The 54,486-nt window shown below is 71.8% G+C and carries 60 protein-coding genes (1 of these 60 cut by a window edge); 27 read left to right on the top strand and 33 right to left on the bottom strand.

What is annotated here, in order from left to right; translation table 11 throughout:
* The 4 genes from AB0M54_RS27920 to AB0M54_RS27905 form a co-directional block, all read right to left on the bottom strand.
* Positions 1–331, bottom strand: the 5' portion of a protein-coding gene (locus tag AB0M54_RS27920; protein WP_364474518.1) for a DUF4097 family beta strand repeat-containing protein. Its footprint begins 500 nt before the window's first position; only the first 331 of its 831 coding nucleotides appear in the window; the start codon lies at positions 329–331; its stop codon lies off the left edge, out of view.
* A gap of 37 nt (positions 332–368) precedes the next feature.
* The gene (locus AB0M54_RS27915) at positions 369–845 is read right to left on the bottom strand and encodes a toxin-antitoxin system HicB family antitoxin (RefSeq protein ID WP_364474516.1); all 477 of its coding nucleotides are present in this window, start codon (positions 843–845) and stop codon (positions 369–371) included.
* 153 nt (positions 846–998) lie between these two features.
* Positions 999–1,694, bottom strand: coding sequence for an HAD family phosphatase (locus AB0M54_RS27910; RefSeq protein WP_364327594.1), 696 nt, complete (start codon positions 1,692–1,694; stop codon positions 999–1,001).
* Positions 1,695–1,711: 17 nt separating this feature from the next.
* The gene (locus AB0M54_RS27905; RefSeq protein WP_364474514.1) at positions 1,712–2,374 is read right to left on the bottom strand and encodes a neutral zinc metallopeptidase; all 663 of its coding nucleotides are present in this window, start codon (positions 2,372–2,374) and stop codon (positions 1,712–1,714) included.
* A 159-nt stretch (positions 2,375–2,533) separates the two neighbouring features.
* Here AB0M54_RS27905 and AB0M54_RS27900 point away from each other — a divergent pair, with 159 nt between their 5' ends.
* Genes AB0M54_RS27900 through AB0M54_RS27890 form a run of 3 tightly spaced genes read left to right on the top strand, consistent with a single transcriptional unit; the run spans position 2,534 to position 5,081 of the window.
* A complete protein-coding gene (locus tag AB0M54_RS27900; RefSeq protein WP_364327600.1) occupies positions 2,534–3,337 on the top strand; it encodes an aminoglycoside 3'-phosphotransferase in 804 nt (267 codons plus the stop codon).
* A gap of 32 nt (positions 3,338–3,369) precedes the next feature.
* Positions 3,370–4,356, top strand: coding sequence for an aldo/keto reductase (locus tag AB0M54_RS27895; protein ID WP_364474512.1), 987 nt, complete (start codon positions 3,370–3,372; stop codon positions 4,354–4,356).
* The gene (locus AB0M54_RS27890; protein WP_364474606.1) at positions 4,353–5,081 is read left to right on the top strand and encodes a DUF2071 domain-containing protein; all 729 of its coding nucleotides are present in this window, start codon (positions 4,353–4,355) and stop codon (positions 5,079–5,081) included. The genes AB0M54_RS27895 and AB0M54_RS27890 overlap by 4 nt, the downstream gene beginning before the upstream one ends.
* Before the next feature lie 11 nt (positions 5,082–5,092).
* Here the strand turns inward: AB0M54_RS27890 and hpt are convergent, their stop codons facing one another.
* Together hpt and AB0M54_RS27880 are read right to left on the bottom strand one after the other, a co-directional pair.
* Positions 5,093–5,659 (bottom strand): hypoxanthine phosphoribosyltransferase, encoded by a 567-nt coding sequence (gene hpt, locus AB0M54_RS27885; protein ID WP_364327606.1) that lies wholly within the window; start codon positions 5,657–5,659, stop codon positions 5,093–5,095.
* A 16-nt stretch (positions 5,660–5,675) separates the two neighbouring features.
* Positions 5,676–6,122 (bottom strand): GNAT family N-acetyltransferase, encoded by a 447-nt coding sequence (locus AB0M54_RS27880; RefSeq protein ID WP_364327608.1) that lies wholly within the window; start codon positions 6,120–6,122, stop codon positions 5,676–5,678.
* A 56-nt stretch (positions 6,123–6,178) separates the two neighbouring features.
* Between AB0M54_RS27880 and AB0M54_RS27875 the strand changes: the two genes are divergently transcribed.
* Entirely contained in the window at positions 6,179–6,718 is a 540-nt protein-coding gene (locus tag AB0M54_RS27875) for a hypothetical protein (RefSeq protein WP_364327611.1), read from the top strand.
* A 12-nt stretch (positions 6,719–6,730) separates the two neighbouring features.
* Positions 6,731–7,141 carry an SRPBCC domain-containing protein gene (locus tag AB0M54_RS27870; protein WP_364474511.1) on the top strand — a complete coding sequence of 137 codons (411 nt, stop codon included), beginning with the start codon at positions 6,731–6,733 and terminating at the stop codon, positions 7,139–7,141.
* Here the strand turns inward: AB0M54_RS27870 and AB0M54_RS27865 are convergent.
* The gene (locus AB0M54_RS27865; RefSeq protein WP_364327617.1) at positions 7,138–7,461 is read right to left on the bottom strand and encodes a nuclear transport factor 2 family protein; all 324 of its coding nucleotides are present in this window, start codon (positions 7,459–7,461) and stop codon (positions 7,138–7,140) included. The two genes, AB0M54_RS27870 and AB0M54_RS27865, sit on opposite strands and share 4 nt — an antisense overlap.
* A 210-nt stretch (positions 7,462–7,671) precedes the next feature.
* On the opposite strand from AB0M54_RS27865, the gene AB0M54_RS27860 reads away from it, so the two are divergent.
* Entirely contained in the window at positions 7,672–8,115 is a 444-nt protein-coding gene (locus AB0M54_RS27860; protein ID WP_364474509.1) for a hypothetical protein, read from the top strand.
* 6 nt (positions 8,116–8,121) lie between these two features.
* Here the strand turns inward: AB0M54_RS27860 and AB0M54_RS27855 are convergent, their stop codons facing one another.
* Positions 8,122–9,060: a nucleoside hydrolase gene (locus AB0M54_RS27855; protein WP_364327623.1), complete on the bottom strand. Its 939-nt coding sequence runs from the start codon at positions 9,058–9,060 to the stop codon at positions 8,122–8,124.
* Positions 9,061–9,066: 6 nt separating this feature from the next.
* A complete protein-coding gene (gene metH / locus AB0M54_RS27850; protein ID WP_364474507.1) occupies positions 9,067–12,591 on the bottom strand; it encodes a methionine synthase in 3,525 nt (1,174 codons plus the stop codon).
* 155 nt (positions 12,592–12,746) lie between these two features.
* Between metH and AB0M54_RS27845 the strand changes: the two genes are divergently transcribed.
* A complete protein-coding gene (locus tag AB0M54_RS27845; RefSeq protein WP_364327629.1) occupies positions 12,747–13,616 on the top strand; it encodes a PAC2 family protein in 870 nt (289 codons plus the stop codon).
* Positions 13,617–13,639: 23 nt separating this feature from the next.
* Here AB0M54_RS27845 and AB0M54_RS27840 read toward each other — a convergent pair whose 3' ends face one another.
* The 6 genes from AB0M54_RS27840 to AB0M54_RS27815 form a co-directional block, all read right to left on the bottom strand.
* Positions 13,640–13,825 (bottom strand): DUF397 domain-containing protein, encoded by a 186-nt coding sequence (locus AB0M54_RS27840; protein ID WP_364474505.1) that lies wholly within the window; start codon positions 13,823–13,825, stop codon positions 13,640–13,642.
* 114 nt (positions 13,826–13,939) lie between these two features.
* A complete protein-coding gene (locus tag AB0M54_RS27835; RefSeq protein WP_364327632.1) occupies positions 13,940–14,131 on the bottom strand; it encodes a DUF397 domain-containing protein in 192 nt (63 codons plus the stop codon).
* Between the two features lie 13 nt (positions 14,132–14,144).
* Entirely contained in the window at positions 14,145–15,023 is an 879-nt protein-coding gene (locus AB0M54_RS27830) for a helix-turn-helix transcriptional regulator (RefSeq protein WP_364327635.1), read from the bottom strand.
* A gap of 112 nt (positions 15,024–15,135) precedes the next feature.
* Positions 15,136–15,552, bottom strand: coding sequence for a DUF6232 family protein (locus AB0M54_RS27825; protein ID WP_364474503.1), 417 nt, complete (start codon positions 15,550–15,552; stop codon positions 15,136–15,138).
* 223 nt (positions 15,553–15,775) lie between these two features.
* Complete coding sequence (locus tag AB0M54_RS27820) at positions 15,776–16,567, bottom strand: class I SAM-dependent methyltransferase (protein ID WP_364474501.1); 792 nt, start codon at positions 16,565–16,567, stop codon at positions 15,776–15,778.
* 54 nt (positions 16,568–16,621) lie between these two features.
* A complete protein-coding gene (locus AB0M54_RS27815) occupies positions 16,622–16,969 on the bottom strand; it encodes a hypothetical protein (RefSeq protein ID WP_364327644.1) in 348 nt (115 codons plus the stop codon).
* 94 nt (positions 16,970–17,063) lie between these two features.
* Here AB0M54_RS27815 and AB0M54_RS27810 point away from each other — a divergent pair, with 94 nt between their 5' ends.
* Positions 17,064–17,855: a GntR family transcriptional regulator gene (locus AB0M54_RS27810; protein WP_364327646.1), complete on the top strand. Its 792-nt coding sequence runs from the start codon at positions 17,064–17,066 to the stop codon at positions 17,853–17,855.
* A 14-nt stretch (positions 17,856–17,869) separates the two neighbouring features.
* Here the strand turns inward: AB0M54_RS27810 and mshC are convergent, their stop codons facing one another.
* From mshC to AB0M54_RS27785, 5 genes are all read right to left on the bottom strand, one after another.
* Complete coding sequence (mshC, locus tag AB0M54_RS27805; RefSeq protein WP_364327649.1) at positions 17,870–19,108, bottom strand: cysteine--1-D-myo-inosityl 2-amino-2-deoxy-alpha-D-glucopyranoside ligase; 1,239 nt, start codon at positions 19,106–19,108, stop codon at positions 17,870–17,872.
* A 296-nt stretch (positions 19,109–19,404) separates the two neighbouring features.
* Positions 19,405–20,205 carry an SCO1664 family protein gene (locus AB0M54_RS27800; protein ID WP_364474604.1) on the bottom strand — a complete coding sequence of 267 codons (801 nt, stop codon included), beginning with the start codon at positions 20,203–20,205 and terminating at the stop codon, positions 19,405–19,407.
* 2 nt (positions 20,206–20,207) lie between these two features.
* Positions 20,208–20,801: a DUF3090 domain-containing protein gene (locus AB0M54_RS27795; protein WP_364327651.1), complete on the bottom strand. Its 594-nt coding sequence runs from the start codon at positions 20,799–20,801 to the stop codon at positions 20,208–20,210.
* Between the two features lie 95 nt (positions 20,802–20,896).
* On the bottom strand, positions 20,897–21,574 hold the full coding sequence (locus tag AB0M54_RS27790) for an MSMEG_4193 family putative phosphomutase (RefSeq protein WP_364474499.1): 678 nt from the start codon (positions 21,572–21,574) through the stop codon (positions 20,897–20,899).
* The gene (locus AB0M54_RS27785) at positions 21,574–22,626 is read right to left on the bottom strand and encodes an LLM class F420-dependent oxidoreductase (protein ID WP_364474497.1); all 1,053 of its coding nucleotides are present in this window, start codon (positions 22,624–22,626) and stop codon (positions 21,574–21,576) included. The genes AB0M54_RS27790 and AB0M54_RS27785 overlap by 1 nt, the downstream gene beginning before the upstream one ends.
* A 125-nt stretch (positions 22,627–22,751) precedes the next feature.
* Here AB0M54_RS27785 and AB0M54_RS27780 point away from each other — a divergent pair, with 125 nt between their 5' ends.
* The 5 genes from AB0M54_RS27780 to AB0M54_RS27760 all read left to right on the top strand — a co-directional run bounded on the left by AB0M54_RS27780 (position 22,752) and on the right by AB0M54_RS27760 (position 26,866).
* Positions 22,752–23,723 carry an aldo/keto reductase gene (locus AB0M54_RS27780; RefSeq protein WP_364327660.1) on the top strand — a complete coding sequence of 324 codons (972 nt, stop codon included), beginning with the start codon at positions 22,752–22,754 and terminating at the stop codon, positions 23,721–23,723.
* Complete coding sequence (locus AB0M54_RS27775) at positions 23,720–24,853, top strand: histidine kinase (protein WP_364474495.1); 1,134 nt, start codon at positions 23,720–23,722, stop codon at positions 24,851–24,853. Before AB0M54_RS27780 ends, AB0M54_RS27775 begins: the two co-directional genes overlap by 4 nt.
* Positions 24,846–25,484: a response regulator transcription factor gene (locus tag AB0M54_RS27770; RefSeq protein WP_364327665.1), complete on the top strand. Its 639-nt coding sequence runs from the start codon at positions 24,846–24,848 to the stop codon at positions 25,482–25,484. Before AB0M54_RS27775 ends, AB0M54_RS27770 begins: the two co-directional genes overlap by 8 nt.
* 81 nt (positions 25,485–25,565) lie before the next feature.
* On the top strand, positions 25,566–26,669 hold the full coding sequence (locus tag AB0M54_RS27765; protein WP_364474493.1) for a hypothetical protein: 1,104 nt from the start codon (positions 25,566–25,568) through the stop codon (positions 26,667–26,669).
* 5 nt (positions 26,670–26,674) lie between these two features.
* Positions 26,675–26,866, top strand: coding sequence for a DUF5703 family protein (locus tag AB0M54_RS27760; protein ID WP_364327670.1), 192 nt, complete (start codon positions 26,675–26,677; stop codon positions 26,864–26,866).
* Positions 26,867–26,876: 10 nt separating this feature from the next.
* On the opposite strand, the gene AB0M54_RS27755 is transcribed toward AB0M54_RS27760, so the two are convergent.
* Positions 26,877–27,533 (bottom strand): hypothetical protein, encoded by a 657-nt coding sequence (locus AB0M54_RS27755; protein WP_364327673.1) that lies wholly within the window; start codon positions 27,531–27,533, stop codon positions 26,877–26,879.
* A gap of 42 nt (positions 27,534–27,575) precedes the next feature.
* On the bottom strand, positions 27,576–28,883 hold the full coding sequence (locus AB0M54_RS27750; RefSeq protein WP_364327676.1) for a M20/M25/M40 family metallo-hydrolase: 1,308 nt from the start codon (positions 28,881–28,883) through the stop codon (positions 27,576–27,578).
* A gap of 58 nt (positions 28,884–28,941) precedes the next feature.
* Between AB0M54_RS27750 and AB0M54_RS27745 the strand changes: the two genes are divergently transcribed.
* Together AB0M54_RS27745 and AB0M54_RS27740 are read left to right on the top strand one after the other, a co-directional pair.
* A complete protein-coding gene (locus tag AB0M54_RS27745; protein WP_364327679.1) occupies positions 28,942–29,541 on the top strand; it encodes a hemerythrin domain-containing protein in 600 nt (199 codons plus the stop codon).
* A gap of 95 nt (positions 29,542–29,636) precedes the next feature.
* Positions 29,637–30,614 carry a LysR family transcriptional regulator gene (locus AB0M54_RS27740; protein ID WP_364327682.1) on the top strand — a complete coding sequence of 326 codons (978 nt, stop codon included), beginning with the start codon at positions 29,637–29,639 and terminating at the stop codon, positions 30,612–30,614.
* Here the strand turns inward: AB0M54_RS27740 and AB0M54_RS27735 are convergent.
* Positions 30,585–33,050: an ATP-dependent Clp protease ATP-binding subunit gene (locus AB0M54_RS27735; protein ID WP_364474491.1), complete on the bottom strand. Its 2,466-nt coding sequence runs from the start codon at positions 33,048–33,050 to the stop codon at positions 30,585–30,587. The two genes, AB0M54_RS27740 and AB0M54_RS27735, sit on opposite strands and share 30 nt — an antisense overlap.
* Positions 33,051–33,150: 100 nt before the next feature.
* On the opposite strand from AB0M54_RS27735, the gene AB0M54_RS27730 reads away from it, so the two are divergent.
* From AB0M54_RS27730 to AB0M54_RS27705, 6 genes are all read left to right on the top strand, one after another.
* Entirely contained in the window at positions 33,151–33,528 is a 378-nt protein-coding gene (locus AB0M54_RS27730) for a hypothetical protein (RefSeq protein ID WP_364474489.1), read from the top strand.
* A gap of 99 nt (positions 33,529–33,627) precedes the next feature.
* A complete protein-coding gene (locus tag AB0M54_RS27725) occupies positions 33,628–33,888 on the top strand; it encodes a hypothetical protein (protein ID WP_364327691.1) in 261 nt (86 codons plus the stop codon).
* A 5-nt stretch (positions 33,889–33,893) separates the two neighbouring features.
* A complete protein-coding gene (locus AB0M54_RS27720) occupies positions 33,894–34,802 on the top strand; it encodes a hypothetical protein (protein ID WP_364327694.1) in 909 nt (302 codons plus the stop codon).
* The gene (locus AB0M54_RS27715) at positions 34,795–37,431 is read left to right on the top strand and encodes an FtsK/SpoIIIE domain-containing protein (RefSeq protein WP_364327697.1); all 2,637 of its coding nucleotides are present in this window, start codon (positions 34,795–34,797) and stop codon (positions 37,429–37,431) included. The genes AB0M54_RS27720 and AB0M54_RS27715 overlap by 8 nt, the downstream gene beginning before the upstream one ends.
* Positions 37,428–38,141: a hypothetical protein gene (locus AB0M54_RS27710; protein ID WP_364474487.1), complete on the top strand. Its 714-nt coding sequence runs from the start codon at positions 37,428–37,430 to the stop codon at positions 38,139–38,141. Before AB0M54_RS27715 ends, AB0M54_RS27710 begins: the two co-directional genes overlap by 4 nt.
* 53 nt (positions 38,142–38,194) lie before the next feature.
* Positions 38,195–38,617, top strand: a complete 423-nt coding sequence (locus AB0M54_RS27705) for a DUF6188 family protein (RefSeq protein WP_364327702.1) — start codon at positions 38,195–38,197, stop codon at positions 38,615–38,617.
* Between the two features lie 42 nt (positions 38,618–38,659).
* Here AB0M54_RS27705 and AB0M54_RS27700 read toward each other — a convergent pair whose 3' ends face one another.
* The 3 genes from AB0M54_RS27700 to AB0M54_RS27690 all read right to left on the bottom strand — a co-directional run bounded on the left by AB0M54_RS27700 (position 38,660) and on the right by AB0M54_RS27690 (position 42,056).
* The gene (locus AB0M54_RS27700; protein ID WP_364474486.1) at positions 38,660–39,535 is read right to left on the bottom strand and encodes a sigma-70 family RNA polymerase sigma factor; all 876 of its coding nucleotides are present in this window, start codon (positions 39,533–39,535) and stop codon (positions 38,660–38,662) included.
* A gap of 1,024 nt (positions 39,536–40,559) precedes the next feature.
* Entirely contained in the window at positions 40,560–41,324 is a 765-nt protein-coding gene (locus AB0M54_RS27695; protein WP_364474484.1) for an aminotransferase class IV, read from the bottom strand.
* A 9-nt stretch (positions 41,325–41,333) separates the two neighbouring features.
* Positions 41,334–42,056, bottom strand: a complete 723-nt coding sequence (locus AB0M54_RS27690) for a DUF72 domain-containing protein (protein WP_364327849.1) — start codon at positions 42,054–42,056, stop codon at positions 41,334–41,336.
* A gap of 68 nt (positions 42,057–42,124) precedes the next feature.
* Between AB0M54_RS27690 and AB0M54_RS27685 the strand changes: the two genes are divergently transcribed.
* Positions 42,125–42,376: a BatC protein gene (locus tag AB0M54_RS27685; RefSeq protein WP_364474483.1), complete on the top strand. Its 252-nt coding sequence runs from the start codon at positions 42,125–42,127 to the stop codon at positions 42,374–42,376.
* Positions 42,377–42,379: 3 nt separating this feature from the next.
* Positions 42,380–43,585, top strand: coding sequence for a cupin domain-containing protein (locus AB0M54_RS27680; RefSeq protein ID WP_364474481.1), 1,206 nt, complete (start codon positions 42,380–42,382; stop codon positions 43,583–43,585).
* Between the two features lie 36 nt (positions 43,586–43,621).
* Here AB0M54_RS27680 and AB0M54_RS27675 read toward each other — a convergent pair whose 3' ends face one another.
* From AB0M54_RS27675 to AB0M54_RS27655, 5 genes are all read right to left on the bottom strand, one after another.
* Positions 43,622–44,491, bottom strand: coding sequence for a DUF72 domain-containing protein (locus AB0M54_RS27675; RefSeq protein ID WP_364327714.1), 870 nt, complete (start codon positions 44,489–44,491; stop codon positions 43,622–43,624).
* Between the two features lie 67 nt (positions 44,492–44,558).
* Positions 44,559–44,975, bottom strand: coding sequence for a TraR/DksA C4-type zinc finger protein (locus tag AB0M54_RS27670; RefSeq protein ID WP_364327716.1), 417 nt, complete (start codon positions 44,973–44,975; stop codon positions 44,559–44,561).
* 222 nt (positions 44,976–45,197) lie between these two features.
* Positions 45,198–45,824, bottom strand: a complete 627-nt coding sequence (locus AB0M54_RS27665) for a uridine kinase (RefSeq protein ID WP_364474479.1) — start codon at positions 45,822–45,824, stop codon at positions 45,198–45,200.
* A gap of 2 nt (positions 45,825–45,826) precedes the next feature.
* Positions 45,827–46,306, bottom strand: a complete 480-nt coding sequence (locus tag AB0M54_RS27660) for a winged helix-turn-helix domain-containing protein (protein ID WP_364474477.1) — start codon at positions 46,304–46,306, stop codon at positions 45,827–45,829.
* A 258-nt stretch (positions 46,307–46,564) separates the two neighbouring features.
* The gene (locus AB0M54_RS27655) at positions 46,565–46,942 is read right to left on the bottom strand and encodes a signal peptidase I (RefSeq protein WP_364474475.1); all 378 of its coding nucleotides are present in this window, start codon (positions 46,940–46,942) and stop codon (positions 46,565–46,567) included.
* Positions 46,943–46,964: 22 nt separating this feature from the next.
* Between AB0M54_RS27655 and AB0M54_RS27650 the strand changes: the two genes are divergently transcribed.
* Positions 46,965–47,867: a DUF3500 domain-containing protein gene (locus AB0M54_RS27650; protein ID WP_364474473.1), complete on the top strand. Its 903-nt coding sequence runs from the start codon at positions 46,965–46,967 to the stop codon at positions 47,865–47,867.
* On the opposite strand, the gene secA2 is transcribed toward AB0M54_RS27650, so the two are convergent.
* Both secA2 and AB0M54_RS27640 read right to left on the bottom strand, forming a co-directional pair.
* Complete coding sequence (secA2, locus tag AB0M54_RS27645; protein WP_364327730.1) at positions 47,864–50,155, bottom strand: accessory Sec system translocase SecA2; 2,292 nt, start codon at positions 50,153–50,155, stop codon at positions 47,864–47,866. The genes AB0M54_RS27650 and secA2 overlap by 4 nt on opposite strands.
* Before the next feature lie 16 nt (positions 50,156–50,171).
* Positions 50,172–51,896 carry an ABC transporter ATP-binding protein gene (locus AB0M54_RS27640; RefSeq protein ID WP_364327733.1) on the bottom strand — a complete coding sequence of 575 codons (1,725 nt, stop codon included), beginning with the start codon at positions 51,894–51,896 and terminating at the stop codon, positions 50,172–50,174.
* 107 nt (positions 51,897–52,003) lie between these two features.
* On the opposite strand from AB0M54_RS27640, the gene AB0M54_RS27635 reads away from it, so the two are divergent.
* The 3 genes from AB0M54_RS27635 to AB0M54_RS27625 all read left to right on the top strand — a co-directional run.
* Positions 52,004–52,705, top strand: a complete 702-nt coding sequence (locus AB0M54_RS27635; protein ID WP_364474471.1) for an ATP-binding protein — start codon at positions 52,004–52,006, stop codon at positions 52,703–52,705.
* Positions 52,706–53,337: 632 nt separating this feature from the next.
* Positions 53,338–53,979, top strand: a complete 642-nt coding sequence (locus tag AB0M54_RS27630; RefSeq protein WP_364474469.1) for a hypothetical protein — start codon at positions 53,338–53,340, stop codon at positions 53,977–53,979.
* Positions 53,980–54,018: 39 nt separating this feature from the next.
* Positions 54,019–54,486, top strand: a 468-nt coding sequence (locus AB0M54_RS27625) for a hypothetical protein (RefSeq protein WP_364474467.1), incomplete at its 3' end; no start/stop codon positions are given.

Here is a 54,486-nt window from a genome sequence, read left to right as displayed (position 1 = left end):
TGACCTGGGCGGTGCCGTAGCGGCCGGTCGCGGTGAGGTCGGCCGAGGCCAGGTCGCAGGCCAGCGAGCTGTCCGACGGCACGCGCACGGTCACCCGCAGCTTGCCGGTGCGCCGGAAGCCCCAGCCGTGCTGCTCGGGCGCCCGGATGATCAGCGTGTCGCCGTCCAGGGTGACCTGGGTGTTCTCGGCGGCCTGGCGGGACGCCTCGCTGCCGTCCATCGGCTGCACGTCGGCGACCACGGTGAGCCGGTCCTCGGCGGTGATGTCGACCCGGCCCGAGGGCACCTTCAGGGCCACGGTGACGGGGGTGGAACGGTCGAATTCGGGCATGGCGAACTCTCCTCACGTACCGGAAGGAAGGGGTTGGTCAGGCTTGGGCGAAGCCGGTGATGCGTTTGCCGGGCCGGTTCGGCGGCGGGCCGGCCGGGCGCTGGACGGCCAGCGTGACCGCCCGGACCAGCCAGGCGTTGACCGAGATGCCCTCGGCGGCGGCGGTCAGCTCGACCTGGGTCTTCAGCGCCTCGGGCATGCGCAGGGTGAGCCGGGTGAGGTCACCCTCGACGGCGGCCGGCGGCACGTGGGCCGGCTCGGTCTCGGCCACTGCCGTCGTGGTCACCACCAGGTCGGCCTCGCGGCCCCGGAGCCGGACCTCGACCGACGAGTCGGGCAGCCGGGTGGTGATCTCGGCGGCCGCGTCGGACAGCGCCTCGAGGAGCGCCAGCCGGGCGGACGCGTCGAGCGAGTGGCTGAGCAGCTCGGCCGCCCGCGCGGTGTCGCTCCCACCCGGCGCGGCGGCCGCGGCGAGATCGGCGCGGAGCGTTTCGAGGTACGGCGTCAGGTCCATGCCACCACTATGACGTCATCCGTGACGTCAGTCAAGCGTCACGATGACGGCAGAGCCGAAATCTCTGACCACGGTCAGACGACAACGACCGGTCGGCGGACAAGACTCATCCCCGCGGGCCGAGGTTCCGGCGCACGGGGAGGCGATGTGATGTCAGGCCGCGAGCAGGGTCGCGAGATAGGCGGGGCCGATGCCTTCGAGCGTCGAGCGCAGGTGCACGCCGTCGGTCGGCGGCAGCTCCAGTTCGGCCGGAATGGCGAGCACCGCGGCCCCCGCCGCCACGGCGCTGGCGATGCCGACCGGGCTGTCCTCGATCGCCACGCAGCGCTCGATCGGCACGCCGAGCAGCTCGGCGGCCGTCCGGTAGGGCTCAGGGTCGGGTTTGGGTGCCTTGACCTCGTCGCCGACCACGATCGCGTCGAAGTTCTCGCGGCCGATCGTGCGCAGCGCCACCTCGACCAGCCGGCGGCCGGTCGAGGTCACCAGCGCGGTCGGCAACCCGGCGTCGCGCACGGCCCGGAGCAGCTCGTAGGCGCCGGGGCGCCACACCAGCCCGTCGGCGAACAGCTCGAAGACGCGGTCGGTGAGCCACGCGACATCCGGCGCCTCGGGCCGGTCGGGCTGGCCCAGGTCGTCGCGCATGATCTGCATGGTGCGGCCCATGTTGCTGCCGATCATCGCGTGCCGCGCCTCGAGCGAGAGCTCACCCCCGGCGAGGGTGGCCAGCTCGCGCAGGGCGACGTCCCAGACTCGTTCGCTGTCGACCAGCGTGCCGTCCATGTCGAAGAGCACCGCGGCGGGAAGTAGTGCAGTCAGGGCCGGCCTCCAGAAGAGCGCGTGAACGACCATTCTCGCCCACCCGCGGTTCACGACAGGTTGCAGGGCTCCAGCGAATCGCGATAACCGTTGGCGAACGCCTGGGTGCGCTGCTTGGCCGAGCCGTGCGAGCCCTCCGCGAACCACGGCTGCCCGGGCTCGTCGCCGACCGCCTCCAGCCCGGCGGCCAGCTCCTCGGTGTCGTCGTCCTGCAGGCTCAGCCGCTTCTGCCGTTCCATGTCGCCGATGTAGGCGCCGGCCATGCAGTCGGCCTGCAGCTCCTGCTGGATCGTGAACTGTTTCTGGATGCCCAGCCGCAACTGGATCGCGTGCGCGTACTCGTGGCCGAGCAGGTAGAAGATGAACGCGTCGCCGACCTGCTGGAACGCGGCGAAGGCCCAGTTGACGTCGTAGGCGATGAAGTCGCCGTCGGAGCAGTAGGCCGCGTTGTTCAGCCCGAGCGGCTGGCCGCCGCAGTCGACCTCGCCCTCCCGCTCGTAGGCGATCACCCGGTTCACCGGCTCGAACCGGATCCCGCTCTGCTTGAAGACCCCTGCCCAGTACTCCTCGGCGATCTTGGTCGCATCACCGATGTCGCCCTTGAACTCCTCGGGGGTGTCGGTGCCGTCGGCGTCGGCGCCGGCGGAGGCTGTTGTGACCGGTGTCTCATCAGGCTCGGGCGGGGCCGCGCCGGGCTGGTCGGGGGCCGACACGCAGCCCAATCCCACCAAGGCGGTCACTAGGGCGACCAGCAGGGCGGGACGTCGGCCGTTCGGGACCGGCATAAGGGTCCTCCGAGGGGTGGCGGGACCGGGGTGTTCCACGATACGTGTAAGGGCCGGACACAGATCATCACCGGATCGGGGTGCTTCATGCTGCTGTCGGGCGAACTGAAGACGGACATCGCCGTGCCCGAGGCGGTGCGCGTCCTCGCGGCCGGGCGCCCGTTGCGCCCGGTCTGGGTCAATGTGCTCGGTGGGACGACCTTCGAGATCGATGACGAGTACGCGCGGAGCTTCGTCAAGTTCGCCCCGGCGGGCAGCGGGCTGCCGCTGGCCCGGGAGGCCGAACGGCTGGCGTGGGCCCAGCGCTTCACCCCCGTGCCCCACGTCCTGGCCGCCGGGAGCGACCACACCGGAACCTGGCTGCACACCGCGGCCCTGCCCGGCGGCAACGCCGTCGACGCCCGCTGGCTGGCCGACCCGGCGCCGGCCGTCGTCGCGATCGGCCGCGGGCTGCGCGCCCTGCACGACCGCCTGCCGGTCGACCAGTGCCCGTTCACCTGGTCGGTGGAGAGCCGGCTGGCGTCGGCCGAGGACCGCTTCGCCCGCGGGCTGATCGACGTGGCCCGGTGGCACGCCGACTACCGCCACCTGACCGTGGCCGAGGCGCTGGTGCAGGCGATGGACCGGCCGCCGATCGACCACCTGGTGGTCTGCCACGGCGACGCGTGCGCCCCGAACACGCTGGTCGACGACGACGGTCGCTGGGCCGGCCACGTCGACCTGGCCACGCTGGGCGTCGCCGACCGCTGGGCCGACCTGGCCATCGCGTCGTGGAGCCTCGACTGGAACTTCGGCCCCGGCTGGCAGGGTGTGTTCTTCGCCGCCTACGAGATCGACCCCGACCCCGAGCGCATCGCCTACTACCGCCTGATGTGGGAGCTCGGTCCCTGATGAGCGGCCCTGATGAGCGGTAGGTTTCCTTCATGAGGCAGGTATCGCTGGCGGGGCTCGACGTCTCCCGCATCGGGCTCGGTTGCATGGGGATGTCCGCGTTCTACACCGGCAAGGGCACCGACGAGGCGGAGTCGATCCGTACCCTGCACCGCGCCCTCGACCTGGGCGTCACCTTCGTCGACACGGCCGAGCGCTACGGCCCGTTCACCAACGAGGAGCTGGTCGGCCGGGCGATCGCCGGCCGCCGCGACGAGGTGGTGCTGGCCACCAAGTTCGGGCTGATGTCACACATCGGCCGCGGCACGCCGGACGCCGCCGGCCGGATCGTCGACGGGCACCCGGACAACGCCCGGGCCGCGATCGACGGCTCGCTGCGCCGGCTCGGCACCGACCACATCGACCTGTACTACCTGCACCGGGTCGACCCGACCGTGCCGATCGAGGACAGCGTCGGCGCGATGGCCGAGTTCGTGCAGGCGGGCAAGGTCCGGCACCTCGGCCTGTCCGAGGCGGCGCCGGAGACCATCCGCCGCGCCTACGCCGTGCACCCGATCACCGCGCTCCAGTCGGAGTACTCGCTGTGGACCCGCGACCCCGAGGACGGCGTGCTCGACACGCTGCGTCAGCTCGGCATCGGTCTGGTGCCCTACTCGCCGCTCGGCCGCGGTTTCCTGACCGGCCACATCACGTCGCCCGACGACTTCGACGCCGACGACTTCCGCCGCGACAACCCGCGGTTCACCGGCGAGAACTTCACCAAGAACCTGGACATCGTGCGCAGCGTGCGCGAGGTGGCGGTCGAGGCCGAGGCGACCCCGGCCCAGGTGGCGCTGGCGTGGCTGCTCGCGCAGGGTGACGACATCGCCCCGATCCCCGGGACCAAGCGGGTGTCCCGGCTCGAGGAGAACGCCGCCGCCGACGCGCTGACCCTGACGCCGTCGCAACTCGACCGGCTGAGCGCGATCGCCCCCGCGGCCGGCGACCGCTACCCCGACATGTCGCAGGTGCGGCGCTGAACATCGAAGAGGTCACGCCGCTGACGACCCGGCCGGTCCGCCGCCCGTGGCTGGTCCAGCAGTGGCGTGACCTGGCCTTCCTGCACTGGCCGGCCGACCCGGCGGTCGTTGCGCCGTTCCTGCCGCCGGGCACCCGCCCCGACACGCTGGACGGCGTCACCTACGTCGGGCTGATCGGCTTCCGGATGGTCGGTCTCGGGCCGCTGCGTGGTCCCGGCCTGCCCTACCTGGGCACCTTCTGCGAGACCAACGTCCGCCTCTACAGCGTCGACGCCCTGGGCCGCCGCGCGGTCGTCTTCCTCTCGCTCGACGCGGAACGCCTGATCCCGGTGCTGACCGCGCAGGCCACGCTGCGCCTGCCCTACCGCTGGGCCCGGATGAGCCTGCGGCGCGAGAACGACACCTTCGAGTACGCCAGCAAGCGCCGCGATGCCACCTCGTCCTTCGCGGTCCGGCGTGGCGCCGCGATCGTCTCCCCCACCCCGCTGGAACACTTCCTGACCGCGCGCTGGGGCCTGCACACCCGCGCCTGGGGCCGCACGGTCCACCTGCCCAACGACCATCCGACCTGGCCCCTGCACCGCGCCGACCTGCTGCGCTGCGACGAGTCCCTGATCGCCGCGACCGGCCTGCCCGCCCCGACCGGCCGTCCGGCCAGCGTCCTCTACTCCCCCGGCGTCCCGGTCGTCTTCGGCGGCCCGTCCGTCGCCCCCGAGTCCCGGTAGTTTCCGGCAGGTCAGCGGGCGGTGACCGCTCCCTGGGCGTGCGGCGCGAGCACCGCGGCGCAGCTCAGGTTGCGGTAGTGGCCGCGGTAGTCGAGGCCGTAGCCGACGATCAGGCCGGGCTGGACGTCGAAGCCGATGTAGGCCGGCGTGTCCCCGAACTGGGGCGTGTCCGGCCGCCGCATCAGCGCGCACACGGCCAGCGAGCGCGGCTGCCGCTGGCGCAGGTTGCCGATCAGCCAGTTCATCGTCAGCCCGGTGTCGATGACGCCCTCACAGATGATGACGTCGCGGCCCTCGATGTCGAGATCAAGATCCTTGAGCAGGCGTACGGAGCCGGACGCCCGGTTGCGGGTGCTGTAGGACTTGATCGCCATCCAGCCGATCTCGACCTGGCCGGGGTAGGCGCGGGCCAGGTCGACGGTGAACGTCGCCGCGCCCGCCAGCACGCCGACCAGCACCGGCGTCCGCCCGGCGTAGTCGGCCGCCAGCTGACCCGCCAGGGCGTACACCCGGTCGCGGATCTGGTCCTCGGTCAGCAGCACAGACTCCAGGTCAGCGGCGACGTGCGAAGCATCCACGCGCGAATCGTAGCCGTCAGAGGACGCGAGCCCAGTTCACCACCTCGGTCACCGGTTGGAAGCCGGCCGAGACGTACAGCTGGATGGCTCTGATGTTGTCGGGCTCGGTCTGCAGCGCCAGCCGGTGCGCGCCCTCCTCGCGGGCCGCCTCGGAGACGTGTGCGAGGAGCTCGCGGGCCAGCCCGGCGCGGCGGGCGGCCGGGTCGACGTAGAGGTCGCGGATCATCCAGATGGTGCGCAGGGTCAGCGACGCGGGTACGACGGACACGGTCAGCATGCCCCGGACCACGTCGCCGTGTCCGGCCGCGAACAGCCGCAGCCGGTCGGTGATCAGCTGGTCGCGGATCCACTCCGCGGTCGCCTCGGGCGCCGGGTTCGCGCCGTAGTGCTGCCGGTACGCGTCGAACTGCGCGACCACGTCCGGGAACCAGGGATGCGTCACGCTCACCCTCACCACCGTCATGTGATCATGATGGCGCATCACCCGTGCCGAAGCGACAAACCGGGCATAATGCCAGGATGGAGCGAGAGCACCCGGTGATCGGCCCGGCCGAGGACGCGACCAGCTTCTTCCAGCCGCGGGGCATCGTCTTCGTGACCATGCTGTGGGTGAGCGCGATCGCCTGGGCGGTCTGCCGCGGCCTCTGGGTGCTGGTCGCGCTGCTCTTCGGCGTACGCCCGGCCGCCGCCGACATCGCCTCCATCGCGGAGAGCCTGATCGTCGTGCCGACGGTCATCGCCTGCCTGGTCATCCTGGTCGCCTGGAACCGGTTCGGGTGGCTGCACAGCTCGGTGCACGGCCTGGAGTTCGCGGCCACCGGCCGGCGCGGCATCGCCATCCCGTGGTCGGGCGTGGCCGCCATCGGGCTGCGGCACCGCGGGGTCTTCACCGAGCTGGTCGTCACGCCGGCCGGCCCCGAGGCGGTCACCGAGCTGCCCGGTCCCGGACGGCGGCCCCGGCGGCGCGGCGACTCGTACCTGGTCGACATCGGACTCATGTCCCCCGGGCCCCGTACGCTGCTCGCGGAACTGCACCGGCGCATGCCCTCCAAGGTCTGAGGAGATCTTTCGGTGGCCGACCTCGTGATCACCCGCGTCTTCGACGCGCCGCGCGCGCTGGTCTACCGCGCGTTCGTCGACCCCGACCAGCTCGCCGCGTGGTTCGGCCCGGTCGGCTGGTCGGTGCCGCGCGACAGCGTGTCGATCGACCCGGTGACCGGCGGCCACCAGCGCCTGACCATGGTCAGCGACGACGACCCGGCCCAGACGTCACCGGTCGAGGCCACGTTCCTCGAGGTGATCGAGAACCAGCTCCTGGTCGGCGAGGCGAACGGCATGCGCCTGAGCATCGAGTTCCACGACGAGGAGGGCGGGCGTACCCGTCTGGTCCTGATCCAGGGCCCCTACCCCGACGACGTCGAAAGCATGGCCCGCGAGGGCTGGAGCTCGAGCTTCACCAAGCTCGACAAACTCCTCGGTTAGTCGAACACGATCAGCAGGGACCTGATCAGGCCGGCGTCGCGGGTGATGGTCAGGGTGCCGGTGCCGCCGCGCGTCCACTCGAACGTCACGACCTCGGTGGCGCCGGTGGCGGTCACCTCGCGCGGGCGCATCGTGTCGTCGGGCGGATTCTCCGCGTACGCCGAGGCGATCGCGTCGCGCCCGTGGAAGGGACCGACCGGCGGGCCGACGAAGGTCATGGTGGCGTCCGGGTGCAGGGTCGCCACCAGCTCGGCCCAGTCGCCGGTGAGCACCGCGGCGTTGAAGCGGTCGATGTGGGCCCGGGCCTCCGACTCACTCACGGCCGGCAGCCGACGTTCGGCGACCGCCCGCGGTTCCCGCGGCCGGCCACCAGGCCCGGAACGCCGCGATCGGGCCCTCGCCCGTGCCCCGCCGGTCGAACATCACCCCGGCAGCCTACCGTCGTACCCGTGCTGCCGAAGACCGATGTGGAACTCCTGAAGGACGGTCTTGATCAGCGCTGAATCGCCGTGGGATCGGGAAGGGACAGAGTGAAGGATTCTTCGGATGTGGTGCTCTCCTACTGGAACGAGCATCGCCAGCAGTTTCGTCAGTCGGAGAATCAGCGGGCCATGATGACCAACTTCGTGCTGGTGATCGCGGCGGCCCTCAGTGGCCTGATCATCCAGCAGAAGTTCGCGCGGACGACGATTCCGCTCGGTGTGCTGATCGCGCTGATCGGCGGGTTCGGCGGGTTCATCTCCGCCAAGTACCACGAGCGCGCGACCTATCACCTCAACCAGGCCCGCGCCCTGACCAGGACCCTCAAGAAACTGGGCGCCCTGGCCGACGACGACAACCTCGACGAGAACCGCCAGAAGCACTACGCCGAGTTCCCCCGCCTCCACCGCATCCGCCTGCACTCGCTCTGGACCGGCCTGCACCTGGCCATCGCCGCCTACGGCCTGGCCTTGACGATCATCGCGATCTCCTGAGCCGGGTCACGCGGTGCGGAAGCGGTTGAGGATGCGCTCGTGGAGGGCCGGCGCGTCGAGGTCGACCGCCACGTCGATCTCGCGGCCCTCGCGCGGGCTGGAGTGGAACCGGCGGCGGTCGGCGATGGTGGCCCCGCGCGCCGGCCCGTGGCCGTTCTCCACATCGACCCAGACCCGTTCGGTACGCAGGCTGCCCGGCCAGACCGCCTCGGCCACGGCGAACAGGTCGTGGACGATCAGCCGCCGCTCGCCGAGGATCCGCTCGTAGAACGCCCAGTTGCCGGCCGCGATGGTGGCCAGTGTGGAGCCGACCCGGCCGGTCGCGCCGAGCGCGGTCATCCACTCCTCGGTGACGCCGGCCCGGTGGGTGAGGTCGAGCGGCACCAGCGTGGTCGGCAGGTCCGAGCCGACGAGGACCTGGCGGGCGGCCTCCGGGTCGCACCAGATGTTGAACTCGGCGCTCGCCGTCATGTTGCCCTCGCGGAAGCCGCCGCCCATCACGACCAGGCGCCCGATCCGTCCGGCGGCCGCGGGATGCGCGGCGAGCAGGGTGGCGAGGTTGGTCAACGGCCCCAGCGCGACCACGGTCACCGGTTCGCCGGCGGCCAGCAGCGTCTCGGCCAGCACGGTGACCGCCGGCCCGGGCTCGACCGGCCGGGTGCGCACCGGCAGCCGGGCCGCCTGCCCGCCCAGCCCGTCCGCACCGTGGGCGTGCTTGGCCGCGCTCAGACTGTGCCCGGCCAGCGGCCCGTCAGCGCCCCGGGCCACGGGAAGGTCCGCCCGCCCGCACAACTCCAGCACCCGCAACGCGTTCGCCGCGGCCATCTCCCCCGGCACGTTCCCGTAGGTCGTCGTCACGAGCCGCAGCTCATGGTCGGGATGCGCCGCCCCCAGAGCCAGCGCGAACGCGTCGTCCACACCGGGATCGGTGTCGATGACCAGCATGGGAACCTACTTTGCGTTGAAGTAGTTCGCGTCCGGGTGGTGCACGATGATCGCGTCGGTGGATTGTTCGGGGGTCAGCTGGAACTCCTCGGAGAGGGTGACGCCGATGCGGGCGGCGTCGAGCAGGCCGGTCAGCTTGGCGCGGTCTTCCAGGTCGGGGCAGGCCGGGTAGCCGAAGGCGTAGCGGCACCCGCGGTAGTCGTTCTTCAGGATGCCGGCCAGGTCGGCCGGGTCACCCGTGGCGACCGTCGTGCCGTCGGCGAAGACCAGCTCGGAGCGCACCCGGCGGTGCCAATATTCGGCCAGCGCCTCGGTGAGCTGCACCGACAGGCCGTGCACCTCGAGGTAGTCGCGGTATTCGTCGGCCGCGAACAGCTTCGCGGTGTATTCGCTGACCGGCTGACCCACGGTCACCAGCTGCAGGGCCACAACATCAAGCTCACCCCGGGTACGCGGGGCGAAGAAGTCGGCCAGGCACAGCCGGCGCTCCTGCCGCTGCCGCGGGAAGGTGAACCGGGCCCGTTCCGTGGCGCCGTTCTCGTCGAGGACGACGAGCGTGTTGCCCTCCGCGTACGCCGGGAAATAGCCGTAGACCACCGACGCCTCGAGCACCTGGTCGGCGATCAGGCGGTCGAGCCAGTAGCGCAGCCGCGGCCGGCCCTCGGTCTCGACCAGTTCCTCGTAGGACGGGCCCTGGCCGCCGCGCGACCCCTTCAGCCCCCACTGCCCGAGGAACGTGGCCCGCTCGTCCAGCAGTGACGCGTAGTCGGCCAGCGGCACCCCCTTGATCACCCGGCTGCCGAAGAACGGCGGCTCGGGGATCGCGACGCCGGTCGCCACGTCCGACCGCACCGAGGTGTCGTCGAGCGGCGGCAGGTTCTCGGTCACCATGGCCCGCTGCCGTTCGCGCCGCGCCCGGCGGGCCGCCAGCGCCGCCTCACGTTCGGGGTCGATCACCGCGGCGCCGCCCCGCTTGGCCGTCATCACCTTGTCCATCAGGGACAGCCCCTCGAACGCGTCCCGTGCGTAGTGCACCTCACCGGCGTACGCGGAACGAAGATCGTCTTCGACGTACGACCGGGTCAGCGCCGCCCCGCCGAGCATCACCGGGTAGCGGCCGGCCAGGCCCCGCGCCGCGATCTCCTGAAGGTTCTCCTTCATCACCACCGTGCTCTTGACCAGCAGCCCGGACATGCCGATGGCGTCGGCGCGATGTTCCTCGGCCGCCTCGATGATCGCGTTGACCGGCTGTTTGATGCCGATGTTGACGACCTCGTAGCCGTTGTTGCTGAGGATGATGTCGACCAGGTTCTTGCCGATGTCGTGCACGTCGCCCTTGACCGTGGCCAGCACGATGCGGCCCTTGCCGGCCTCGTCCTCGTTCTTCTCCATGTGCGGCTCGAGGTAGGCGACCGCGGCCTTCATCACCTCGGCCGACTGGAGCACGAACGGCAGCTGCATCTGGCCCGAGCCGAACAGCTCACCGACCGTCTTCATGCCGTCGAGCAGCACGTCGTTGACGATGGCCAGCGCCGGACCGACCGCCAGGGCCGCGTCGAGGTCGGCCTCCAGGCCGTTGCGCTCGCCGTCGATGATGCGCCGCTTGAGCCGCTCGTCCAGCGGCAGCCCGGCCAGTTCCTGGGCCCGGGTCTCCCGGGCCGACGCCACGTCGACACCCTCGAACAGGGCCATGAACCGGTGCAGCGGGTCGTACCCCTCGCGCCGCCGGTCGTAGACCATGTCGAGCGCGACCTCACGCTGCTCGTCGGGGATGCGCGACATCGGCAGGATCTTGCTGGCGTGCACGATGGCACTGGTCATCCCGGCCTGGACGCACTCGTGCAGGAAGACCGAGTTGAGCACCTGGCGGGCGGCCGGGTTGAGGCCGAACGACACGTTCGAGACGCCCAGGGTGAAGTTGACGCCCGGGTAGAGCTCGCTGATCCGGCGGATCGCGTCGATCGTCTCCAGCGCGTCGCGGCGGGTCTCCTCCTGGCCGGTGGCGATCGGGAAGGTCAGCGCGTCAACCAGGATGTCGGCCCGGTTCAGGCCCCAGTCGCTGGTCAGCGCGTCGATCAGCCGTGCGGCGACGCGTACCTTCCACTCCGCCGTGCGGGCCTGGCCCTCCTCGTCGATGGTCAGCGCGACCACCGCGGCGCCGTGCTCCTTGACGATCGGCATCATCCGGGCGAACCGGGAGCCCGGACCGTCGCCGTCCTCGTAGTTCACCGAGTTGACCACGCAGCGGCCGCCCAGCATCTCGAGCCCGGCCTCGATCACCTGCGGCTCGGTCGAGTCGAGCATGATCGGCAGCGTGGACGCGGTGGCGAACCGGCCGGCCAGCTCGCGCATGTCCTGCGTACCGTCCCGGCCGACGTAGTCGACGCACAGGTCGAGCAGGTGGGAGCCGTCGCGGGCCTGGCCTCGGGCGATCTCCACACAGGCCGGCCAGTCGCCGGCCAGCATCGGCTCGCGGAACGCCTTGGAGCCGTTCGCGTTGGTCCGCTCGCCGATCATCAGCACGCCGGCGTCCTGCCGGAACGGCGACTCGTGGTAGATCGACGACACGCCGGGCGCGTGCTCCGGCGTACGCGCACCGGCCGAAGCGCCTCGCACCGCCTCGACCACCTTGGCGATGTGCTCGGGCGTCGTCCCGCAGCAGCCGCCGACCAGCGAGACGCCGTAGTCGCGCACGAACCGCCCGAGCGCCTCCGCGAGCTCGTCGGGGGTCAAGGGGTAGTAGGCGCCGTCGGCCGCGAGGACCGGCAGGCCCGCGTTGGGCATGACCGAGAGGGGTACGCGGGCATTCTGCGAAAGGAACCGCAGGTGTTCGGTCATCTCGGCCGGGCCGGTGGCGCAGTTGAGCCCGATCAGGTCGATGCCCAGCGGCTCCAGGGCGGTCAGCGCGGCGCCGATCTCGCTGCCCAGCAGCATCGTGCCGGTCGTCTCCACGGTCACGTGGGCGATCAGCGGCACCTTGGCGCCGATCTCGGCCATCGCCCGGTGGGCGCCGACCACGGCCGCCTTGGTCTGCAGCAGGTCCTGGCAGGTCTCGATGAGCACGGCGTCGGCGCCGCCGAGGATCAGGCCGGCGGCGGTCTCGTGATAGGCGTCACGAAGGCTTCGGTACGAGGTGTGGCCGAGCGTCGGCAGCTTCGTACCCGGGCCGACCGAGCCCAGCACGTACCTGGGCTGCCCGGCGGTCGTGAACTGATCGGCCGCCGCCCGCGCGATCCTTGCGCCCGCCTCCGACAGCTCGCGGATCCTGTCTTGAATGTCGTAATCGCCGAGGTTGCTGGCGTTCGCACCGAAAGTGTTGGTCTCGACGCAGTCAGCCCCGGCCGCGAGATAGGCCTCGTGCACGCCGCGGATCACGTCCGGCCGGGTGACGTTGAGAATCTCGTTACACCCCTCGAGGCCCTGGAAGTCGTCCTCGACGCTGAGGTCCGCGGCCTGCAGCATCGTGCCCATCGCCCCGTCGGCGACCAGAACACGTTGGGACAGCGCGGAAAGCAGTTCTTCGGACGCCATCTGGCCAGGCTAGTCGCGGGTGTGCTTTCGTGCCGAATGGTTGGCCGTCACGGCCCACCACTGTGAGCGCGCTCTCGATCTCCGGCGCGGCCGCCGGGTGCGCTCCAGGCGCGGCACGTAGGCTCTGTGAGTACGAATGGCGGAAGGTGGAGAACGTGAGCGAGTTCGACGGCCTGCCCGTGCTGCGTTCCCCGGTGGCGATCGCAGCATTCGAGGGCTGGAACGACGCGGCCGACGCGTCCACCGCGGCCGTGGAACATCTCGAGCAGGTGTGGGAAGCGCGCCAGATCGCCGCGATCGATCCCGAGGAGTTCTACGACTTCCAGGTGAGCCGGCCGACGGTCACGATGACCGAGGGCGAGACCCGTTCGATCGAATGGCCGACGACCCGGTTCATGCAGGCCTCCCCGCCCGGCGCCGACCGTGACGTGGTCCTGATCCGCGGCATCGAGCCGAGCATGCGCTGGCGCACCTTCTGCGAGCAGGTCCTGGAGATCTGCCACAGCCTCGAGGTCGAACGCATCGTGCTGCTCGGCGCCCTGCTCGCCGACGTGCCCTACACCCGCCCGCTGCCGATCAGCGGTTCCGCGTCCCGCCCCGACGTCGCCACGAAGTACCAGGTGGCGCCCACCCGCTACGACGGCCCGACCGGCATCGTCGGCGTCCTGCAAGAGGCCTGCGGCCGAGCCGAGGTCGACGCGTTGTCGTTCTGGGTGCACGTCCCGCACTACGCCAACAACCCGCCCTGCCCGAAGGGGACGCTCGCCCTCCTGCACCGCCTCGAGGACGTGCTCGACCTCCCGGTCCCGATGGCCGAGATGGCCGAGGAGGCCGACGAGTGGGAGAAGCGCGTGCGAGCGGCCGCCGAACAGGACGCCGAGCTGGGCGAGTACGTGCGTGAGCTGGAGGAACGGGTCGGCGACGCCGGCATCCAGCCGCTGACCGGCGACGAGATCGCCAGCGAGTTCGAGAAGTACCTGCGGCGCCGGGGCGGCTCGGCCGGCCCCACGGCGGGTTCCTGGTAGGTCTGCTCAGAACGTAGGCCTGCTCAGAACTGTCCGGCGTGGATGGCCGCACGGAACGTGGCCCATTCGTCGAGGTCGAGCTTGATCACCTTGCCGGGCTCGCGGCTGTTGCGAAGGTAGACGAACTCGCCGTCGGAGGCCACTTCGGCACACGCCCCGTTCGAGCAGAAGCTGCTGCGTTCCCAGACCAGGTTCTCGAGTGTTGCCATGGGAACCTCCCCTCGCTCCGCCGTCAGCGTACTTGACCTCGCCGCCTTAACGAAGACTTAGGATTGACACAAAAATGGCGCGCCGGCCACGAGCCGGCGCGCCATCAGAAAAACTCAACGCGGGAAGTCGCCCGCCCGGATGCCCTCGAGGAACCCGCGCCAGTCGCCGTGCGAGACCTCCAGCATGCCGCCGTCGGGCCGCTTGCCGTCACGCACAGCCACGAAATCTGGGCCGTCCGCCACTTCCACGCATGCGGCGTCGCCACAATACGTGCTCTTGATCCACTTCGTTGTGGCCTGCGTCATCGATCCTCGCTTCTCACTGTGCCTCGAGAGCGGCGGCCTCGGCGATGATCCGCCGGGCCGACCTTTCTTCGGACAACGAACGTTCCCATGCTTCAACGAATGCGGTGCGATGAAGTTCTACCAGTTCGTGATCATCGTCCAGTGAGTCGGTCCCCGCTAGCTCACGATAGAGCACTTCACCTGCGAAGACGCCGCGATCAAGACGCATCAGGCCGAACATGCCGATGCCGGTCAGCAGCCCCTCGGCCATCGGCAGGATGCGGATCTTGACGTTGGGCCGGCGGGCCGACGCGGCAAGATCACGAAGCTGCTCCGCCATCACGCCCGCGCCACCGACGTTCATCATCAGCAGCGGCTCGTAGAGGACGACCTTCAGCTCCGGCGGATCCTCCGACTCCAGCGCGGCGCGACGACGCTGGGCGCGCACCTCCATCCGGACCTTGAGCCGGTTGTCGGCGATCGCGGGATCGAAGAAGCGCAGCACGGCCTCGGCATAGGCCGGTGTCTGCAGGCTTCCGGGGACCACGTAGGTCAGGAACCATTCCATCGAGTCGGCCACGGCCTCGAACTGCACCTGCTGGACGGAATTCGGGGTGAGGTGCTCACGGAGGTCGGCGTCGACCACATAGCGCTCGCGCCGGGAGACCCGGGCCTCCTCGAGCAACCGGTTGACCGTCTCCGGGTCGGTGATGTCGAGGAGGTCGAGCACCGACCGCAGATCGGTCGCCGACACGTTGACCTCACCCAGTTCGATACGCTGCACCTTGGAGAGCGACCACTCCATCTCGTCGGCGACCTCGGTCTGCGTCAGACCCTTGGCGTCCCGGGCCGCCCGCAGGGCGTGCCGAACCCGCCATCGGGAGACGGCTGGGTGTTCGGCCCGCCCGGACACGACTGTGTGCCTCCATCGTCGATAACGCTGTGTGAGCCTGCTGTACCTCTGTCAGCTATACCGCAGACAGGAAAAGTACACCACCGTGGCAGGCCCGATCGGTCGCGGATGATTACGACTTCGCGTCTTCCCTTCGTTCGATGGCCCGGATCAGGCCCCGGCAGGCCGCGTCGAACTCGTGCCTCGGCAGCTCGAACACGACCACGTCCTGGCCCTTGTAGGTGGCCCGGAGCTCGGAGCACGACCGGGCCCGGGCCCGCCGGCGCTCGATGATCGCGACGGCCACCGCCACGGCGAAGACGATCAGCGCCAGCGGCAGCGCCCAGCCACCCAAGCGGGTGGCCACCAGTCCGACGACGATCGCGGACGAGCCCAGCGCCCACAATCCGGTGGTCCACGGCAGATCGTCGTGCTGCACCGTGCAGCCTCGCAGTTCGGCGACGACCCACAGACGCCACCCGTGGTCGATCCGGACCTTGACGAGCTTCTCCGTGATCACCACATGGCGGCTTCGGTAGTAGACGGTCATCTGCTTCACCTCCTTCCGCGCGGGTCTTGCACCGCCCGGAAAGGAGGAGAAGGATGGGATTTGAGCGGGCACACCCTTTCCCCTCTCCGGGGTCGGATGCCCGAGGCGGCGCTCAGTGGCAGCTGGGCGCCGCTTCCTTCGTCCACGGACCCCATTCGTGACTCTGACGTCAGTATGCGGCCAAGCGGACGTACTTGCTATACCGCAGATTGCGGTATCGCCGTCAGGATTTGCCAAATGTCAGCAAGTGGCTGGAGGCGCCCAGCAGGGCCGGCTCCGCCTCCAGGCCCCGCAGCACGGCCAGGAGCTCGACCGATGTCACCGGGTCGGCCAGCAGTTCGGTGATCCGGTCGGTCATGGTCCAGACCGGACCCTCGACGGCGAACGTCCGTACCCCCGTCAAACCGGCCGCCGCCGCCTCCAAGATCGGCTCCCCCGGCGCGTGGAAGTAGGCCGTGGTGAACACCTGGCGGTCCCGCGTGGGAAGGTGCCGGCCGTGCGCGATGTCGGCCAGGGTGATCGCCCGAATCTGTCGGTCGCCGAAGAGGCCCCGCGACACGATGTCCAGCAGGGGCGCGTGCCGGGTGATCGTCGCGCCGGCCACGACCCCGCCCGGGCGGGCCACCCGCACCGCCTCCCGCCAGGCAAGCGCACGGGCCACCGGCTCGAGCAGGTGATAGAGCGGCCCCATCAGCAGCACGGCGTCCGCGGAGTCGGAGGACAACGGCAGCGAGCGGGCGTCGCCCAGGATCGCGGTCACCGAGGGCAGGCCGGACGAGGCCGCGACGTGCGAAGGCACCGGGTCGACCACGGTCACCGAGTACCCGGCCCGCCCGAGCGGACCCGCGTAGACACCGGTGGCCCCGCCGACGTCGACGATCACCGCGGGCGGCGGCGGCAGGATGCGGGTCAGGATGTCCCAGGTACGCAGGAACTCCAGGCGCCCGACACCGGCGGCCAGGCGATCGGTCTCACCGCCACGCTCGTAGTAGGCAAGGATCTCCGGGGTCAGCATGGCTCGACGATCGCGCGTCACCGGGAGCAGAGCAACCGGAATCGCCGTGCCGGCTCAGCGCCAGAAGACGGCGACCGCCGCGTTGGCCAGGGTCAGGCCGACGATGGCCAGGAAGTGCCCCTTGGCCACCGACTCCCTCTTCCGCGGCACGACGACCATCACGAAGATCAGCAGCGCGATCACCAGCTTGACGGCCAGCTTGATCGGATCGGGTTCGGCGTCGCCACCCCCGCGCAGCGGCGCGGCGAGGCCGATGCCGCTGAGCAGCTGGACGATGGCGCCCCACAGGACCGCCTTGTTGATCCGGATCTTGCCGCTGAGGTACTGCGTGACCAGGCCGCCCAGCAGGAGCGCGAAACCGATCAGGTGCACGTACAGAAGGATCAGCCGGAGTGCTTCCACGACCGAGAGCTTCCCAGACCGCCGACAGCGTGTCGCTGCCGGGCCGGGCACGCCGCCTGAGGCATCCTAGGAACCTAGGTGCAGGAGGTACGCGATGACGATCAACCCGGGCGCCGCCGAATTTCCGCATCGGCAGATCGCCACCCAGCTCAAGGAGCGCATCCGCCGCGGCGACTGGCAGCCGGGCGAGCGTCTCCCGTCGATCCCGGCGATGGCCGAGATGTTCGGCGTCGCCAAGCAGACCGTGCAGCGGACCGTCGACCAGCTGCGCGTCGAGGGCATCCTGATCACCAAGCCGGGCTCCGGCACGTACGTCCGCGGCACCCGCCGCCGCCTCAACCGGCTCGCCCGCGGCCGCTACGGCTCACACCGCGGCTACCACGCGGATCTCGCCGCCCGCTACCGGCAGCAGCTGGTCGCGGTGGGCCGCGAGCCCGCTCCCCCGGAGGTCGCGGACGCGTTCGGGGTGCGCGACGGAACCGAGATGCTGGTCCGCCGGCACGTGGTGCGCACCGACGACGCCACGGTCGAGGTCGGCGCCTCGTGGTTCCGGCTGAAGGACGTCACCGGCACGTCGCTGGAGCGCCGTGAAGCGTTCGGGCGGCCGCTGTACCAGGAGGCGGAGGAGGCGCTCGACCGCCGCTACGCCTCGGCGACGGACACGATCAGCGCCCGCCAGCCGAGCCGCGAGGAGGCCGAGATCCTGCAGATCCGCCCGGACACCCCGGTGCTCCACCTGCTGCACGTCGCCTTCGACGAGTCGCGGAAACCGATCGAGGTGTCCCAGGCGACATGGCCGGGCCCGATGACCACGCTGACCGAGGACTACCGCATCCCCGCGCCCACGCCGGACCCCGACCCGGATCCCGGATTCGCGCTGGCCTGAGAGGGACAGAACACCTAGAGCTTGATGCCCAGCAACGCGTCCACCGTCCGCGCCATGACGGCGGGTGCGGTCACGTCATCACCGGCGCCGGCGACCGCGGCCTCGGCCCACGCGTCCACGAGCACCAGCGCGGCCGGCGCGTCGAGGTCGTTCGTGAGCGCCTCGCGTACCGAAGCGAGAAGCCCTTCGCCGGACGGCCCGGCACCGGCGGAAGCGGCCGAACGCCACCGCGCCAGCCGCTCCTGACCGGTCTTGAGGACGTCGTCGGTCCACTCGCGGTCGGTGCGGTAGTGGCCGGCCAGCAGCCCGAGCCGCAACGCCATCGGGTCGACGCCGTCGCCGCGCAGCCGGGACACGAAGACCAGGTTGCCCTTGGACTTCGACATCTTCTCGCCGGCCAGCCCGATCATCCCCGCGTGCACGAAGTGGCGGGCGAACGGCCGGTCACCGGTCAGCGTCTCGGCGTGCGCGGCCGAGCACTCGTGATGGGGATAGAGCAGGTCGTTGCCGCCGCCCTGCACGTCGATCGTGGTGCCGAGCAGGTGGAGCGCGATCGTGGCGCACTCGATGTGCCAGCCGGGCCGCCCCGGCCCCAGGTCACCACCGTCCCAGGCCGGTTCGCCGTCGCGGGCGCCACGCCAGAGCAGCGGGTCGAGCGGGTCGAGCTTGCCCTCGCGCCCCGGGTCGCCGCCGCGCTCGGCCGACAGCGTCACCATCTCGTCCCGCGACAAGTGTGACTCGTACCCGAATGAAGGCGCCGCCGCCACCTTGAAGTAGACGTCCCCCGTGCCGTCCTCCAGCGTGTACGCCGAGCCGCCGGCGATCAGGTCACGGACATGCGAGGCGATGCGCGGGATCGACTCGACCGCCCCCACGTAGTGCGCCGGCGGGATCATCCGCAGCGCCTCCATGTCCTCCCGGAACAGCGCCGTCTCGCGCATGGCCAGGACGATCCAGTCCTCACCGTCCCGGGCCGCCCGCTCCAGCAGCGGGTCGTCGATGTCGGTGACGTTCTGCACGTACGTCACGTCGTGCCCGGCGTCGCGCCACACCCGCTGCGCCAGGTCGAACGTGATCATCGTGGCCGCGTGCCCGAGGTGGGTCGCGTCGTAGGGCGTGATGCCGCAGACATACATGGACGCGGTCCCGGCCGGCGCGCTCTCGAACACGCCCTGGCGCGCCGAGTCGTAGAGCCGCAACTCACGCGACGTCCCCGGCAACGACGGCACCTCATGCCCAACCCAAGCGTCCATCCCAAAACCCTATCCAGCGGATTTCCGTGTAGCTGTGATCCGTGCCTCTCGCCCGGTCAAAATCAAGATCAACTTCAAGAGCAGGAGGTCGCAGCCGGGTGGGTGGTCCAGACCGTCGCTCCCGCCGAGGGTCGCTCCGCTCCACCTGCGTGCGAAGTCACCCCAACCCCCAAACCCATTCCCGCCCCACCCCATCACCCAACGGGGCGGCCGCGCGCCCAGCCCGTCAACCCGCCACCGGGACCCCTGACACCAGGTCTCCACGCGCAAATAGCTCGGAGTGGCGGAACAGGCCCCTACACCGGGGGCCAGGGGACGGCGGGCCAGTCGGTGGGCGGGTCGGGGAACTTGGCCACGCGGAGCAGCCGCTTGACGCGGAGGCGGATGTGCTGGACCTCGGAGATCGTCAAGTGCTCCTCGAGGGCCTCGCCCAACGAGCCGTCGAGCGCCGCCCGCAACGACGACAACGTCTCGACCGCCTCGGCCGGGAGCGCCTTGCCGGTCCAGCCCCAAAGGACCGTGCGCAGCTTGTTCTCGACGTGGAAGCTGACGCCGTGGTCGACGCCGAAGACGCGGTCGTCCGGGGCGTAGAGGACGTGGCCACCCTTGCGGTCGGCGTTGTTGATCACGGCGTCGAGGACGGCCAGGCGGGCCAGGCGCGGGTCGTCGGCGTGGGCCAGGGCGTAGGCGTCGCCCTCTTCGTCGCGGGCCGAGGCGACCGCCAGCCAGCCCTCGGGCACGTCGTAGGCCGGGACGAAGCCGATCAGCGAGGAGGCGTCGTCGGGCTCGTCGATCCAGAGCTGGCAGGCGCCGACGCCGAGCGGACCGTCGCGCAGGATCGTCGGGGGCACCAGGCCCCAGCCGGTCGACTGGGAGACCAGGTAGGCCGACACCTCGCGGCCGGCCAGCGTGCCGTCGGGGAAGTCCCACAACGGGCGCTCGCCGCGCACCGGCTTGTAGACGCAGCGCCGGTTCAGCCCGTCGAGGGTGATCTCGGCGCGCAACGTGGTGTTGGACGCGTCGACGAGGCGGCCCTCGAGCTCCATCTCGCCGCGGGTCAGCAACTCGACCGCGTCGTCCTCGGGCAGCACCGAGATCGTCACCGGTGGTAGCCGTTGTGCCGGGGGCACAGGTGCCCGGCGGGGTCGAGGGGCTGGCCACAGAGCGGGCAGGGTGGGCGGCCGGCGGCGACCACGCGGCGGGCCCGGTCGATGAACTCGCGGGTCTTCTCGGGGGTCAGCCGCACCCGGAGCCGGTCGAGGTCGTCGTCGGGCTCGTCCTCGTCGTCGTCATCGTCGTCGGCCACCTCGTCGTCGTCGGCGCCCAGGTCGACCTCGGCCTCGCCCTCACCGGCCTCGATCGCCTCGATCACGACCGTGGTGGTGTCGACGTCGAAGGCCAGCCCGAGGGTGCCGACCCGGAATTCCTCGTCGACCGGCGTGTCGAGCGGCTCGTTGTCGTGCAGGGCGAGCACCGGCGCGTCGGGCAGGTCGACGCCGAAGCGGCGGCCGGCCTCGGTGAGCAGCTCCTCGAGCTTTTCGGCGAGGAGTGACACCTGCACCTTCTCCAGGGCGACGCTGACCACGCGGCCACCACCGCGGGCCTGGAGGAAGAAGGTGCGGTCGCCCGGCTCGCCGACCGTGCCGGCGACGAACCGCTCCGGCGGCTCGAAGGCATGCACCTGGTGGGTCATACGAAAAAGCCTATCCGCCCCGGGACGCGAGCGCGCAGCGCACCGGCGGGGTTCGCCGAGGGCGCAACCGCGCTTTACGCTGCGGAAACAGTCAACTACGCGGTGTCACCACCGCCCCCGCCGCCCACCGGCGCGTCGCTGGACGCCGGCGCCGCCGGGATGAGGCTGGTCAAGTCGCTGGTGTCGTTGAGACGCACGAGGAACGGGCGGGTCGGCGTGTACCGGATCACGCTGATCGACGCCGGGTCGGCCACGATCCGCTGGAACTCGTCCAGGTGCAGACCCATCGCGTCGGCGACGATGGCCTTGATCACATCGCCGTGGCTACAGGCCAGCCAGAGCGCCTCGGGCCCGTGCTCGGCCGTGACCGCCGCGTCCCAGCGGCGCATCGCGGCCACCGCGCGGGCCGACATCGCGGCCATCGCCTCGCCGTCCGGGAAGGTCACCGCGCTGGGGTGCTGTTGCACCACCGGCCACAGCGGGTCCTTGGCCAGCTCGGCCAGCGGCCGGCCCTCCCACTCGCCGTACCCGCACTCGATCAGGCCGTCGTCCTCGATCGGCTTGGCCTCGGGCAGGGCCAGCTCGAGCGTCTGCCGGCAGCGGATCAGCGGGCTGGTCACCACCTTGGTCAGCGGCAGCGCGCGCAGCCGCTGCCCGGCCCGCTCGGCCTGGGACCGCCCGGTGTCGTCGAGCTCGACCGGCTGCCGCCCGGCCAGGCCGCCGCTCGCGTTCGCGGTGGTCCGGCCGTGCCGCATGAGCAGGACGGTGGCCACTAGGACGCCACCCCGGCCTCGTCGAACGCCTCGGCCACCACGCGCAGGGTGTCCAGACCGGACTTCAGATCTCCCACGTACGGGCTGACCGACAGCGTGGTGACGCCGGCCGCGGCGTATTCACGGATCCGCTCGACGATCACCGGGCGCGGGCCGACCAGGGCCGTACGCTCGATGAACTCCTGCGGGACGGCCGCCGCGGCCTCCCGGATCTTCCGGTCGAGGTAGAGGTCTTGAACCTCCTTGGCCGCGTCGCCGAAGCCCATGCGTACGGCCAGGCGGTTGTAGAAGTTCTGCTCGCGGCTGCCCATGCCGCCGACGTAGAGCGCCGCGTAGGGCCGGATCACGTCGGCGCAGGAGGCCACGTCGTCGCCGATCGCCACCGGCACGCTGGGCGCGATGTCGAAGCCGGTCAGCCCCTGGCCCGCCTTGGCCCGGCCGGCCTCGATGTGGCGCAGGTGGTCGGAAGCCGTCCGCGGGTCGAAGAAGATGGCCAGCCAGCCGTCGGCGATCTCGCCGGCCAGCTCGAGGTTCTTCGGGCCGACCGCGGCCAGGTAGATCGGGATGTGCTCGCGCGGCGGGTGGAAGCCGAGCCGCAGCGCCTTGCCCGCGCCGCCGGGCAGCGGCAGGGTGAAATGCTCGCCCTCGTACGCCACCGGCTTGCGGCCCAGGGCCAGCTTCACGATGTCGACGTATTCCCGGGTCCGGCCGAGCGGTTTGGCGAAGCGCACGCCGTGCCAGCCCTCGGAGACCTGCGGCCCGGACACGCCCAGCCCGAGCCGGAACCGGCCCCCGGAGAGCGCGTCGATGGTCGCCGCGGTCATCGCGGTCGCGGCCGGCGTACGCGCGGGAATCTGCATCACCGCCGCGCCGACGTCGATGCGCTCGGTCTGGCCGGCGATCCAGGCCAGCGTCGACGGCGAGTCGGAGCCGTACGCCTCGGCGGCCCACACCACCGAGAAGCCGAGCCGGTCCGCCTCACGCGCGAGCGCCAGATGATCGGCGGGCGTTGTCCACGCCGCCTGGTAGCCGAGGTTGAGTCCGAGCCGCACGAGCCCTCCCGAAACAATAGGGAAACCTGACCTGAGCCTACTGACCCGCTCGTGAGGCATCTCGGTCCGGTAACCGACGCCGCGCGGGATGTCGCTGGACGGCGGGTGGTGAATATGGTTCACCCATGCAACAGCGACCGCTCGGCCGAAGCGGGCTGGCGGTCTCGCGGCTCGCGCTCGGCACCATGACGTGGGGCCGGGACACCGATCCCGACGACGCGGCCGCCCAGCTCAAACTCTTCCTCGACGCGGGCGGCACGCTGCTCGACACCGCGGACGTGTACGGCGACGGCGACGCCGAGTCGGTGATCGGCACCCTGCTGGAACAGCTGGTGCCGCGGGACGAGGTGCTGATCGCGACCAAGGCCGGGCTGACGCCGGGCGGCTGGCGGCGCCGGGACGGCTCCCGCGGCCACCTGCTGAGCTCGCTGGAGAGCTCGCTGCGCCGGCTCGGCACCGACCACGTCGACCTCTGGCAGGTGCACGGGTACGACCCGCAGACCCCGCTGGAAGAGACCCTGGCCGCCCTGGACCACGCGGTGACCAGCGGAAAGGCCCGGTACGTGGGCGTCTCCAACTTCGCCGGCTGGCAGACCGCACGCGCGGCGGCGTGGCAGGCCGCGTACCCCGGAAGGGCGCCGATCGTGGCCGCCCAGATGGAGTACTCGCTGCTCGAGCGGGGCATCGAGCGCGAGCTGCTGCCGGCCGCGGCCGCGCTGGGCATCGGCCTGCTGGTGTGGTCGCCGCTGGGCCGGGGCGTGCTGACCGGGAAGTACCGGGACGGCCGCCCGCTCGACTCCCGGGCCGCGTCCGAACATCTGGCCGGGTTCGTCCAGCCCTACCTGGAACCGCGCAGCTCGAGCATCGTCGAGTCGGTGGCGACCGCGGCCCGTGGGCTGGGCGTGTCGCCGATCGAGGTGGCGCTGGCCTGGATCCGGGACCGGCCGGGCGTGAGCGCGCCGATCCTCGGGGCCCGCACCGCCGGGCAGTTGCAGGGCGCGCTGCTCAGCGAGGAGCTGACGCTGCCGGGCGAGATCGCCCGGGCGCTCGACGACGTGTCGGCGATCGAGGTCGGCTACCCCGAGCGCGAGGGATGATCCGGCGGGCGCTGCTCGCCCCGATGCGCGCGAGCACCTACCGCCGGGCGGTGTTCCTGCTGCTCGGCACGGTGATCCTGCTCCCCTACCTGCTGCTGGCCGGGCTGATCGGCCAGAGCCTGCTCACCACCACCGACAACCGGGCGGCCATGCTCGGGATCGCCGCCGTGGTGGCCGTGGTCGGCCTGGTCCCGCCATTCCTCAGCGGCACCCGCGAGCTCGAGATCGCGGCCGCCCGGGCGCTGCTGCGCGTCGACCTGCCGGCGCCGGGCCCGCCCGCGCTGGAGACGCGGCTGCGCGCGGCGCTGTGGTTCGCGGTGCACCTGACGGTGGGCGCGGTGATCGGCACGGCGCTGGTGGCGGCGGTGCCGTTCGCGTTCGTCGGCCTGTCCGACCGGCCCACGGCGGCCTCGCTCGGGGTGGCGCTGCTGATCCTGCTGGGCACGGTCTACGCCACCGCCGGACTGGGCGCGCTGGCCGCCACGATGGCGCCGGTGCTGCTCGGGCCGTCCCCGGCCGAGCGGATGGCCGCGGTCGAGGCGCGCGAGCGGCGGCTGGCCGAGCGCAACCGGCTGGCCCGTGAGCTGCACGACTCGGTGGGGCACGCGCTGACCGCGACGACGTTGCAGGCGGGCGCGGCGCGGGCGGTGTTCGACCAGGACCCGGAGTTCGCGCGGCGGGCGCTGGCGGCCATCGAGGAGCTCGGCCGGTCCTCGATGGACGATCTCGACCGGGTGCTGGGGTTGTTACGGGCCGAGAACGAACGGCCTTCCGTTCTCCCGGCGTCGCGCGCGGGGTTGCAGCGGCTGCTCGACGACATGCGCGCCGGTGGCATCGAGGTGCACGCCGATCTCGACGTCGGGGAAACGCTGCCCGGCGAGGCCTTCCGGCTGGTCCAGGAGAGCCTGACCAACGCGGCCAAGCACGGGACGGGCTCGGTGCGCCTCACCATCACGGCGGCCGAGGAGCTGGTCATCGAGGTGCGCAATCCGGCCGCGGGCCGGGCGAACCGCTCGCGGGGCCGGGGCCTGACCGGGATGCGCGAGCGGGTGCGGCTGGCCGGCGGCACGCTCGAGGCGGGCCGGGACGGCGACGACTGGCTGGTGCGTGCGAGACTGCCGCGTGACTAAGGTCCTGATCGTCGACGACGACGCGCTGATCCGGGCCGGCCTTCGCGCGATCCTCGACGCCGAGCCCGATCTGACGGTGGTCGGCGAGGCCGGCGACGGCGCCGAGGTGGTCCCGGCGGTGGTCGAGCTGCGGCCCGACGTCGTGCTGATGGATGTCCGCATGCCGCGCGTCGACGGCATCCAGGCGACCCGGCTGCTGCACGAGCGCCTCGACGCGCCGCCGCGGGTGCTGGTGGTGACCACGTTCGAGAACGACGAGCACGTGTACGACGCCCTGCGCGCGGGCGCCGGCGGCTTCCTGCTCAAGCGGTCCCGGCCGGCCCAGATCGTGGAGGCGGTCCGGGTGGTCGCCCAGGGCGAGTCGCTGCTCTTCCCGGCGGCGGTGCGGCGGCTGGCGGCGGCGTACGGCGAGCCCAAGGAACAACTGCCGGGGGTACGCCTGACCGACCGCGAGGGCGAGGTGCTGGCCCTGATGGCCGACGGCCTGTCCAACGCCGAGATCGCGGCGCGGCTGGTGCTCGGGGTCGAGACGGTGAAGACGCACGTCGGCAACGTCCTGGCCAAGCTGGGCGTCCGCGACCGTACCCAGGCCGTGGTGGTCGCGTACCGGTCCGGGTTCATCTCGAGCTAGCACGGCATCTCCCCCTGGCGCGGGAGCGGGTCCACGCCTGGGCGGGATCCGCCGTGCGGCGCGAACCGCGAGCGTGGACGCATGAGCATTCAGATCAAGGCGGCCGGTCCGGCCGCCGCCTACGGCACCCTCGGGCTGTACTGGACCTTCGCCGGGCACGGCTTCCCGTTCGGGCGCGACGACCCCCGCAACGGCACCAGCGTCCTCCGCACCCTCGACCCGGCCGTGATCGCGCCGATCTTCGCCGGGATGCTCCTGATCACCGCCGTCCTGCTCCTGATCATGCACGGCAGTGGTAGCCAGGAGCGGCATCCGAGCCACGAATACCGCTCTGAGCTACCACTGCCAGCTGGGCACCCGACGCGAGCGGCTCGGCTGGCCATGCTGGGCTGGTGCTGGGCGGTCGTGGTGGCGCTGGTGATCGTGGTGCCGGACACCCGTCTGCTGACCCTGGCCGGCTACCTGCCGATCCTGATCGTCGGGGCGCCGTTCGGCTGGCCGCCGATCGACTACGGCATCGTCTTCAACTGGCAGCACGCCAACCAGGTGGTCTGCCTGGCCCTCGGCCTGCTGGTGGCCCTGGCCGTGCTGCGCTGGCAGCGTCGAACCGCCGGGGCGTGCGAGGCCTGCGGGCGCGACGACCGGGCGGGCGGCTGGACCACGCCCGGGGCGGCTGCGCGCTGGGGCCGCTGGGCGACCGGCGTGGCCGCGGCCGTACCGGCCTTCTACGCGGTGGTCCGGCTGGCCTGGGCGGCCGGCATCCCGTTCGGGATCAGCGACGAGTTCCTGGCCGAGATGCAGCGCACCGGCATGGTCTGGGCCGGTCTCGGGCTGGGCGCGTTCGCCCTGGCCGGGGCGGTGCTGACGCTGGGCCTGGTGCAGCGCTGGGGTGAGGTCTTCCCGCGCTGGATGATCGGCCTGGCCGGCAAGCGGGTGCCGATCCGGCTGGCCACCGTGCCGGCGACGTTCGTCGCGCTGGCGGTCACCGCGGCGTCGCTCGGCCTCTACAGCGAGCCCGAGCTCTACACGTCCGAGCTGAGCCTGGCCCACATCCCGCAACTGGCCTGGCCGCTGTGGGGCGCCGCCCTGGGCGCCGCGACCTACGCCTACCACCTGCGGCGGCGCCCGGCCTGCCGGGACTGCGGGCGAGGGCTGGTGCGGTCGCGGGAACCGCAGGCATATTAGGAGTCATGGACTACGAATACGCGCCCCTGCGGTTGCCTTCGAATGTCGATCGGTTGACCGCCGCGGCGCAGCTCGCCATCCAGGCGGAGTTCTCCGGGTGGGAACTCGCCCGGGTGCAGCTCTTCCGGGACGGGACCCGGCAGGTGGTGCTCCGCCGCAAGGTGCGGGAGAACCCCCAGCCGGGTCTCTCCTACTGACCGTCCGGAACTACTGCTCGTCCTCCTCCTCGGGGAGGTACGGGTGCTCGTCGAGACGGCCGACGAGCAGGTCGTCCGCGCTGGGCGTGAACGGTCCGGCGCCGTCGCTGTCCTCGTACGCCTCGAGGTCGAGCGGCTTGGCGGTCTCGCTGACCGTGATCAGGCCGTCGAGCGGCTCCAGCTCGGGCACGTCGAGCGAGCTGAGCGAGCCGTCACCGGACTGCAGCAGCTCGAGCACGGCCTCGCCGACCGACTCGATCGGGTCGGGGTCCTCGTCCTCCGGCACCGCGTTGCGACGGGCCGCGCCGGCCACCCGGAGCAGCGCCGACACGCTGGGCACCCGGTAGTCACGCCGCTGCTTCACCGAGATCACCTGCGCGTACGCGTCGGCCGGCTCGGCGCCGTCCAGCCCGCCCACGCCCAGCCCGAAGCGCTGATCGGCCTCGTCCGGGTCGATCGACTCGACGTCCCACGGCGTCACCTCGCCGTAGGCGTCCAGCAACTGCTCGTCGTAGGCGAACGAGGCGTTGTTGAGCGCCACGTACGCCTGCCAGACGCCGTCGTCGTCGATGCGTCCCTCGGCGGCTTTCACCGCGGCCAGGTGCGCGCGGGCGGCATCGACCACGCGGTCCAGGGCGGCGTCAAGGTCCGCCATCCGGTCGGTCATCTGAGTTGGGTCCTCTCGGGTGGGGTCCGATGGATTGCGTTGTCAGCTGGCGCGCAGCAGCCGGTCGAGCACGCGCACGCCGAACCTTAGTCCCTCGACCGGGACGCGCTCGTCGATGCCGTGGAACAACGAGGAGAAGGCGAGGTCGGCGGGCAGTTTGAGCGGGGCGAAGCCGAAGCACCGGATGCCCAGGGTGGTGAACGCCTTGGCGTCCGTACCCCCCGAAAGCATGTAGGGAACCGCCCGCGCGCCCGGGTCCTCCGCGCGCAGCGCGGCGCTCATCGCCTCGACCAGCGCGCCGTCGAAGCCGGTCTCCAGCGCGGCCTGCTGCTGCAGGTGCTCGATCTCGATGTCCGGGCCGATCAGGCCGCGCAGCTGCGTCAGGAAGATCTCGGCCTGGCCGGGCAGGGTGCGGCAGTCGATGGTGGCGGACGCCTTGCCGGGGATCACGTTGTCCTTGTAACCCGCCTCGAGCCGGGTCGGGTTGGCCGTGTTGCGCAGGGTGGCGCCGATCAGGTTGGCGATCGGGCCGAGCTTGGCGATGGTCAGCTCGGGCTCGGCCGGGTCGAACTCGACGCCCAGCGCGTCCGAGACCCGCTCCAGGAAGCTTTGCACGGTCGGCGTGAGCACCAGCGGGAACTGGTGCCGGCCGACCGCGGCGACCGCCTCGGCGACCGCGGTGACGGCGTTGTCGTCGTGCACGAACGAGCCGTGCCCAGGCCGGCCCCTGGCGTGCAGGCGCAGCCAGTTGATCCCCTTCTCGGCCGTCTCGACGAGGTAGAGCCGCAGGTCGTCGTGGATCGTGTAGGAGAAGCCGCCGACCTCGCCGATCGCCTCGGTGCAGCCCTCGAACAGGTCGGCGTGCTCACGGACGAGGAACTGCGAGCCGTACGTCATGCCGGCTTCCTCGTCGGCGGTGAACGCGAGCACGATGTCGCGGGGCGGCACCACGCCGGTCCGCTGCCAGTGGCGGACCGTCGCGAGCATCATCGCGTCGAAGTCCTTCATGTCGATCGCGCCGCGGCCCCACAGGTAGCCGTCCTTCTCCTCGCCGGAGAACGGCGGCACCGACCACTCGCTGGCGTCGGCGGGCACCACGTCGAGGTGGCCGTGCACGAGCAGGGCGCCGCGGGAGCGGTCGGCCCCGGGGATGCGGGCGACCAGGTTGGCCCGTTTCGGCGCCGATTCGTGGATGACCACCTCGACGCCCACCTCGGTGAGCTTCTCGGCGACGTACTCGGCGGCGGCGCGTTCGCCGACCGTGGTGCGCTGGTCGCCGGTGTTGGTGGTGTCGATCCGCAACAGGTCCTGGCAGATGCCGACGACCTCGTCGACAGCGGTGTCGGTCATCCGCCTTTCATACCAGGCAGGTGTTTCGGAGATCTTGGCGGCGGGTACGAGCGGCGCCGTGTCCGCGCTGAATCTTCCTCCGCTGCCGCCCGTCGGCGGCGAGACGACCGGTCGCAATGTCATCGACGTGCTCTCCGAGCAGCACCGCGAACTGCTGGAGCTGACCGCCCTGCCGGCCGGGCCGGAACGTGGACGGCACGCCCAGGCGCTCGTCGCCGAGCTGTCCCGGCACCTGTCGGCCGAGGAGCAGTACCTGTATCCGGCGGTCCGCAAGGTGGTGCCGGACGGCGACCGGCTGGCCGACCGGGAGCTGGCCGAGGACCACGAACTGCTGGTGACGCTGCAACGCCTGGATCGGGCCAGGCCCGACGATCCGGGCTTCGCCGAGGCGGCCGCCGCGGTCGGCGAGGCGGTGGCCCGGCACGCGCGGGCGGACGCCGAGGAGCTGTTCCCGCTGCTGGCCCAGATGGTGCCGATGGAAGACCTGATCCGGATCGGGAACCGGGTGGAGACGGCCGAGGAGGCGGCGCCGACCAGGCCGCATCCCGGTACACCGGCCAGACCACCGTGGAACAAGGTGATCGACCCGGTGGTCGCGGTGGCCGACAAAGCACGCGATGCTGTGACGAGGCGCACAACGTACGCGAAAGACCTTTGATCGGCCGTTGTCAATTAACCCGTTTGCAACAGACGGGGGATCTTTGCCTGGCCGAAGGTCTAGCCGGGATCCTGCGAACGTCCTACCGTCACGCTATGAACCTGGAGCTGCGGCATCTGAAGGTGGTCTGCGCGATCGCCGAGACGGGCAGCGTGACCAAGGCGGCGTCCCAGCTGGGACTCGCGCAACCCGCACTGACGGCCCAGTTGCAACGGATCGAACGTACGCTCGGCGGACCCCTCTTCGACCGCGACCGGCGCGGCGCCCGGCCGACCGCGCTCGGTGAGCTGGTCCTCTCCCGGGCCCGGGTGCTCCTGCCCGCGATGAAGGGCCTGCAGGACGAGGCGGCCCGGCTGGCCGGCGCGGGCTCGGACGACACGATGAGCCGCTACCGGATCGGGCAGGTCGGCGGGCCGGTGATCGGCGGGCTGGTGAACCGGCTGTCCGAGGCCCAGCCCGAGGCGCAGATCTCCACCCACGCGTCGTACTACGTGGAGGAGCTGGCCACCCTGGTACGCGACGGGAAGCTCGACTTCGCGCAGGTCGGCGTGTGCGGCGACGCGATGCCGTCGGCCGAGTACGGGCTGGTCTGGCAGACCATCGCCATCGACGCGGTCTGCGTGCTGATGCAGGCCGACTCGCCGTTCGCCAAGGACGACGAGATCGACCTGGCCGTGCTCGCCGACGAGGAGTGGGCGGCCGGCACCGGCGACGGCTGCTTCGCCGACTGCTTCGCGGCGGCCTGCGCCCGCGCCGGTTTCACCCACAAGCGTTGCCTCGAGACCGACATCCGCGGGGTGGTCGACATGGTCGACTCCGGCGGCGCGCTGGGGCTGTGTCAGCCCACCTTCCGCGCGCCCGCCGGACTCACCCACCGGCCGCTGGCCGGCGCGCCGGTGCGCTGGCGGCAGGTGCTCGGGTGGCACCCCGACTCACCCGCCGCCCAGGTCGCGCCCCGGCTGATCGGGATGGCGGTCGACGCCTACCAGGAGGTCGTCGCCCGCAATCCGCTCTATGTCGACTGGATCCGGGCCTACCCGCAGCTAGGCGGCAACACCCTCGCTGCGGCGTGAGCCGGCGGTCAGCGTGAGCTGACCGTCCACCACGTCGGCGGTGACCGTCTGACCCGGCGCCAGATCGGCCGCGAGCAACATCCGGGACAGCCGGTTGTCCAGCTCGCGCTGGATCGTCCGGCGCAACGGACGCGCCCCGAACTCGGGCTGGTAACCGCGCTCGGCCAGCCAGTCCACCGCGGCCGTGGTGACCTCGAGCGCGATGTCCTGCGCGCCCAGCCGGCCCCGGGTGTCCTCCAGCAGCATCTCGGTGATCTGCCGCAGCTGCTCGCTCTCCAACCGGCGGAAGACGATGATCTCGTCGATCCGGTTGACGAACTCCGGCCGGAACGAGTCCCGCAGCCGCCGGTCGAGCTGCTCGCGGAGAGCGTCGTCGGCCGACGACGACCCGGTGTCGAAGCCGACACTGCGCCGCGAACCGTCGATCAGGTCCGACCCGATGTTGCTGGTCATGATCAGGACGGTGTTGCGGAAGCTCACCGTCCGGCCCTGGCTGTCGGTCAGCCTCCCGTCGTCCAGCACCTGGAGCAGGATGTTGAACACGTCCGGGTGGGCCTTCTCGATCTCGTCGAGCAGCACCACGCTGTACGGACGCCGCCGCACCGCCTCGGTCAGCTGCCCCGCCTCGTCGTAGCCGACGTAGCCGGGAGGCGCACCGACCAGCCGCGACACGGTGTGCCGCTCCTGGAACTCGCTCATGTCGAGCCGCACCATCCGGTCGCTGTCGCCGAACAGCGCCTCGGCCAGCGAGCGCGCCAGCTCGGTCTTGCCGACCCCGGTCGGGCCGAGGAAGAGGAAGCTGCCGACCGGCCGGTCCGGGTCGCCGAGCCCGGCGCGGGAACGCCGCACGGCCTCGGCCACCGCGGCCACCGCGTCGTCCTGCCCGACCACGTGGTCGTGCAGGTGCCCCTCGAGGCGCAGCAGGCGGTCCCGCTCCTCCTCGGTGAGCTGGGTGACCGGGATGCCGGTGGCCCGGGACACCACGTCGGCCACGTCGACCGGGGTCACCCGCGGCACCTCCTTGTTCTCGGCGGCCGGCGTCTGCAGCGCCGCGATCTGGTCGCGGAGCTCGGACGCGCGCTCGTAGTTCTCCGCCGCCACGGCCTGGTCGCGGTCGCGGGTCAGCTGCTCCAGCTCGCCCTCCACGCGCCGGACGTCGGCCGACGGGGTCTTCACCCGCAGCCGCACCCGCGCGCCGGCCTGGTCGATCAGGTCGATCGCCTTGTCCGGCAGGAACCGATCGGTGATGTACCGGTCGGACAGCTCGGCCGCGGCGTCCAGCGCCTCGTCGGTGATCCGTACCTGGTGGTGGGCCTCGTAGTTGTCCCGCAGGCCGCGCAGGATCTGCACGGTGTCTCCGACCGTCGGCTCACCGACCATGACCGGCTGGAAGCGCCGGGCCAGGGCCGCGTCCTTCTCGATGTGCTTGCGGTACTCGTCCAGGGTGGTCGCGCCGACCACCCGGAGCCGGCCGCGGGCCAGCGCCGGCTTGAGCATGTTGCTCGCGTCCGTGCCGCCGCCCTCGCCGCCGCCACCGGCGCCGACCAGGGTGTGGATCTCGTCCAGGAAGACGATCAGGTCGTCGCCGTGCTCCTGGATCTCGTCGATCACCTTGCCCAGCCGCTCCTCGAAGTCGCCGCGGAACCGGGTGCCCGCGACCAGGCCGGCCAGGTCGAGCTGGATGACCCGCTTGCCCTCCAGGGTCAGCGGCACGTCGTTGTCGACGATGCGCTGGGCCAGGCCCTCGACGATCGCGGTCTTGCCGACGCCGGCCTCACCGATCAGCACCGGGTTGTTCTTGGTCCGCCGGGACAGCACCTCGACGGCCTGCTCGATCTCGTCGGCCCGGCCGATCACCGGGTCGATCTCGCCGCGGCGGGCCATCGCGGTCAGGTCCACGCCGAACTGCTCGACCGTCGGCGTCTTGCTGTTGCCACCGGCCGCCGGCTGGTCCGGCTGGGCCAGGGCCCTCGGGTCCATCTTGCCGTTCAGCAGCCGGCCGGCCGCCGAGTCGGGGTTGAGGCCCAGCGCCATCAGCACATGCTCGGGCCCGACGTAGGACGATCCGAGGGCCCGGGAGATCTGCAGGCTGTCCAGCAGGGCACGCTTGGCCGCCGGGGTCAGCGCGATCGTCTCCGGGAGGTCCGCGGAACGGACGTCCGGCGTACCCATCTCGGCCAGGACCGCCTCGGGGTCGGCGCCGGCTCGCTTGGCCAGCGCCCGCAGCGGCTCGCGCTGCAACGCGGACCACAGCAGGTGGTCGGTGTCGAGGTCGGCCACCGGCACGCCCGCGGGCGAGGTCTCGGCGGCGCGCGCGGCGGCATCGGACAGCACGGCCCGCGCGTCGTTGCTCATGTATCGGGTGATGTCGATCCGCTGCTGGCGGCGCGATTCCGCGCCGAGGAAGCGCTCGAACAGGTCGTCCCACTCACTCATTTGTCCGTCTCCCAACGTGCGCCGGCGTCGGACGCACAGTTGAGTCAAGTCGAGTCAACTCTGCCGGATTCCCGCCGCTCGGCTGTGAGACGCTGCTCTCATGACGGAATACCCGCTCCTGGTCGTGGACGCCGCCAACGTCGTCGGGTCCAAGCCGGACGGGTGGTGGCGCGATCGCGCCGGGGCGGCGGCACGGTTGCGCGACGGGCTGGCCACGGTCGCGACGGACGGCCTGCCCGATCTTCCCGGGCCGCTCGACGTGCTCCTGATCGTGGAGGGCAAGGCCCGAGGCATAAAACCTATTCCGGGTGTACGGGTGGAAAGCGCGCCAAACTCCGGCGACGACGCGATCGTCGGCGCGGTCGCCTCGGCCGGCCGCGAGCGCAGAGTAATCGTCGTATCAGCAGACCGTGAGCTGCGCCGACGGGTCGTCGACCTTGGCGCCGAGGTGCGGGGACCGTCCTCTGTACCACGATGAGTGCGCTTGAATGAATGGGACGGCCTGGCACGCGGGCCCCACAAGGGGCGATAGTCTGGCCAGAAGTGGTCAGGTACTCATCTGCGGGAGGCTGCACGAGTGGCCAGCGTCGCCGAGGTGCGCGCGGCAGTCGATGCCGCGTTGCAGCAGGTCACCGAAGGTCAGGCGGCGATTCAGGCGGCGCGTGAGAAGCTCGGCGAGGCTCAGCAGAGCCTGGCCGCCGCGCTCGACGGCAGCGCCAACGACGCCGTCGGCGCCGCGCATGCCTCGCTGTCACAGGCCGACCAGCAGCTCGAGGAGTGCATGGGCGCCACCCTGCTCGCCGTCGAGCAGGCCCAGACCTACACGGCGACCCTGTAGCCGCCATGTCGCTGCTGCAGGAGTTAGGCGCCCAGCTCCGGGCGACGTCCGACGAGCTGCCCACCGGCCTGGTGACCGCCGCCATGGAGAAACTGCGCAGCGCCACCGAGCTGCTCAACTGGGTGCGGCAGACCTCGGTCGACCCGATCGGCGTGCCGCAGCTCGGCAACGCCACCGAACACGCCGAGCACGCCGCGGCGGCGCTGCGGCTGGCCCAGGACGCGATCGCCTCGTACCTCGCGCAGGTCGGGCTGTCCGGCGAGAGCCAGGGTGGCGACGCCGGCCGCGACTGGCGGTCCGGGCTCGACCGCGACGAGGAGAAGGACAAGGTCGCCCCGCCGCCCGGCGACGAGGACAAGCAGCCGCCGCCGGAACGCCTCGGGCCGTGGTGGCAGCGCCGGGTCGAACAGCTCACCAACGAGGCGCCCGGCGAGGCCGACAACACCGACGGCCGGATCGGCACCACCGATCTGCTGCGCCGGGTGGCCGGCCGGGTCCGGGCCGGCGACCGGGCCAGCCTCGGCCGCGACCTGCACGGGGTGAACGCGGCGACCGGGCTCTCGCTCTCCGCCGCGGCCGGGCCGGTGCTCCGCCGGCTGGCCGGTGACCTGCTGGGCCACGAGCCGCGGCCGGACGACGTGAGCCGGCTGCGGACAGCGGTCTCCGGGCGGGTGCGGTCGCTGCTGCCCGGCATCTCCCCCGCCGCCCTGGACGCGGTGATCAGCCGCACCTGCCGGGCCAAGTCGCCGGACGGCGACCAGCCCCACCCGGCCGACTCCGCGGTCGCGTCCAGCGTGGTGGCCGGCGTGCTGCTCGCCCGCCTCGGCCGGGACGCGTCCACCCTCGACCCGACCGCGCCCGAGCCGCTGCCGCGGCGCCCCGAGGAACGACCGATGAACGGCGCCGATGCCTGATCCACTCGCCCAGCAGACGCTCGACGTCCGCGCCGCCCTGGCCCAGGCACTGGGCGCCGCCGACGCCACCCTCAGCGAGGCCCAGCAACGGCACATCGCCGCCGTCGAACGCCGCGACCGGCTGGCCGCCGCGGCCGACCGGCAACGCGTGCAGCTCGCGCACGCCCGGGACAACCGGCTGCGGGACATCGCGCACCGGCACCACGACGAGCTCGCGGCGCTGGCCGGAGCGGCCGCGGCAGCCGGGCAGACCGGAGCGCCGGGCGCGGCCGGTGACCCCTGGGAGAGCTGGCAGCCGACCCCCGGCATGCCCGGGGACACCGCGCCCGAGCTGCGGATCGGGCGGTTGCTCCTGCCGTACTCGGGTGAGGTTCCGGCCCTGGTTCCGCTCCTCGACCGCGGTCACGTGGTGGTGCGGGGCGACGACGACCGGCTCTGCGACGAGGTGGTGGCCGGCCTGCTGCTGCGGGCGCTCGGCTCGGCGCCGCCCGGCACCGTACGCCTGACCGGCTACGACCCCGAGAACCTGGGCGGCGGGCTGGCCGGCTTCGCGCCCCTGGCCGGCGCCGGCGTGCTCACCTTCGTCGGACCCGGCGGCCTGCCCGCCCTGCTCGACGAGCTGGTCGAACACGTACGCCGGATCAACGAGACCGTGCTGGCCGGCGAGCACACGTCCCTGCGCGAGCTGGCCGCCGCCACCGGGCGCCGCCCCGAACCGTGGCGGATCGCCGTCCTGCTCAACCCGGGCGCCCTGACCAAGCCCGAACGCCAGCAGCTGGAACGGCTGCTGCGCACCGGCACGGCCTGCGGGGTGCACCTGGTCATCCGTGGTCTCGGCGTGCGGGCGGTGCCCGGCATCGAGGTGATCGCCGCCGCCCCCGGTGACGACGCCCGGGCCAGCGGCGCCGGCGACCTGCCGATCCGGCTCGACCCCGGGCCGCCCGCCGGGGTGCTCACGCTGACCAGCCGGCGGATCGCCGACGAGGTGGCCGCCGGGCCGGCCCCGGTCGCGCTGGCCAGCCTGCTGCCGGCCGAGGAGTGGCAGGAGGATTCGGCGCTCGGGCTGACCGCCCCGCTGGGCGACAGCCCGCAGGGCACCGAGGTGCGGGTGACGCTGGCCGACTACCCACCTCACGCGCTGATCGCCGGCCCGTCCGGCACCGGCAAGACCAACCTGATCTACGCCTGGATGGGCGCCCTGTCAGCCCGCTACTCCCCCCACGAGCTGGCCTTCTACCTGCTCGACTTCAAGGAGGGGGTGTCCTTCGCCCGGTTCGCGCCGGGCCGTCGCGACCCGAGCTGGCTCCCCCACGTACGCCTGGTCGGGGTGAACGTGAACACCGACCGCGAGTTCGGGCTGGCATTGCTCCGCTTCCTCGGCGGCGAACTGCGGCGGCGGGCCGACGCGGCCAAGCGGCACGAGGTCACCAACCTGGCCGAGCTGCGGGCCGAGGACCCGGACGGCCACTGGCCCCGGATCGTCGCCGTGGTCGACGAGTTCCAGGTGCTGCTGGCCGGCCGGGACGCGGTGGCCGGCGAGGCGGTCGACCTGCTCGAAGACCTCGCCCGGCGGGGCCGGTCCCAGGGCATCCACCTGGTCCTGGCCAGCCAGGACGTGTCCGGCATCGAGGCGCTGTGGGGGCGGCCGGCGCTGGTCGCCCAGTTCTCGCTGCGGATCGCCCTGCCCCGGGCGCGGCGGGTGCTGGCCGAGACCAACCTGGCCGCCGAGTCGCTGCCGCGCTACCACGCGGTGGTCAACGCCGACTCCGGGGCGTACCCGGCGAACAAGGTCGTGCGGGTGCCGGCGGCCGGCGACCGGACGAGCTGGAGCGAGCTGCAGCACCGGCTGTGGCGGCGGCGCCCGCAGGAGCTGCCGGCGCCGCGGCTGTTCGACGGCGACGCCATCCCGCGGCTCGAGGACAGCCCCGACTTCCGCAAGCTCCAGGGCGGGCTGCGGCCGGCGTCGCCGGTGGTGCTGCTCGGCGAGACCATCGACGTGGCGGCGCGCTCGGCGCGGACCGAACTGCGCCGCGCCCCCGGCCGCAACCTCGCCGTCCTCGGCACCCGGATCGACGAGGCCTGCGCGATCCTCGGCACCGCGGCGCGCTCGCTGGCCACGCAGTTCGGCCCCGGCGAGGCCCGCTTCTCGGTGGCCTGCCTCGACACCGACGCCAGCGGCGCGGTGGACACGCTCAAGTCCGACCTCAACCCGGCCGACACCGGGTTCTACGACACGTCCAACGTGGACTGGCTGCTGGAGGACACCGCCGCGGAGGCCGGGGACGCGCCGGCCGAGCGGCCACACTTCCTCTTCCTCTACGCGGTGGACGCGGTGCCGTCGCTCGGCGGGAGCGTGCTGCGGATCCTGCGGCAAGGACCGGAACGGCGGATCCACGTGCTCGGTTGGTGGCGGGGCGCGGCGCTGCTGCGGGACACGCTCGGCGGGCAGGCGTCCCGCACCGACCCGATCGGGGCGTGGGTGGCGCTCGACGTACACGGCAGTGAACTGTCGCCGTTCTTCCCCGGAACCGGCGCGCCGCCCTGGTATCCGCGGCCGTGGCGGGCGCTGCACTTCGACCGTTCGGTGCACCGCGGGGCCGAGGTCATCATCCCCTACGGCGCCTCATGACCGCCCCCGGTCCCCAGCCCGCCCGCCTGCCCGGCCTCGACGACGCCGGCTACCGCGGCCTGGTCCGGCAGCTCGCCGGCCTGGACGCCGCGGCCGCCGCCGACCGCGACGAGGCCACCCAGTGGCACGATGAGCGGGTGGCCGCGGCCGCCGACAAGCTGCGCATCGCCGAGGAAGACGTCCGGACGGCCGAGCGGGCCGTCCGCGCCGCCCAGAAGTCCCGCGAGGGCGTCGAGGCCGAGGTCGCCGACGCCTGGAGCAGCTACGTCCACCAGACCGGCGGCAAGGCCGAACGGTTCGGCATCACCGCGCCCGAGCCGACCATCCCCCAGCAGCGCGACCGCAGCCCCGACGACTACCTCCAGGAGGCCGCGGCGACCGCCCGGCTGAAGCCGGCGCCCCCGCGCCCGCTGACCGGCGCGACGACGATCATGTTCGCCGCGTTCGGCTTCCTCGGCGGCGCCTGCGGCGTGGCCGCACACCAGGTCCTGCGCTGGGCCGGCCGCGAGGCGGGCGGCGACTGGGCCGTCGGCCTGCCCGTGCTGGCCCTGATCGTGATGCTGGTCGGCCCGGTCCTCGCCGTGTTCGGCGCCAAACGCGTCGCCGACCGCCGCGGCGTCGGGCTCGACCCCACCGCGATCGCCACGGTGCTGGTCACCGGCCTGTTCACCGCAGCGCTGCTGTGGGCGGCGGTCCGGCCCGCGGGCTGAAAACTTTTTCACCGTTAAGGCTCTCTTATGGCGGGCCGTTCTACGGTTCCGCCATGTTGCCAGTCATGGTCACCGACATGGACGCCGGATTGCGTCCCCCGCAGGCACGGCCGATCGACCTGCTCGCCGGGCAGAAGCTGGAATTCGTGCGCCTCGGCCACGCCATCGTGCTGGGCTTCGCCGGCGGCAGCCAGGTCCTCATCGAAACCCTCGCCCGCCTCGACGGCCCCGCCGGCCGCGTCTACGTCGAGCCCGGCGACGATCCCTCGGACGACCTGGCCACCCTGCTCGGCGACACCGTCCAGGACGCCCGCACCTACACCGGCGGCGAGCTGATGATCACCTTCACGAGCGGCGCGTCCCTGCTGGTCGGCGTCGACTCCGACGTGGAGTCCTGGGCGGTCTCCGCCCCCGGCGGCGTCCTGATCGTCTGCCTGGCCCGGGGCGAGATCGCCGTCTGGGGCGATCACGCCTGACCGCCGCCTGAGGCGCCTACGCCCGATCGCCTTCTGGGGCGCCTACGCCCGACCGCCGGCCACGGCGCCGAGCTTGCTGGTGTTCAGCTGCCACAGGAGCTGGTCGATGCCGTCCGCGGAGGCGGTCAGCGTGACCAGCCCGAGCAGGGCGTCACCACGGCGCATGACCGCGCCCGGCCGCCCGTTCGCGGTGATCCACTCCAGCGTGACGCCGTCCCAGTACCACGACGAGAACGCGGCGATGAACTTCGCCACCCGGGCGGCGCCGACGACCTCCTTGCGGGCCACGTTGCGGGCGCCGTCGCCGTCCGAGATGCTCGCCACGTCGGCCGCGAACATCTCCTCCAGCGCCGCGAGGTCGCCACCGCGGGCGGCGTCGAGGAAGGTGGCGAGCAGCTTGCGCTGGGCGGCCTCCGGCACCGGCGCCTTCCGGTCACCGGCGACATGCCGGCGGGCCCGGCTGACCAGCTGCCGCACGGCCGGCTCGGTAGCGTTCAGAATCAGGGCGATCTGACCGTACGGGTAATCGAAAGCCTCACGCAGCACATAGGCCGCGCGTTCCTGCGGGGTGAGCTTCTCCATCAACAGCAGGACCGCGAGCTCCAGCGCTTCCCCGCGCTCGGCCCCGAGGAACGGGTCGGCGCTGGTGTCGACCGGCTCCGGCAGCCACGGCCCGACATAGGTCTCCCGGCGCGCCCGAGCCGACCGCAACGCGTTGATCGCCAGCCGCGTCGCGGTGGTAGCCAGGAACGCCGCCGGATTCTCGACCACCCCGCGATCGGCCCCCTGCCAGCGCAACCACACATCCTGCACCAGATCCTCGGCCTCACCGACACTGCCAAGCATCCGGTACGCGATCCCGAACAGCCGAGGCCGCACCCCCTGAAACACCGCCGCAGCCTCGTCCAGCTCCCCCACGCCCCACATCATCGCCCGGCGCCTTCGCCGACAACAGGTGGCCATGGTCACCCCGCCATCCGCCGCCCAAAAGACCCCACCGGAGGAACGCCGACCGCCGACTCCCAGGCCGAACACCTCCCACCGCACACGTCCTACCACCGAACCGCGCATTGCCCACCCCGGCATGACCGCACCCCGCATGACCCACCGCCCACGGCACACCGCGCACGGCACACCGCCCACGGCACACCGCCCACGGCACACCGCCCACGGCACACCGCGCACGGCTCACCCGCCCACGGCACACCGCGCACGGCCTACCGCGCATGACCCACCGCTGCATCGCGACGCGCCTCGCCCGCTCGCCCCGGGGAAGCCGCCTCGGCCCCTTTGCTCTGAGTGCATATAGGCACCACCCGGATGGTCATGTCATCCGGATACAACCGCCATCGAAGTGGTGCCTATATGCGCTCAGAGCAAAGGGCGCCGGTGGGCTGGTCCGGGCCGGACGTCGAGAGGCGGCCCCGCGGGTGGACGCGCGCCGATGGGAACATTGGGTGCTCGCGCATCGTGGGAGGCGCGCTGCTAGGACGACGCCGAGGGCTGGGCCGACGCAGAGGCTGCGGGGTGGCGCGCCGGGGCCTCAGGCTGACGCGCTGCAGGCTGACGCGCTGAGGGAACCGGCGCAAGGAGCGTTGTTCGGGGCGGCGCGGGAGGCGTTGGCGGGGCCGGCGCGGGAGGCGTTAGGCGGGGCCAACATGGGACGCGGGCGGTGTTGGGTGGCGCGGAGCGCCGGAGGGTGACCGCTTACGCAGAATGAAGGGTGCGCGGCTCTGTTCTGGCCGCCCCGCGGCCTTGGAGCCGCGCGCCCGGCCCCGGCGGGAGCTGCGGTCTGTGCCACCCACCCAGGTGCGACATCACGCTCTTGATCTTGAAGTTGGGTGGTGGGACGACGGCGCCTCGGCGGGAGCGACTACGGCCTGGAACCAAGCTGTTGATCATGGAGGGTGGGGGTACGGGCGTTGTGCCAGGTGGGCGGGTGTCAGATGTCGTCCCAGGGGACGGTGTCCCAGGCTGTGTGCAAGGCCTTGGTGAGCTGGTCGTGTTCGTCGAAGACGATGTCGTCGACGGCGGCTATGCGGCGGGCCGGGGAGTGGGAGTTGACGGCGGCGGCGGCCAGGAGGTCGGGGAGGTCGTCGCGGCGGACGGGGCGCATGGTCCAGGGGATGCCGGTCATGGACATCGCGATCTGGAGCAGGACTATGGTGACGCCCTTGAGCATGGGGGCCATGGGGAGGACGACCTGGCCGCCGTCCCAGAAGGCCACGTTCCAGGTTGAGCCCTCGCGTACCAGGGCGTCGGGGCCGATGAACAGCGCGTCGTCGTAGCCGGCCTCGCGGGCCGTGCGCTGGGCGTAGCGGAGGCCCATGGTGGCGCTGTGCTTCTGCTCGGGCCAGGGACGTTCGTAGAGCTCGGTGCGCACGCGGATCGGGGTGGTGGGTTCCTCGACCGGGTCGGAGACCGAGATCAGGACACCCTCGTCGGTGTACGCGACGCGCACCGAGGCGTCGGACCGGTCGCCGAGGGCGTGCCGGATCCAGGAACGCAGGCGCAGTTCGTCGTCGACGTCGCCGCGGTCGCCGAAGAACTTCTCGTTGGCGTCGTCGAGGCGGGCCAGGTGGAGGGCCATGCCGCGGACCTTGCCGTCGCGGACCTGCATCGAGGTGAAGTGGCCGTAGTTGGTGACGGCGATCGTGGCCAGCGCCTGGGCGCTCGGAGGCTGGCCGTTCAGCTCGATGTGCAGCACCGGATCAGGCTACGGCGTCCGGCTGGTGGGACGCCGGGCCCGCCGCGCCAGGACGCTCGTGTCGGCCACGGCGGCGCAATGCTGGTCGTTGTTGAAATAGGCGTACGCCTCGCCACGGCCGGGCAGCCGCGACAGCCAGGAATCGAGGGCTTTCACCCCGTACCTCGGCCAGGGGTTGGCCCGGCCCTCGTGGAAGCGCACGTAGCTCCACCCGGCGGTGACCCACAACGGCGACTGCGGCCGTCCCCGGCGGTCGGCCCAGGCCAGCGCCGCGCCGTGCTCGCCGAGGACGTCGCGCACCTGGTCGGTCCACCACGACGGGTGCCGCGGCTCGACGGCGACGCGGACGTCGGCGGGGAAGTGCCGCAGCGTCTCGTCCAGCGCCGCGGGGTCGGCGCGCATCGTCGGCGGCAACTGGATCAGCACCGGACCCAGCTTGTCGCCGAGCCCGGCGGCCCGCGAGAGGAACCGGGCCACCGGCTCCGCGGGCTCCTTCAGCCGCTTGATGTGCGTGAGGTAGCGGCTCATCTTGACCGCGAACGAGAAGTCGGCGGGCGTGCGCTTGCGCCAGCCCTCGAACGTCGACTTCTCGGGCAGGCGGTAGAAGGCGTTGTTCACCTCGACCGTCGCGAAGGATTCCGCGTATCGCTCCAGCCACAGCCGTTGCGGCAGCTTGTCCGGATAGAAGGCGCCCTTCCAGTCCCGGTACTGCCAGCCCGAGGTTCCTATCATCAACACCAGCCGTGCATACCCCGGGCCGTTGGAGGGTAGTCCGGGGATCTCAGCGAAAGGAGATCGTCATGCGACTCAGTGACGAGGACATCACTTCTGGTGGCAGCGCGGCCGGCGAAGGCCCGGCCGACGGTGGCGCTAACCCGGGCGGCCACGACGGTGGCGCGGACGGCAGCGCCGGTGGCGAGGGACCCGCGGACGGCGGCGCCAACCCGGGCGGCCACGACGGCGGCGCGGACGGCGGCGCGGGCGGTGAAGGCCCCGCGGACGGCGGCGCCAACCCGGGCGGCCACGACGGCGGCGCTGACGGCACGGCCTGACCCGTGCTCTCCCGCATCATCTCGACCGACCCGGACAAGTTCGCCGACGCGTACTGGGGGCGGCAGCCGCTGCTCTCCCGCGCCGGCGAACTTCCGGGCGGTGGTTTCACCGATCTGTTCTCCCCCGCCGACGCGGACGAGCTGATCAGCCGCCGCGGTCTGCGCACCCCGTTCCTGCGGGTGGCAGACCGCGGCACCGTTCTGCCGGCCACCCGGTTCACCGGGCCCGGCGGTCTCGGCGCGGAGGTGGGCGACCAGGTCGCCGACGACAAGATCCTCCGCCTGTACGCCGACGGCGCGACGCTCGTCTTCCAGGGCCTGCACCGCATCTGGCCGCCGCTGATCGAGTTCATCCAGGAACTGGGCGCCGAACTCAACCAGCCGCTGCAGGTCAATGCCTACCTGACCCCGCCCGGCAACCAGGGTTTCGCCACCCACTACGACACCCACGACGTGTTCGTCCTGCAGGTCGACGGCACCAAGCGCTGGATCATCCACGAGCCGGTGATCTCCGAGCCGCTGGAACGTCAGGCGTGGGGCGAGCGCCGGGACGAGGTGACCGCCACGGCATCCGGCGCGTCCGCCCTCGACGTCGTCCTCCGGCCGGGCGACGCGCTGTACCTGCCGCGGGGCTGGCTGCACGCCGCCTCGGCGCAGGACGCGCGGTCGCTGCACCTGACCATCGGGATCCGCGCGTTCACCCGCTACACGATCGTCGAGGAGCTGCTCCGGCTGGCCGCCTCCGATCAGCGGTTGCGGGCGACCCTGCCGTACGGGCTCGACCTGACCGATCCGGCGGCGATCGGCCCCGCGCTCGCCGACACGGTCGCCGCCCTCCAGGAGTGGCTGCCCACGGCCGACCCCGAGGAGGTCGCCGACGGCCTGCGCGAGCGGGTGTGGCCGGCCGCCCGCCCGGCGCCGATCGCGCCGCTGTCCCAGCTCGACTTCGCCGAGGCGCTGACCCCGGACGACCTGGTCCGGGCCCGGCACGGGTTGCGCTGGCGGCTGGCCGAGGACGGCGCCGAGCACGTCGTGCTGCGGTTGTCGGGGCGGACGCTGCGGTTCCCGGCCTACTGCGCGACCGCGCTGCGCATGGTTCTGTCCGGCGAGCCGTACCGCGTCGGGGATCTTCCGCTCGACGACGACGCCGACCGTCTCGTGCTGGCCCGGCGCCTGCTCAAGGAAGCGGTCATCGTCCCGGGTCGATAGGGTATCGCCGGTGAAATCGCTCGAGGAGGCCGGCAGTTAATCGTCGAGCAGGTCGATCAGGGTGCTCGCGTTGCGCTGGGCGTAGTCGGAGTAGCAGTTGTTCATGAAGACCTGGGTGGTGGCGGTCTCGGCGGACAACTCCTTGAGGCGGGGCGCCCACGTGGCCAGTTCGTCGGCGGAGTACTCGTACCCGAACTTCTCGTGGATGTCCTTGCTCGTCCATTTGTCGCTGTGGCCGTGGAAGCGGACCACGGCCAGGTCGGCGGTCGCGGCGACGATCGGCGGGACGGAGGACTTGTGGCCCTGCGGCATGTCCACGCAGACGAAGGGGAGCTTGTGGGCGCGCAGGAAGTCGAGGGTCTCGTTCTGGTTGGCGCCCTCGAACCACGACGCGTTGCGTAGCTCGAAGACCGGGCGCAGCGGCTTGCACCGGGCGGCCACCTCGAGCATGTACTCCTTGTTGGACTTGCGGATGCCGAACCACGGCGGGAACTGGAACAGCAGCGCGCCCAGCTTGCCCGCCTCGACCAGCGGGTCGAGGGCGCTCAGGAAACGCGACCAGATCTCCTCGTACGCCTGGGGCGGAAGGTCCTGCGGGTAGACGTTCTTCTTGTCGGTCTCCGGACGCAGGTCCTTGTAGATCGAGCTGACCTTGGTCGGGTGCCCGGTGAGCAGGCTGAACGCCTTGATGTTGAAGGTGAACCCGGCGGGCGTACGCTCCGCCCACAGCCTGGTGGTCTGCTCGTTGGGCGGGCCGTAGTAGGTGGCGTCGACCTCGACCACCGGAAACTGCCTGGCGTAGTAGGCCAGGCGCTTCTCCGGGTTGGTGGCGGTCTGCGGGTACCAGCCCGAGTCGAGCAGCGTGCGGTCGGTCCACGAGGCGGTCCCGACCTGGATCTTCCCCATCCCGGCACGGTAGCCCGGATAGGCGAAGTCCGCCGGTGCACGACCGGCGGACTTCTCGAAAACGCGGTCAGCCGGCGCGGCGCTCCCGCGTCGACTTGCAGGCCACACAGGTGGTGGCCGACGGGAACACCTCGAGGCGGGCGACCGGGATGGGCTGGTGGCACCCGTCGCAGTTGCCGTAGGTGCCCTCGTCCAAGCGCTGCAGGGCGACCTCCGCCTGCTCACGCCGGTCCAGGAGGGTACGCAGCAGCGAGTTGGCCGCGTCCCGTTCCGCCGTCTTGGACCCGCTGTCGGCCTGGTCGTCACCGGCGGCGTCGCCGATCTCGACGAGGCGCAGCTTCTGGCTCTCCGCCACGGCGTGGGCGTACTCGGTGTCGAGCGAGTCGAAGCGCTCCCGAAGAACCACCCGGATCTGGTCGATCTCCTCCGCGGAACGCCCCTTGACGGCACTCTTACCCGCGATCACTGCTCCGTTGACGAGCATGCGTCCCCCTGCCCTTCCCTCTGCCCCTTACCGGTGGGCTCCCCCGCCAGGAGTCTCCACACCGTGGAGCCGCCTGATACCCACCGTCGAAGATCCCAAACCGGATCTTCGCTGAAAAGTAGTCGGAGCATAACTGTCCGTACTGGTTTCCGCTATGGACCCGGCGAACAGGCCCTCGATTCGCAGGTCACCAGGGGTCTGGGCGGTCCAGTACCTGGAACATCAGAAGCGGTCGAGGACGAGCGCGGGGCGGGTTGGATGGTCCATCCGGACCACAAAATCGGCGAAGGAAGCGGGGTCGACCTCCTCGGCATAGCGGGCGTACGCGGGCAGCGTCCACGCCTCGGCCGGGTCGGTGCGGCGGGCCAGCGCGGCCGGTGACAGTTCCAGGTGAACGCTGAGGTCGAAGGGCAGGCCGGCGCCCAGCAGCAGGGCGCCGCTGACGATCACGACCGCGCGGGCGGGCAGGTCGGCGTAGGGCTCGCGGGCGGCCCGGTCGGTGTCCGCGTTCCAGAGCCGGGTGATGATCTTGCCGGTGCCGCCCGGGCCGGCCGGGTCGAGCACCTCACGGCGCAGCCCGGCCTCGTCGACCCAGGCCGAGTAGAACGAGTCGGGATCGGTCCGGCCCAGCTCGAAGCGCAGGGAGGCGGGGCGGAGGAAGTCGGCCGTACGGACATGGACGGCCGGACGGCCGCGCAGCCGCAGCGGGTCGACCAGAGCGTCGGCGAGAGCCTCGGGCCGGGCCGCGGGAGCGCCGTCGACGGCCACCCGCAGCAGGTCGTCGGAGCCGGCCAGGTGGTCGGCCAGCTCCTCGATCAGGATCTCGGGTGAAACCGGGCGTACGCGCAAGATCAGTCGTGCGGCTGAACCACGATGTTGGCGTCGTCGGCCAACCGGTAGCCGACGCCGTAGACCGTGGTGATCAGCGGCACCTGCGGGCCGAGCTTGAGGCGCAGCCGGCGGACGTGCACGTCGACCGTGCGCTCACCGGTGTGCTCGTAGCCCCACACGCCGGCCAGCAGCTGGGCACGGGTGAACACGCGACGGCGGTTGCCGGCCAGGAACTGGAGCAGCTCGAACTCGAGCCGGGTCAGCGGCAGGGCCGTGCCGTCGACCAGCACCTGGCGGGAGGCGACCAGCAGGCGCACCTCGGGGCCGGTGCCGAGCTCGCCGGCGAACTCGGACGGCAGCAGCGCGGCCGGCCGCTCGGCCACCTGGCCACCCGCCTCGGCGAGGTCACGGACCGCGTCGATCAGGCGCTGGGCCTCGGGGCTCAGCTCCTGTTCGGTCATCGGAATGGTGATCGTCAGGGTCAGCGAGGGCGCCGCCACGGGCGTCTCGAACGTTGCCGGTTCGGGTGAGCGGCGGGCCGCCGGAACACGCGCCGCCCTCGTGCTGTGCCGTCCCGGACGTGCTTTCACTGCCGTGCCCGGCATGATCGGACCCTCCCCAGCGCCGCGTGAATTGGCGCACGAAAATGCATTTCCCGCGCCAAAGAACCGTGCAAAACAGTAGCGCGCCCGGCCCACCGGCACAGTCGGATATCACTCGTTCTCGTGTGCGATTCTCGTCACGATGTGGACTTTTTCTTAATGGCCGGTAAGCGGGAGACGCCAACCCGGCAGCGATGGCCACCGCACGGTCAGAACCACGGTTTCCTGGTCACCGGCTCGCCATGAATGGTCTTCACCGGGACCCCAGACGACGTAGTCGCCCGGATCTCGCAAGACCACGGTGCGATCACGCAACTCGATGTCGAACGCGCCGCGGATCAGCACCAGCAACGCCGTACGCGTCTCGCCGACGGCCCACGCCGCGCGCCGATCACCGGGCGGATGGACGCCCCACTTCACCTCGACGTCACGCGAGTGCCGGAGTTCGCCCTCGGGCATGAAATGTCCCAGCAGCCAGCCCTGATTGCGGGCGCCGTCCGCACCCGCGCGGCCGACGTAGACGCTGTCACCCACCCGGGAAGGTTATCTTCGGCAGGTGGCAGACGATGTGGCGGGCCCCGCGGCGGCGTTCCTGGCGGCCCTGGACGAGCGACAGGCGGCGGTGGCCCGGCGGCCGTTCGGGGACGGGCAGCGGCGCTGGCTGGAGTACCGGCCGGAGCCCCGGCCCGGCCTGCTGCTCGGCGACATGGGCCCGGTGGCCCGCAAGGCCGCACACCGGCTGCTCGCGACCGCGCTCGCTCCCCCGGCGTACGCGCAGGCCATGGCCGTGATCGCGCTCGAAGAGGTGCTCGACCGCCGGGAGAACTGGGTCCGCGGCCGGCATAGCGACGACTACCGGGTGGTGATCTTCGGGACGCCCGGCGACGACCGGTGGGCCTGGCGGTTCGAGGGGCACCACCTGTCCGTGACGATCACGGTGGTGGACGGCGTGGTGTCGCCGGCGCCGATCTTCCTGGGCGCCAATCCGGCCCGGGTCGATCTGGCCGGCCGCCCGGCGCTCCGGCCGCTGGGCGTCGAGGAAGACCTGGGCCGCGCGATCCTGCTCGGGCTGCCGCCGGCCCAGCGCGACCGGGCGATCGTGAACGACCAGGCGCCGTACGACATCTACTCCGGCCCGCGGCCGTCCTCGTCCCGACTCGAGCCGGTCGGCCTGCCTCGTCGCGATATGCCGGGAGCTATCGGAAACATGCTTGATGAGCTCGTGGAGATCTACCTCGGCCGCTCGGCATATCCGTTAAATACGGATAATCTCCATTTCGCGTGGGAGGGGCCGCCCGGACCCAGCATCGGGCACTACTACCGGATCCAAGGCGACGACCTGCTCATTGAATTCGACAACACCACGGCCGACGGCAACCACGCACACACCGTGCTGCGCCGCCCGCGCGCGGAGTTCGGCGGCGACCTGCTCGCCGAGCACCACGCCCAGGGGTCCTAGTTACCGCTCGAGGTGAGGCGCCGGCCGACCGCCGCGATCAGGCGGTCGAGCTCGGAGCCGAACGGGTTGTCGTGCACCAGGTAGGTCCAGGTGGCGCTGGGCCGCACGAGATCGGCGCGGTCCGGCTGCCAGCCGTCCGACAGGTCGACCTCTTCGAAGGTCGCCAGGGTGCGCGCCTCGATCTCGGTGAAAACCTTCTGGAACGCCGGTACGGCCGCCCGGTGGAACTCGTCCAGCGGGTCGAGCTTGCCCAGCGCCCGCAGGTGCACACCCTCGCGGACCTCGGACAGCTCGGCCAGGTGTTCGGCCCAGAGCCGGTCGAGGTGGAACAGCGCGATCGACCGGGCGGCGTCGGAGAGCACGTCCTCGTCGATCTCCTTGGCCTTCTCGGGCGACCGCTCCAGCAGCATGATCGCCGCCACCTCGGAGGTGAGCAGGCGCTCGCGGCGCTCGGCCAGCGCCACCCGCTGCTGCTCGATCACCACGCTGTAGCGCCAGGTGTTGCGGTGGATCTCGTGGTTCACGCCCTCGGCGACCCGCTGGGCGTGCTCGACGGCGTACTCCACCGCGTCGTCGTGCACCACGCCGTCCATGTCCATCCGCGGCGAGGCCGGCAGGATGTCGCCGGCGTGCCGGGTGACCAGGTTGTCCTCCAGGCTGACGAAGAACACCGAGCCGCCCGGGTCGCCCTGCCGGCCGGCGCGGCCACGGAGCTGGTCGTCCACGCGGCGGCTGTCGTGCCGGCCGGAGCCGATCACGTACAGCCCGCCGAGCTCGACCACCTTCTCGCGGTCCTTCTCGTCCGAGCCACCCAGCCGGATGTCGACGCCGCGACCGGCCATCTGGGTCGACACGGTGACCGCGGCCAGCGCGCCCGCCTCGGCGATGATCGCCGCCTCTTCCGCGTCGTTCTTCGCGTTCAGCACGTTGCTCGGCACACCGGCCGCCGCCAGCTGCTTGGCCAGCAGCTCGGACGCCTTCACGTCCAGGGTGCCGATCAGCACCGGGCGGCCCTTGTCGTGGGCGATCTTGATCTCTTCGACCAGCGCCTCGTCGCGCATGTCGTGCGCCGAGTAGATGCGGTCGGGCTCGTCCTCACGGATGTTCTCGGTGTTCGGCGGGATCACCGCGACCTCGAGGCCGAAGTACTCGCGGAGCTGCTCGCCGACGTGCACCGCGGTCGCGGTCATGCCGCACTTCGTCTTGTACAGCGCGATGAACGCCTGCACGGTGATCGTGTCGAGGACCTCGCCCTCGGCCGTCGCGGTGAGGCCCTCCTTGGCCTCGACCGCCGCCTGCAGGCCGTCGGGCCAGCGCCGCCGCTGGGCGACCCGGCCGCGCATCTCGTCGATCAGCTCGACCGTGCCGCCGCGCACGATGTAGTCGACGTCGCGGCGGAGCAGCGCGTGGGCGTGCAGCGCGACGTTCACCGCGGACAGGTGGGCGACCTGGTCGTCGGCGTACAGGTCGATGCCGAGCTTCTCCTCGAGCTTCTTCAGGCCGGCGTCGGTGAAGGCGACGCTCCGCGCGTCGTCGGCCACCTCGTAGTCCTTGCCGGCCTTGAGGTCACGGACCAGATCGGCCGCCTCGTGCACCGGGTCGGCCTCGGTGGCCAGGCTGCCGGCCAGCACCATGGGCACGCGGGCCTCGTCGATCAGGATCGAGTCGGCCTCGTCCACGATGCACGTCGCGAGGTCGCGCTGCACCCGGTCGGCCACGTCGGTGACCAGCTGGTCGCGCAGGTAGTCGAAGCCGGACTCGGACACCGACACGTAGGTGACGTCGGCGCCGTACGCCTCGCGTCGTTCCTCCGGGGTGGACGATTCGGTCACCCAGCCCACGGTCAGGCCGAGCAGGGTGAAGACCGGTTCCATCCAGGTGGCGTCGCGGCGGGCCAGGTAGTCGTTGACGGTGAGGATGTGCACGGGGCCGTGGCCGGTGCGGACGTGGCCGTACGCGGCGATCGTCGCGGTCAGGGTCTTGCCCTCACCGGTGGCCATCTCGGCGACCTTGCCCGAGAGCAGCGCCATCGCGCCGAGCAGCTGCACGTCGAACGGGCGCTCGTCGAGGGCGCGGCGGGCGGCCTCACGTCCGACGGCGCAGATGTCGGTGAAATCGGTGGCCTCGGCGGCCTTCGCGGTCAGCGCCTCGTCGTCCAGTTCCTTCAGGTCGTCCTCGAGCGCCTCGATCGCGGGGAGCCGCTTCTCGAACGGCGCGAGATCGACCGTCGTACCCGGACGCTGCAAGAACTTGCGGAACCGCTTCTTCAACCGCTGCGACACACCCATGGCCGGTTACGGTACTTCACTTTCCTGGACGGATGGTGTCGACTCCCGGCACCAGCAGTTGTTGTGTGGCCAGCTCGCGATAGAGCGGGCTGGTCACGAGCAGTTCGTCGTGCGAACCGGTGGCCACCACCCGTCCCGCCTCCAGCACGACGATGACGTCCGAGTCGATCACCGTGCTCAGCCGGTGGGCCACCACGAGCAGGGTTCGATCATGGGCCGCGGCGCCGATCGCGCCGCGCAGGGCGGCCTCATTGCGGGCGTCGAGGTTGCTGGTGGGCTCGTCCAGCAGGAGGATGGGCGCGCCGCTGAGCAGGGTACGGGCGATGGCGAGCCGTTGTCGTTCGCCGCCGGAGAGCAGCACCCCGCCCTCGCCCACCTCCGTGTCGAGCCCCTCGGGGGTCCGGTCCAGCAGGCCCGAGAGGTTGACCTCGGCCAGGGCCCGCCGCAACCGCTCGTCGTCGGCGTCCGGCGCGGTCAGCAGCAGGTTGTCGCGGAGGGTGCCGGCCAGCACCGGCGCCTCCTGCTCGACATAGCCGAGCATTTCTCTCAGAGAGTTTCGAGGCAGGTCGCGGATGTCGACGCCGCCGACCTGGACGACGCCGCCGGTGACGTCGTAGAAGCGCTCGATCAACTGGAGGATCGTCGACTTGCCGGCGCCGCTGGGCCCGACGAGCGCGACCCGGGTCTTCTCCTCGACGGTGAAGCTGACGTCGTTCAGAACCGGCGTCTCGCCGTACGCGAAGGTGACGTCCTTGAATTCGATCTTTCCGCCGTTCGCGGTTTGTCCGGTTCGGTCGCTGGAATCCTCGGTCGGCAGCTCCAGGATCTCCTCGATCCTTCGCAACGCGCCCAGCCCGGTCTGCACCTGGGTGTACGCGTTCAGCGCCTGCCCCAGCGGCTGCACCAGGAAGAACAGGAACAGGATGAACGCCACCAGGTCGCCCACGCCGATCGCCCCCGACGCCACCCGCGCCCCGCCCGCCCCCAGGACCAGCAGGAAGGCACCCTGGATGGCGGCGTTCGCGGCCGGGACGATGGCGGCGCGCAGGCGCGCGACGCGTACCCCCGCCTCGAAAGCCCGCTCCGCACCCACCCCGACCGCCTCGGTCTCACGCTCCTCGGCGCGGCTCGCGCGGATCGTGCGCGCCGCCGAGATCGCCCGCTCCACCGCCGAGGTCATCTCGCCCAGCCGGGCCTGAGCCTCCTCCGACAGCGGCCGGATCCGCCGCGACACCACCATGGCGATCGCCATGCCGATGCCCAGCGCCACCACCGCCACCCCGAACAGCACCGGGTCGAGCACGATCATCGCGATCGTCGCACCGACCCCCATCACCAGGCCGGCCACCAGCTCGAACAGCCCCGACGTCACCACGGCCCGGAACAGCGTGGTGTCGGCGCCCATCCGGGACAGCAGGTCACCGGTGCGGCGGCGGTCGTACTCGGCGATCGGCAGCCGCAGCAGATGGGCCGCGAGCCTTCTCCGCGTCGTCAGGACCAAACCCTCGGCGGTGCGCTGAAGCAGGTAGTCGCGGGCCGCGCCCAGCCCCGCCCCGATGATCAACAGGCCGGTGAGCAGCCAGACCGTGGTCGCGATCGGCTTCCGGTCGGTCAGCCCGTCCAGCAGCTCCCGGATCAGCACCGGCTGCGCCAGCGTGGCCAGCGCGCCGACCAGCGACAACGCCGCCACCACGGCCAGCGTCGCGCGATGCCGGCGCAGGTAGGGCAGCAGCGCCTTCATAGGGCCTTCACGAGCTGAAGGCTAGTTGGTTTGCGCATCGTCCCCTTGGTTTGCGCATCGTCCCCGCCGGGCACGTTCACGCGGCAGTTGACCATCGGAGGAACAACTTGGCGAGCCAGCTGGTCTGTCGGCCGGAGCGGGACCTGCCGGTGGCGGTCCTGCGCGTCCGCGGCCGCGTGGACGAGGAGACCGGCGAGGCGCTGCGGGTGGCCGTACGCCGCTGCCTGGCCCCCCAGCCCGAGGCGTTGCTCATCGACCTGGCCGGCACCGACCTGGCCACCCTCGGCGTGATCCCCGACCTGGTGAGCGACACCACCGAATGGCCCAACGTGCCGGTCATCCTGTGCGGGGCCACCCGGCACGACGTGGTCCACCCCCAGATCGGGTACGCCGACACGGTCGCGAAGGCGATGGCCGAGATCGCCGACGAGCCCGAGCCGCGCCGGATCCGCGTCCGCTTCCGCCCCGTCCCCGACGCCTGCCGCCAGGTTCGCCACCTGGTCGTCCAGACCTGCTCCGCCTGGCAGCACAGCGAGGCCGCGTCGACGGCGTCCCTGGTCGCCACCGAACTGGTGGCCAACGTGGTCCGGCACGCGCACACCACGATGGAGTTCACCCTCGGGCTGCGCGACAACCGCATCTGCCTGACCGTCCGCGACGGAAGCCCGCGCCTCCCGAGGCCGTCCGAGCCCGGGGTGACCGAGACCGGCGGGCGCGGGTTGCGCCTGGTCCGGGCGTTGACCCAGTCGTGGGGCGTCCATCCCTACGCCGACGGGAAGGTCGTCTGGACCCACCTGGGTCTGGCCTGAGCCGTCTCAGCGCTTCCGCCTCAGCGCTTCCGCCTCAGCGCTTCCGCCTCAGCGCTTCCGCCTCAGCGCTCTGGGAAGCCGCTCGGTCCCTGCTCTTCCACGCCTTCCTCGCCCTTCACGCGTTTTTCGGTTGGCGCCGAGGCGCGTCGAGGCAGTCCGCTGGGTGCGGCTTCAGGATCATCAGACCCATTCCCCGGTACGCCCGGAGCACCGCTCCCCGCGCCGGACAGCCCCGACGGGGCCCCGTTTTCCTGACCCGGACGCGAGCCGACCAAGCCGGCCAGCCCTGATGCCACGCTCGCCAGCCCCGACGGCGCGCCGGCCCCGAACTGAGCGGGCTGGTCCGCCGCCGCCTCTCCCGCCGCCGCTGTCCCGCCGCCGGCTGACCCCAGTCCCGGATAGCCCGGGCCGGCGTTGCCAGGCTGCTGCCCCGCGAAGCTCGGCCCGGCGTTCCCGCCCTGGGACCCGGCGTTCCCGCCCTGGGGCTGGTTGGCCATGGGCCGGTTGAGCTGCCCCATCTGAGGCAGCTCCAACGGCGGGCGGTTGGGGTTGATCGGCGCGGTGGTTGCCTGCTGCCCCAAGGCCACCTCCCCTGGCCCACCCGGCCCGACACCGTGACCCGGCGTCGCACCATGACCACCGAGCTCAACACCCTGACCGGATCCAGCGCCGTGACCGCCCGGCCCACCAGCATGACCCGGCCCTACGCCGTGACCGCCCGGCCCACCAGCATGACCCGGCCCTGCACCGTGACCGCCCGGCCCACCCACGCCTGGACCCGACCCGCCCGGACCAGCACCATGCGCACCCAACCCGGCCGCGCCGCCCTGACCTTGGCCGGCTACCGCTCCCTGGCTCGGACCCGGCTGCTCCATGGGCCGGTTGAGCTGTCCCATCTGCGGCGGCTCCAGCGGCGGGCGGTTGGGGTTGATCGACTGCAAGCCGCCTCCGCCTGGAACCGGCTCCCCCGGCCGCCCGAATCCGCCCTGGCCCGGTTGCCCGAGAGCCCCGCCTTGTCCACTGTGTCCAGAGGTGAAGCCTTGCTGGCCGGCTCCTGGTCCGCTTGGCTGAGCCGGGCTGGCGCCGCCCAGCTGCGACTGCCCTGGGCCGACCGGCGGCGCTTGTCCAGGCCCGCCGGGCTGAGGCTGCCCCGCACCGCCCGACTGGAACTGACCCGCACCGCCCGACTGGAACTGACCCGCACCGCCCGGCTGGAAGTGACCCGCGCCGCCCTGGCGAGACTCGCCAGAACCACCAGGCTGGAGCTGACCTGAACCGCCGGGTTGAGACTGGCCGGAGCTACCCGATTGGGTGTGTTCGGTGCCCGACTGACCGAGGGCCGGCTGGCCTGGGCCCGACGCTGCCGGCTGGCCGAAGCTTGGACCAGCAGGCTGACCGAGACTTGGCTGCCCCAAACCCGATGCAGCCGGCTGCGGGCTGGTGGCCTGGCCGGGCCCAGGCAGGCCCTGCGGCCCGGACTGGGCGCCGCCCGGCTGACCCCACTGCGGGGCAGCGGACTGGCCCATCGACGAGGCGCTGCCAGGCTGGTTGAACTGTCCCGCAGGAGCTTGGGAAGCCTGACCCGGCTGACCAACCGCCGGTCCATTCATTCCCGGCTGCCCCGGCACGTTCTGACCCGGACCGCCAGCCTGGCCCGGCCCAGTCAGACCAGGACCACCAGGCTGACCCGGCCCAGTCAGACCAGGACCACCAGGCTGACCCGGCCCAGTCAGACCAGGACCACCAGGCTGACCCGGCCCAGTCAGACCAGGACCACCAGG

This window comes from Actinoplanes sp. NPDC051470, from assembly GCF_040682035.1.
Taxonomy (GTDB): domain Bacteria; phylum Actinomycetota; class Actinomycetes; order Mycobacteriales; family Micromonosporaceae; genus Actinoplanes.
Note: the sequence above shows the minus strand (reverse complement) of the source record. Positions and strands in the feature narration are given on the sequence as shown.

Bases quoted from the DNA above. Each gene is read 5' to 3' on its own strand.
- AB0M54_RS27915 (WP_364474516.1), bottom strand. From the start codon at position 845: ATGGACCTGACGCCGTACCTCGAAACGCTCCGCGCCGATCTCGCCGCG.
- AB0M54_RS27910 (WP_364327594.1), bottom strand. From the start codon at position 1,694: ATGGTCGTTCACGCGCTCTTCTGGAGGCCGGCCCTGACTGCACTACTT.
- AB0M54_RS27900 (WP_364327600.1), top strand. From the start codon at position 2,534: ATGCTGCTGTCGGGCGAACTGAAGACGGACATCGCCGTGCCCGAGGCG.
- AB0M54_RS27895 (WP_364474512.1), top strand. From the start codon at position 3,370: ATGAGGCAGGTATCGCTGGCGGGGCTCGACGTCTCCCGCATCGGGCTC.
- AB0M54_RS27880 (WP_364327608.1), bottom strand. From the start codon at position 6,122: ATGACGGTGGTGAGGGTGAGCGTGACGCATCCCTGGTTCCCGGACGTG.
- AB0M54_RS27875 (WP_364327611.1), top strand. From the start codon at position 6,179: ATGGAGCGAGAGCACCCGGTGATCGGCCCGGCCGAGGACGCGACCAGC.
- AB0M54_RS27855 (WP_364327623.1), bottom strand. From the start codon at position 9,060: ATGCTGGTCATCGACACCGATCCCGGTGTGGACGACGCGTTCGCGCTG.
- metH (WP_364474507.1), bottom strand. From the start codon at position 12,591: ATGGCGTCCGAAGAACTGCTTTCCGCGCTGTCCCAACGTGTTCTGGTC.
- AB0M54_RS27840 (WP_364474505.1), bottom strand. From the start codon at position 13,825: ATGGCAACACTCGAGAACCTGGTCTGGGAACGCAGCAGCTTCTGCTCG.
- AB0M54_RS27835 (WP_364327632.1), bottom strand. From the start codon at position 14,131: ATGACGCAGGCCACAACGAAGTGGATCAAGAGCACGTATTGTGGCGAC.
- AB0M54_RS27825 (WP_364474503.1), bottom strand. From the start codon at position 15,552: ATGACCGTCTACTACCGAAGCCGCCATGTGGTGATCACGGAGAAGCTC.
- AB0M54_RS27820 (WP_364474501.1), bottom strand. From the start codon at position 16,567: ATGCTGACCCCGGAGATCCTTGCCTACTACGAGCGTGGCGGTGAGACC.
- AB0M54_RS27810 (WP_364327646.1), top strand. From the start codon at position 17,064: ATGACGATCAACCCGGGCGCCGCCGAATTTCCGCATCGGCAGATCGCC.
- mshC (WP_364327649.1), bottom strand. From the start codon at position 19,108: ATGGACGCTTGGGTTGGGCATGAGGTGCCGTCGTTGCCGGGGACGTCG.
- AB0M54_RS27795 (WP_364327651.1), bottom strand. From the start codon at position 20,801: ATGACCCACCAGGTGCATGCCTTCGAGCCGCCGGAGCGGTTCGTCGCC.
- AB0M54_RS27780 (WP_364327660.1), top strand. From the start codon at position 22,752: ATGCAACAGCGACCGCTCGGCCGAAGCGGGCTGGCGGTCTCGCGGCTC.
- AB0M54_RS27775 (WP_364474495.1), top strand. From the start codon at position 23,720: ATGATCCGGCGGGCGCTGCTCGCCCCGATGCGCGCGAGCACCTACCGC.
- AB0M54_RS27765 (WP_364474493.1), top strand. From the start codon at position 25,566: ATGAGCATTCAGATCAAGGCGGCCGGTCCGGCCGCCGCCTACGGCACC.
- AB0M54_RS27760 (WP_364327670.1), top strand. From the start codon at position 26,675: ATGGACTACGAATACGCGCCCCTGCGGTTGCCTTCGAATGTCGATCGG.
- AB0M54_RS27755 (WP_364327673.1), bottom strand. From the start codon at position 27,533: ATGACCGACCGGATGGCGGACCTTGACGCCGCCCTGGACCGCGTGGTC.
- AB0M54_RS27750 (WP_364327676.1), bottom strand. From the start codon at position 28,883: ATGACCGACACCGCTGTCGACGAGGTCGTCGGCATCTGCCAGGACCTG.
- AB0M54_RS27740 (WP_364327682.1), top strand. From the start codon at position 29,637: ATGAACCTGGAGCTGCGGCATCTGAAGGTGGTCTGCGCGATCGCCGAG.
- AB0M54_RS27735 (WP_364474491.1), bottom strand. From the start codon at position 33,050: ATGAGTGAGTGGGACGACCTGTTCGAGCGCTTCCTCGGCGCGGAATCG.
- AB0M54_RS27730 (WP_364474489.1), top strand. From the start codon at position 33,151: ATGACGGAATACCCGCTCCTGGTCGTGGACGCCGCCAACGTCGTCGGG.
- AB0M54_RS27720 (WP_364327694.1), top strand. From the start codon at position 33,894: ATGTCGCTGCTGCAGGAGTTAGGCGCCCAGCTCCGGGCGACGTCCGAC.
- AB0M54_RS27715 (WP_364327697.1), top strand. From the start codon at position 34,795: ATGCCTGATCCACTCGCCCAGCAGACGCTCGACGTCCGCGCCGCCCTG.
- AB0M54_RS27710 (WP_364474487.1), top strand. From the start codon at position 37,428: ATGACCGCCCCCGGTCCCCAGCCCGCCCGCCTGCCCGGCCTCGACGAC.
- AB0M54_RS27705 (WP_364327702.1), top strand. From the start codon at position 38,195: ATGTTGCCAGTCATGGTCACCGACATGGACGCCGGATTGCGTCCCCCG.
- AB0M54_RS27690 (WP_364327849.1), bottom strand. From the start codon at position 42,056: ATGATAGGAACCTCGGGCTGGCAGTACCGGGACTGGAAGGGCGCCTTC.
- AB0M54_RS27685 (WP_364474483.1), top strand. From the start codon at position 42,125: ATGCGACTCAGTGACGAGGACATCACTTCTGGTGGCAGCGCGGCCGGC.
- AB0M54_RS27675 (WP_364327714.1), bottom strand. From the start codon at position 44,491: ATGGGGAAGATCCAGGTCGGGACCGCCTCGTGGACCGACCGCACGCTG.
- AB0M54_RS27670 (WP_364327716.1), bottom strand. From the start codon at position 44,975: ATGCTCGTCAACGGAGCAGTGATCGCGGGTAAGAGTGCCGTCAAGGGG.
- secA2 (WP_364327730.1), bottom strand. From the start codon at position 50,155: ATGGGTGTGTCGCAGCGGTTGAAGAAGCGGTTCCGCAAGTTCTTGCAG.
- AB0M54_RS27640 (WP_364327733.1), bottom strand. From the start codon at position 51,896: ATGAAGGCGCTGCTGCCCTACCTGCGCCGGCATCGCGCGACGCTGGCC.
- AB0M54_RS27630 (WP_364474469.1), top strand. From the start codon at position 53,338: ATGACCACCGAGCTCAACACCCTGACCGGATCCAGCGCCGTGACCGCC.